The organism is Streptomyces sp. NPDC059166 (genome assembly GCF_042755185.1).
GTDB lineage: Bacteria > Actinomycetota > Actinomycetes > Streptomycetales > Streptomycetaceae > Streptomyces.
Map to the genome: position 1 here is coordinate 57410 of NZ_JBHZCI010000023.1, position 56429 is coordinate 113838.

Consider the following 56429-nt stretch of genomic DNA (forward strand, 5'->3'; position numbering starts at 1 on the left):
ACGCCGTCTCGGTGACGAGGCGTTCGACGGCGGCGACGGCGTCGCCGATGGCGTCCGGGTTCTGGCCGCCGCCCTGGGCGACGTCCGGCTTCCCGCCGCCACCGCCACCGAGGGTCTTGGCGGCGGTACGCACCAGGTCACCGGCCTTGAGGCCGCGCTCGCGGGCCGCCTCGTTGGTGGCGATGACGGTCAGCGGACGGCCGTTGGCCGTGGTGAACAGGGCCACGACGGCCGCACGGCCGCCCTGGATGCGTCCACGCACGTCGAGGACGAGCTTGCGCAGGTCGTCGGCGGAGGTGCCGTCCGGCACCTGTCCGGTGACCAGGGCGACCCCGCGCACGTCCTTGGCCGACTCCACCAGTCCGGCGGCGGCGGCGAGCACCTTCTCCGCGCGGAACTTCTCGATCTCCTTCTCGGCGTCCTTCAGCTTGCCGAGCATGCCGGAGATCTTCTCGGGCAGCTCCTCGGGGCGGCCCTTGAGGAGCTCCTGGAGCTGGGCGACGACCGTGTGCTCCTTGGCGAGGAAGTTGTACGCGTCGACACCTACGAGGGCCTCGATGCGCCGCACCCCGGAGCCGATGGACGACTCACCCAGCAGCTTCACCAGGCCCAGCTGGGCGGTGTTGCCGACGTGCGTACCGCCGCACAGCTCCTTGGAGAAGTCACCGATGGTGACGACACGGACCCGCTCGCCGTACTTCTCGCCGAACTCGGCGATGGCGCCCTGCTTCTTGGCGTCGTCGATCGACATGACCTCGGCCTGGACGTCGAGCTCCCGGGAGAGGACCTCGTTGATCTTCTGCTCGACGTCGGTGAGGACCGTGCCGGGGACGGCGGCGGGCGAGCCGAAGTCGAAGCGGAAGCGTCCGGGCGAGTTCTCCGAGCCGGCCTGGGCGGCCGTCGGGCCGAGGGCGTCGCGCAGCGCCTGGTGCGTGAGGTGCGTGGCACTGTGGGCGCGGGCGATTGCGCGGCGGCGGGTGTTGTCGATGGCGGCGTAGGCGGAGGCGCCCACGGTCACCTCGCCCACCTGGACCGAGCCCTTGTGAACCGAGACGCCCGGCACGGGCTGCTGCACGTCGCGGACCTGGATCACCGCGCCGGAGTCGAGCTTGATCCGGCCCTGGTCGGCGAGCTGGCCACCGCCCTCGGCGTAGAAGGGGGTGCGGTCGAGGACGACCTCGACCTCGTCGCCCTCGGAGGCCGCGGGCGAGGAGACGCCGTCGACGAGCAGGCCGACGATCTTCGACTCACCCTCCATGCTGGTGTAGCCGGTGAACTCGGTGACACCGGCGGTGTCGGCCACCTCACGGTAGGCGGACAGGTCGGCGTGACCGGTCTTCTTGGCCTTGGCGTCGGCCTTGGCTCGCTCCCGCTGCTCCTTCATCAGGCGGCGGAAGCCGTCCTCGTCGACGGAGAGGCCCTGTTCCGCGGCCATCTCCAGCGTGAGGTCGATCGGGAAGCCCCAGGTGTCGTGGAGCAGGAACGCCTTGTCGCCGGCCAGGACCTTGCCACCGGCGGCCTTGGTCTCGGTGACGGCGGTGTCGAGGATGTTGGTGCCGCCCTTGAGGGCCTTGAGGAAGGCGGCCTCCTCGGCGAGGGCGACGGTCTCGACGCGCTTGCGGTCGGTGACGAGCTCCGGGTACTGCAGCCCCATGGTGTCCACGACGACGTCGACCAGGTCCTTGACGACCGGGCCGGTGGCGCCGAGGAGCCGCATGTTGCGGATGGCGCGGCGCATGATGCGGCGCAGGACGTAGCCGCGGCCCTCGTTGCCGGGGGTCACACCGTCGCCGATGAGCATCACCGAGGTGCGGATGTGGTCGGCGACGACGCGCAGGGAGACGTCGGAACCGTGCTCGGCGCCGTAGCGCACGCCGGTGAGCTCGGTGGCCTTGTCCATGACGACACGCAGGGTGTCGGTCTCGTACATGTTCTGCACGCCCTGCAGGATCATGGCGAGGCGCTCGAGGCCGAGACCCGTGTCGATGTTCTGCGACGGCAGGTCGCCGAGGATCGGGAAGTCCTCCTTGCCGTCGCCGGCACCCCGCTCGTACTGCATGAAGACGAGGTTCCAGATCTCCACGTACCGCTCGTCGTTGACGGCCGGGCCGCCCTCGATCCCGAACTCGGGGCCGCGGTCGTAGTTGATCTCGGAGCACGGGCCGCAGGGGCCGGGGACGCCCATGGACCAGAAGTTGTCCTTCTTGCCCAGGCGCTGGATGCGCTCGGCGGGAACGCCGATCTTCTCGCGCCAGATCTGCTCGGCCTCGTCGTCGTCCAGGTAGACGGTGATCCACAGACGCTCCGGGTCGAGGCCGAAGCCGCCGTCCTCGACGGAGTTCGTGAGCGCCGCCCAGGCGAGCTCGATGGCGCCTTCCTTGAAGTAGTCGCCGAACGAGAAGTTGCCGCACATCTGGAAGAACGTGCCGTGGCGAGTGGTCTTGCCGACCTCTTCGATGTCCGGCGTGCGCACGCACTTCTGCACGCTGGTGACGCGCGGGGCGGGAGGCTTGACCTCGCCGAGGAAGTAGGGCTTGAAGGGAACCATGCCCGCGGGGACCAGCAGCAGAGTCGGGTCGTCCGCGATGAGCGACGCCGAAGGCACGACGGTGTGACCGCGCTCCTCGAAGAAGCTCAGCCAGCGGCGACGAATTTCAGCCGACTCCATCAGTGGTCCTCATTCCGGTTGTTCGGGTTGTAGGGAAGTGTGCGGTGGGCGACGAGCCCGGGGTCGGCCGGTGCCTCGATACCGAGTGCACCGCCCAGTTCGGCCTCGCGCCTGACCATGCCCTCACGCACGTCGAGGGCGAAGTCCTTCAGCTTGTGCCCCGCCTCGATCGCCTTGTCCGCGGCCTGCGCCGCGAGGCTCTCCGGGGTCAGCTGACGGATCTTGCGGTTGACCTTGGTGGTGGCCCAGACACCGGCTGCCGCGCCGGCGGTGAACCAGAAGGTACGGCGGAACATCGCTGGATCAGTCCTTCTGTCCGCGGGAGCTTCGGCCGTTCCGCTTCCTGGCGCGGGCGGACGGCACCGTTCGGCCGACGATCACGGCACGGCGGGGGGCGCGAGGGTCCGCTCCGGATTCCGGCGCCGTGCGCCGGCCGATCGCCTGCCGCACCCCGTAGCCGAACGCGGCCACCTTCACGAGCGGCCCGCCGAACGTGGAGGCGACGGTGGTCGAGAGCGCCGAGGCGTTGGAGGTGACCTCCTGGACGTCACTCGCGATCGCGTCGACCTTGTCGAGCTGGGTCTGCGCGGAGCGCAGGGTGGCCGAGGCGTCGGCGAGCAGCGGGACAGCCTGCTCCGTCACGTCAGCCACCAGCGCGGTGGTCGCCCTGAGCGTCTGGGCCAGCCTCACCAGTACCACGGCGAGGAAGGAGACCAGGATCGCCCAGAAGACGGCCACCAGGATGCCGGCCACCTCTCCACCGGACACAGTGCACCGCTCCCTGTTCGTCGCCCTCGTCGGCCGGGGCTCCCCCGGCCGGATTCCGTCTGCCGCCGTCCGGCCGGCGCGTACTGCCACCCCTGCCGATCGTCGTCCCCCGAGCCTATCGCGCCGGGCGTCGCACCCCGTACCGCATTACGACGGGGCGGCAGGAGTCCAGGAGGCCGGGGCGATTGTACGGAGAGCTTACGCACCAGTACTCTGCGTGTTTCATGCGACACCCTCAGCGCCCCGTTCCCCCGCCCGACGACGCGGAGCCCCTCCCGGTGCGCGGAAATCTCCCCGCCGAGCTGAACGCCTTCGTGGGGCGCGAGGACGAACTGGCCGAGATCGACACGCTCCTGAGGGGCTCGAGACTCGTGACCGTCGCGGGGGTGGCGGGGGTGGGTAAGACACGGGTGGCCGCCCGTGTCGCCACCCTGGCGGAGAAACGGTACTGCGACGGAGTCTGGCTGGCGGAGCTCTCCTCGGTCCACGATCCCGGGTTGCTGGAGCACGCGCTGATGGAGGCGCTGGGCCTCATCGACCAGACGAGCAGACCGCCGCGCGTCACCCTGGCCGAGCACTGCGCCCGGCGCAGGCTCCTCCTCGTGATCGACGGGTTCGAGCATCTCGTCGACGCCTGCGCACCTCTCGTCCGGGATCTGCTGCGCCGGGCCCCGGGCCTCCAGGTACTGGCGGCGGGACGCCGGCCGTTGCGGGTGGACGGCGAACTCGTCTACCCGCTGGCCCCGTTGACCGAGGACGACGCGCTCGATCTCTTCACCGCACGCGCCGCCGCGGTACGCCCGCGGTTCCGGCTCGCCGACACCGGGCGGGAGACCGCGCGCGAGCTCTGCCGACGGCTCGACGGCATCCCCCTGGCCCTGGAGCTCGCGGCCGGACGCCTGAGAGCGCTGACGACGGAGCAGGTGCTGCAGCGCCTGGACGACCGGTTCCGGTTGCTGACCGGTGGCAGCCCCAGCGCACTCCCCCGGCACCGGACGCTGCGCACGGCCATCGGCTGGAGCCATGAGCTGTGCGCCCCGGAGGAGCGGCTGCTGTGGGCCCGGCTCTCGGTGTTCGCCGGGCAGTTCGACCTGGAGGCCGTCGAGTACATCTGCAGCGGCTCCGGCCTTCCGGCCGACTCCGTGCTGGACGTGCTGGACGAACTGCTGGCGCAGTCCGTCGTGGTGCGCGAGGACACGGCGGCCGGCAGCCGCTACCGGCTTCTGGACACCGTGCGCGAGTACGGCGCCCAGTGGCTGCGGGCGACCGGGGACGCGGAGCGGCTGCGCCGAAGGCACCGCGACTGGTACCTGGGGCTCGCGACCTGGTGCGAGCTCGACTGGTTCAGCCCCCGCCAGGCGGAGGTCGCGGCACGGATCGACAGCGAACTCCCCAATCTGCGCCGCGCGATGGAGTGTTCGCTGGAGAGCGCGGACGAGGTCCACCTCGCGCAGTACCTGGCGGGGACCCTCTGGTTCTACTGGGCGGGCTGCGGGCACCTCTCGGAGGGCCGCCACTGGCTGGAACACGTGCTGGAGGAGGACACCCCGTACGACCACTCCCGGCTGAAGGCGCTGTGGGTGCTGGGATACGTGGCCGTGCTCCAGGGCGACCCGGTGGGCGCGGTGTCGGCGCTGCAGGAGTGCCGCGAGGAGGGCGAACGGTCGGGGGACGCCGCCGCCGTGGCGTACGCGGTGCACCGGACGGGCTGCCTCTCGATCGTCACGGACGATCCGGTCCGGGCCGAGGAACTGCTGCGCGACGCGCTCGCCCGCTACCGGGAGATCGGTGAGCTGAACAGCAACGTGCTGATGGCCCAGGTCGAGCTGGGCATGGCCGTGGCGTTCCGCGGGGACCTGGAGGCGGCTGCGGCGATCTGCGCCGAGGTCCGGGAGATCTGCGAGGACCACGGCGAGCGGTGGGCACTGGCCTACGCGCTGTACGTCCTGGGCTACGCGGCTCTGGAGTCGGGGTCCACCGGGCGGGCGCGACGGATGCTGGGGGAAGCCCTGTCCATCGCGCACACCTTCCACGACCTGCTGGGCACGGTCCTCGCGCTGGAGCTGCTGGCGCTGATCACCGCCGTCGAGGGCGACGCGCTGGAGGCATCAACGCTGCACGGCGCGGCGGACCGGATCTGGCCGTCGGTGGGACTCCCCCTGTTCGGATCCGCCCACTACGGCAGGCCGCGGGCGGATTGCGAGAAGCGGGCACGGGCGGAGCTCGGTGACGCCCGCTACGAGACGCAGAGGCGGGCGGGCCGCCTGCTCGAACCCGCGGACGCGGTGGCGCGCGCCCTGCGTACCGGGGCGGACGGGTCCTCCGCGTCGGAGCAGGACCCCGGGGAGGACGGTGGCGCGGAGGGCGCCCCGGCAGGGGGCACTCACGGCGGGGGCGGCGGAACGCGAAGGCCCGCCGCCTCCCGCACAGCGGGGAGGGGCGGGCCCGAGCTCGGTTGAGCGCGACGTCCGGATCAGCGGGCGTAGTACTCGACGACGAGCTGCTCGTCGCAGATGACCGGGATTTCCTTGCGGTTCGGGTCACGGTCCAGGCGGAAGGCCAGGGCCTTCAGGTTCACCTGGAGGTAGCGCGGGGTCTCACCCTCGGTGTCGTAACCACCCTCGCGGGCCACCTGGAAGGGGACCTTGGAGCGGCTGCGCTCGCGGACCTGGACGATGTCGTCCGGGCGGACGCGGAAGGACGGCTTGTCGACCTTGCCGCCGTTGACCTCGATGTGGCCGTGGACGACCATCTGGCGGGCCTGGTAGATGGTGCGGGCGATGCCCGAACGCAGGACCAGGGCGTCGAGGCGGCGCTCGAGCTCGACGACCAGCGCCTCGCCCGTCTTGCCCTCGGCCTTACGGGCACGGTCGTAGGCGCGCGCCATCTGGCGCTCGCTGATGTCGTACTGCGCGCGGAGACGCTGCTTCTCGAGCAGACGGACCTTGTAGTCCGAGTTCTGCTTGCGGCCACGGCCGTGCTCGCCCGGCGGGTAGGGGCGCGCTTCGAAGTACTTGACAGCCTTCGGCGTCAGGGCGATGCCGAGGGCACGCGACTTCTTGACCTTGGGACGCGACTGGTTAGGCACGTTCTCCAGACCTCCGTTGTAGGTTAGGTTAGGCTTACCTTACTCAAGGAGATCGCATGTCTCGCCCTGGGAACACCACACACGTCACGGACAGCACAGACAGCGGCAGCGCACACGAAGGCGCTGCAACGACGGAAGGCCGATCTGATCGTGGTCAGCCGCGTCCCAGCGGGCTTGAAATCACTCGGATGCCGTCAGCAGCCGAGCGCACACGAACTCTCGTACAGAGTACCTGCTCCGCGGTGCTGCTCGTACCCGGGCTCTCGGTGGTCCACCCGGACCAGCTGATGCCCCTCGACCGGAGCGTCGGTCCGGAGGGGGATCTCTTCCTCTGCTTCCCCGTGGATTCCCCGGTCGTACGGGCCGCGACGCGGGCGCAGGGCGACGAGCTGACCGCCGTGCTGGAGATCACCGACGTCGCGCCGGTCTCCGTCCCCCACCGTATCCGTGGCCGCGCCAGGATGGCGGGCTGGCTGACAGCCGTACCGGGACTGGCCCAGCCGGGCCGGATGATGGTCCGCCTGGAGACCGGCGAGGCGTCGGTCGACGATCTGTGGGGCTGCGAGGAGGTGGACCCGGAGGACTTCCGGGACGCCGTGGCCGACCCGCTGGCCGCCCATGAGGCGGAGATGCTCCAGCATCTGTACACGGTCCACGCCGGGCGGATGGCCACGCTGTCCACTCTGCTCGGTGACCGGGCGCGCTGCGGCTGCGCGGACCACCGGCTCGACGCGGTGCCGGTGGCCCTGGACCGCTTCGGCCTCCGGGTGCGCTTCGTCGAGGGCACCCGGGCGTGCTTCGACGCCCGGTTCGACTTTCCGGATCCCGTACGGGACATGGGTGAGCTGCGCCGGGCGATGCACACCCTGTTCGAGGCGGCGGCCTGCTGACCCGTCGTGGTCAGCCGGCGGACGGCCCGCTCGGGTCACCCCTGCCGAGCCGCTCGCGCACCCGGTCGGCCACCTCGGCGTAGCGCGCCTCCGCGCCGTAACGGGTGGGCTCGTAGTAGCGGCGGCCGCGGACCGCGTCCGGGGCGTACTCCTGGGCGGCGATGCCTCCCGGCACGTCGTGCGGGTAGACATAGCCCTGGGCGTGCCCCAGCTTGGCGGCGCCCTTGTAGTGGCCGTCCCGCAGGTGGGCGGGCACCGGGCCCGCGAGACCCCGGCGGACGTCCTCCTGGGCGGCCGAGATCGCCAGGGTCGCCGCGTTGGACTTGGGAGCGAGCGCCAGGGCGATCGTGGCGTGGCTGAGGGTGAGCGCTGCCTCGGGAAAACCGATCATGGCGACGGCCTGGGCCGCCGCCACGGCGGTGGGCAGGGCCGTCGGATCGGCGAGCCCGATGTCCTCGCTGGCGGAGATCATCAGCCTCCTCGCGATGAAGCGCGGGTCCTCCCCCGCCTCGATCATCCGGGCCAGGTAGTGCAGCGCCGCGTCCACGTCGGAGCCCCGGATCGACTTGATCAGCGCACTCGCCACGTCGTAGTGCTGGTCGCCGTCGCGGTCGTACTTCACCGCAGCCCGGTCGACGGTCTCCTCGAGCGTCTCCAGGGTGATCTCCTGCTCGTGCTTGGAGAGCGCCGCTCCGGCGGCCGCCTCGAGCGCGGTCAGCGCGCGCCGCGCGTCGCCGCCGGCGATCCGCAGCAGATGCGACTCCGCGTCCTCGGGCAGGGTGACCGCGTCTCCCAGCCCCCGCTCGTCGGCGACCGCCCGGCGCAGGAGGGCACGCAGGTCCTCGTCGGTGAGCGGCTCCAGGGTGAGCAGCAGCGAGCGTGAGAGCAGCGGCGAGATGATCGAGAAGTACGGGTTCTCCGTGGTGGCAGCGATCAGAGTGACCCAGCGGTTCTCGACGGCGGGCAGCAGGGAGTCCTGCTGGGCCTTGGAGAACCGGTGGATCTCGTCGAGGAAGAGGACGGTCTCCTTGCCGAAGCCGCCCGTGGCGCGGCGTGCGCCCTCGATGACGGCGCGGACCTCCTTGACACCGGCGGTGATCGCGGAGAGCTCGACGAAGCGCTTGTTGGTCGCCTTGCTGACCACGTACGCGAGCGTGGTCTTGCCGGTGCCGGGCGGGCCCCAGAGGATCACCGAAGACGGTCCCGCGGGCCCCGCACTGCCGTCGCCGACCAGACGGCGCAGCGGTGATCCGGGCTTGAGGAGGTGCTGCTGGCCGACGACCTCGTCGAGCGTGCGCGGACGCATCCGGACGGCCAGCGGGCTGCTGGACGGATCCTTCTCCTGGCGGTCTTCGGCTGCTGCGGTAAAGAGGTCGGGCTCCACGTCCTGAAGCCTATGTCACCCCACCGACAGGCCCTCCTGCGGCGTCGGGCGGGCCGGTGCGGCTCAGCTGGTCCAGAAGTCCCACCAGCGGGTCAGGATCAGCATGCCGATGATCCCGATCCAGAGCACCGGCGGCACCCAGTGGAACTCGGTGAGGGTGTTACGGAGCCAGGCGGGCGCGGGCAGGATGCGGTGCTTGATGTTGTGCGTGGTGACGTAGCAGAACATGAAGATGGTGGCGACCCATGCCAGGCAGCACCAGAGGCAGAGCGAGTTGATGTTGTAGAGCGACTGGTACTGCAGCCAGGTGCAGAAGCCGACGCCGAAGAGCGTGCCGGCGTTGAGGCCGAGCCAGTACCAGGCACGGAAGCGGGCGCCGGCCAGCAGGGCCATGCCGATCCCGATGACCACCGAGTAGGTGACCAGTCCGAGCATCGGGTTGGGGAATCCGAAGGCGGCGGCCTGCTCGCTCTTCATGATGTTGCCGCACGCGACGACCGGGTTCAGGCTGCAGCCCGGCGTGAAGCTCGGGTCCTCCAGAAGCTTGAACTTGTCGATCGTGATCACCCAGGCGGCCAGCAGTCCGGCGGCGCCGGTGATGACCAGCAGCAGCGCGAGCGCGCGGCTGCCGCCGTAGGTCTTCGCGCCGTGTTCCTCGTCCTGCCGGGAGGAGGGGTGGTCTACCGCTGCCATCGTCATATCGCCGTTCCATCACTGAGTAGCCAGCCGGGCAAGGTCATTGTGCCGCACCACCGGGACGGCCATCCGTTCGATGGAGATAAATGTGTTCTCGCTCCGGATGCCGCGTCCGGGACTCCGGGGACATCCACGGGAGCGGCCGTCCCCGCGGACGCGGGTGTGACGGGCTCACGCACGCAGGGGCCCGACCTGCGGCTCCGCCCGGGCGGGGCGCACCGGCCGGGCGAGGGCCGCGCCCGGAGGCCGTCGCCGCCCCGGCCCCGGCGATCCGTCCCGGCGGTGGCCTCGCCGGGGCCAGGCGCCGCGCGGCCCTCACTGATCACGGCCCGGGGCACGGGGTGAATCCGGCGTACCCGGGTTGACGCGGGAGGGCGGATTCCGCCGCCACGGAGGCGCGGGCCCCGAACGCACGCCGTGCCCGCCCGGGCGGCCGGGCGGGCACGGAAGGCAACTGCCTGGGTTCAGCCGAGCCTGGCCCGCAGCACGCCGACCAGGTCTCCGAGGGCCACAGGCTCCTGCTCGCCGGACTCCATGTCCTTGAGCTGGACGTTGCCTTCGGCGAGGTCGCGCTCCCCGGCCACGACCGTGTAGCGGGCGCCGGAGCGGTTCGCGCTCTTCATGGCTCCCTTGAGGCCGCGGCCGCCGAAGGCGAAGTCCGTGGCGACACCGGCCTTGCGCAACTCGGTGACCAGTCCGAAGAGCACGCGTCGCGCCTCCTCGCCGAGCGGCACCGCGTAGACGCTCGTCGAGGCCGGGATGTCGGGCGTGATGCCCTCCGCCTCCAGGGCGAGCACCGTGCGGTCCACGCCGAGGGCCCAGCCGACGGACGGCAGCGCGGGGCCGCCGATCATCTCGGACAGACCGTCGTACCGCCCGCCGCCGCCCACGGCGGACTGGGAGCCCAGGCCGTCGTGGACGAACTCGAAGGTGGTGCGCGTGTAGTAGTCGAGGCCGCGGACGAGCTTCTCGTCGTCCTCGAACACCACACCGGCCGACGTCAGCAGGTCACGGACCTCCTCGTGGTACGCCTTGCAGGCGTCGCAGAGGTAGTCGCGCAGCATGGGTGCGCCGGTGAGCTGCTTCTGGACGTCGGGGCGCTTGTCGTCGAGCACCCGCAGCGGGTTGATCTCGATGCGGCGCCGCGTGTCCTCGTCCAGGTCGAGGTCGCGGAGGAAGCCCTGGAGGGCCTCGCGGTAGACCGGGCGGCACTCCTTGTCGCCGAGCGAGTTCAGCAGGATCCGGAACCGGCTGAGGCCGAGGGACCGGTACGCCTGGTCGGCCAGGATGATCAGTTCGGCGTCGAGCGCCGGGTCCTCGGCACCGATCGCCTCGGCACCGACCTGCGAGAAGTGGCGGTAGCGCCCCTTCTGCGGACGCTCGTAGCGGTAGTACGAGCCTGAGTACCAGAGCTTGACGGGAAGGTTGCCCGCCTTGTGGAGGTTGGCCTCCAGGGCGGCACGCAGCACGGAAGCGGTGCCCTCGGGGCGCAGCGCGAGCTTGTCGCCGCCCTTGGTCTCGAAGGCGTACATCTCCTTGGAGACGATGTCGGTGGACTCGCCGACGCCACGGGCGAAGAGGGCGACGTCCTCGAATCCGGGGGTCTCGATGTAGCCGTAACCGGAGTTGCGCAGGGGCGCGGAGATGGCCTCGCGCACCGCCAGGAACTTCGCGGAGTCCGGCGGGATCAGGTCGTACGTGCCCTTGGGGGCCTGGAAGGTGCTCACAGCTTCTGTTCTCTCGTCACATTCCTCGGCGGGGCGCGGCCAGTCCGTGCATGTACGGATTGGAGGCGCGCTCGCGGCCGATGGTCGTCTGGGGGCCGTGGCCGGACAGCACCACGGTCGAGTCGTCGAGCGGCAGGCACACGCGGGCCAGCGACTCGAGCAGCTCGGCGTGGTCGCCGCCGGGCAGGTCGGTGCGTCCGACGGAGCCGGCGAAGAGCAGGTCACCCGAGAAGAGGACCTGCGGGACATCCGCGGCCTCGGGCATCTTGAACGTCACCGACCCCTTGGTATGGCCGGGCGCGTGCGAGACGCCGAACTCCATGCCCGCGAGCTTCAGCGCGGCACCGTCGGCCAGTTCGTGGACGTCGTCGGGCTCCCCCACCGTCAGCTCGCCCATGAGCGGCATCCCGATGGAGCGGCCGAGCGCCTTCTCCGGGTCGCTCATCATGTAGCGGTCCTCGGGGTGGATCCAGGCCGGGACGTCATGGGCTCCGCACACGGGGACGACCGACGCGACGTGGTCGATGTGGCCGTGTGTGAGGACGACGGCGACGGGCTTGAGCCGATGCTTCTTCAGCGTTTCCTCGACGCCCTGGGCGGCCTGGTGCCCGGGGTCGATGATCACGCACTCCTCGCCTGCGGCGGGGGCGACCAGGTAGCAGTTGGTCCCCCAGGCCCCGGCGGGGAACCCGGCAATGAGCACGATCGTCCTTAGTGTTCGTCCGACGAGGAGGGCCGCGGAAGGGGAATGCGGCAGATCAGAGACTACCGGCGCTCCTCATTCCACAGCTAACCCATATACCGTACGGGCATTCCAGGTCCGATCACACGACGCACAAGGAGACCATCCGGTGGTCAGCAGCGATCAGCGGCGGCGGCAGCTCGCCCGGGAGAAGTTCGAGCGGCAGCAGCAGCGCCGGGAGGAAGCGCGCCGGAGGACCAGGCGCCTCACGGTCATCATCGCCTCCTCGGTGGCGGTCGTGGCGGTCGTCGGCGTGGGCGCGTACGTCGGCTTCGACGGGGACGACTCGAAGAGCTCCGCCGGGGCGGCCGCGACGGCCGACCCCTCGGCGTCCCCCTCGGCCAGCGAGAGCAGCGCTCCGGAGCCCGAGATGACGATCGACAAGAAGGCCAAGTACTCGATGTCGCTCAGCACGAGCCAGGGCGACATCGAGATCGCGATGGACGCGGCCAAGACCCCGCACACCACCAACTCGTTCAAGGCCCTGGCGGACAAGGGGTACTTCGACGACACCAAGTGTCACCGGCTCACCACGCAGGGCATCTTCGTCCTGCAGTGCGGTGACCCCAAGGGCGACGGCACAGGCGGTCCCGGCTACACGATCCCCGACGAGAACCTGACCGCGCTGGGCAAGGCGGGCGCCGACGGGGCCGTGACGTACCCGGCGGGCACCGTCGCGATGGCGAACACCGGCCAGCCGGGGACCGGCGGAAGCCAGTTCTTCCTGGTCTACAAGGACACCAAACTGCCGCCCAGCTACACGCCGTTCGGCACCATGGACGACGCCGGCCTGAAGGCGGTCGAGAAGGTCGCGAAGGGCGGTGTCACCGGTGGGGCGGGTGACGGGGCCCCGAAGAAGACCGTCACGGTCAAGAAGGTGACGGTCGACAAGGCCTGAGCGCGCGCACGGCCGCCCGGCGGGTGCTCCCGCGCGCGCATCGGAGAATTTCAGCCGCGCTGAGTGCGGACAGCCGGGTGGCCGGTCGCCTAGATTGGCGTTGTGCAGGGCGGGCGCTGCCCGCCCCAGGAAACTGTGGACGATGCACGGGGGGCGAACCCCTTCGATGCATCAGGTGGAGGAGGCGCTGTGAGCAGCGACCCGTGGGGCCGTGTCGACGAGACGGGCACCGTGTACGTGCGTACGGCCGAGGGCGAGCAGGTCGTCGGATCGTGGCAGGCCGGTTCCCCTGAGGAGGCACTGGCCTATTTCGAGCGCAAGTACGAGGGCCTGGTGGTCGAGATCGGCCTTCTCGAGCGGCGGGTGAAGACCACCGACCTCTCGGCGAAGGACGCCACGGCGGCGATCGATCATCTGCGTCAGCAGGTCGACGAGCACCACGCCGTCGGCGACCTGGCCGCGCTCGGCAAGCGGCTGGACGCGCTCGTCGCGACGGTCGACTCGCGCCGCGAGGAGCGCAAGGTCCAGAAGGCGAAGCAGGCCGACGAGGCCCGTCAGGCCAAGGAGGCGCTCGTCACCGAGGCCGAGGAGCTGGCGCAGAGCGAGCAGTGGCGGTCGGCGGGTGAGCGCCTCAGGGCGCTGGTCGACACCTGGAAGGGGCTGCCCAGGCTGGACCGCAAGTCCGACGACGAGCTGTGGCACCGGTTCTCGCATGCCCGTTCCGCCTTCTCCAAGCGCCGCAAGGCGCACTTCGCCGCGCTGGACGCCCAGCGCGAGGAGGCCCGGAAGGTCAAGGAGCGGCTGGTCGTCGAGGCGGAGTCGCTCTCCGGCTCGACCGACTGGGGCGCGACGGCGGCGCGTTACCGCGACCTGATGACGGAGTGGAAGGCCGCCGGCCGCGCCCAGCGCGAGGCCGAGGACGAGCTGTGGAACCGCTTCCGCGGTGCCCAGGACGTCTTCTTCGCCGCCCGCAGCGGTGTCTTCGCCGAGCGGGACGCGGAGCAGGGCGAGAACCTCAAGCTCAAGGAGGAGCTCGCCACCGAGGCCGAGAAGCTGGTGCCGGTGACGGACCTGAAGGCGGCCCGCGCCGCGTTCCGTTCCATCAACGAGCGCTGGGAGGCCATCGGCCACGTCCCGCGCGACGCCCGTCCGAAGGTCGAGGGCCGGGTGCAGGCGGTGGAGCGGGCGCTCCAGGAGGCCGAGGAGGCCGAGTGGCGCCGGACCAACCCGGAGGCGCGGGCTCGCGCCGCGGGCCTGACCGGGCAGCTGCAGGCGGCGGTCGACAAGCTGCGCACGCAGATCGACGCGGCGCGGGCGTCGGGTAACAACGCCAGGGCGGACAAGCTGGCCCGCGAGCTCGAGGGGCGCCAGGCGCTGCTGGACCAGGCGCTGAAGGGCCTGGAGGAGTTCGGCGGCTGACGCCGGGCACCGTCCTGATCCACGAGTGGGGCTCCCGTACGCCTGGCGTACGGGAGCCCCACTCGTGTGCGGGTCGGGAGCCCCACTCGTGTGCGGGTCGGGAGCCCCACTCGTGTGCGCGTCGGCAACGAAGCCCGGTGCATGCCTGGCGGGAACCTCCGGTGTTCCTGTCAGACCCGGGTGCGACGATCTCCTTGTCGGCACGGGCACTTGTGCCGGCATCGGGTTCATCACGACCTTGAGGCAGGTTCAATTCATGAGTCCCATGCGTGCCGCCCTGGCTGTCGCCGCCATCGCCGTCACCCCGGCGCTGCTTCTGTCCGGTCCGGCCTTCGCAGCCGGATCCGTTCCATCGCCCGCCCCCGTGGCCGTGTCACCGGCGGTCGTCGTCCTGGACGGGCCGGTGGAGGACATGTCCGACGACGACGTCCGCGTCGCTCTCGCCCGCATACTCGCCGACCCCGACTCCGGACGCAGAGTCGTCAAGGAGGTCAACACCCTCCTCGACAACAACGACCCGGCCGAAATGCGTACCTGGCTCGAGACCGGCTACCCCCTCGCCCAGGCCGAGGACGACCGCGTCGCCGTCGTCAAAATCCTCGCCGACCCCGACTCCGGACGCCGCGTCAAAGCCGAGATCAACACCCTCCTCGACAACAACGACCCGGCAGAGATCCGCACCTGGCTGGAGACCGGCTACCGCCTGGCCCAGGCCGAGGACGACCGCGTGGCGATCGTGAGCATGCTGAACCGGCCGAACCTCAGTGAGGCGATGCGCACCGCGATCGAGGAGGCCATCGACGGCACTCCGGAGGAGATGCGCTACTTCCTGGAGCACGGGCAGTACGAGGTCGACGCGTAACGGGTCGGGACGGTGGCCGGCGGCAAGGCATCCAACCCCACCGCCGCCACCGTCCCGGTCGCGCCTACGGCCGCCGCGCCGAGGTGACGCGGTAGACGTCGTAGACGCCCTCGACGCCCCGTACGGCCTTCAGGACGTGGCCCAGGTGCTTCGGGTCGCCCATCTCGAAGGTGAAGCGCGAGGTGGCCACCCTGTCCCTGGAGGTCTGCACGGCCGCCGACAGGATGTTGACGTGCTGGTCCGACAGGACGCGCGTGACGTCCGAGAGCAGCCTCGACCGGTCCAGCGCCTCGACCTGGATGGCGACGAGGAAGACCGACGACTGGGTGGGGGCCCACTCGACGTCGAGGATCCGCTCGGGCTGCTGCGAGAGCGAGTCGACGTTCACGCAGTCCGCGCGGTGCACGGAGACCCCGCTGCCCCGGGTGACGAACCCGATGATCGGGTCGCCGGGCACGGGCGTACAGCAGCGGGCCAGCTTGACCCAGACGTCTTCGACGCCCTTGACGACCACGCCCGGATCCGCCTTCGCCCGGCGCTTGGACCTGCCGTGCGACGGCGGGGAGCTCTCCGCGAGGTCTTCGTTGGCAGCGTCCTCGCCGCCGAGCGCCTGGACGAGCTTCTGCACGACCCCGGCGGCCGCGACATGGCCCTCGCCGATCGCCGCGTAGAGGGACGAGATGTCCGGGTAGCGCATCTCGTGGGCCAGGGTGACCAGCGAGTCGCCCGTCAGGATCCGCTGGATCGGCAGGTTCTGCTTGCGCATGGCCCGCGCGATGGCGTCCTTGCCCTGCTCGATCGCCTCGTCGCGCCGCTCCTTGGAGAACCAGGCGCGGATCTTGTTGCGCGCCCGGGGCGACTTGACGAACTGCAGCCAGTCGCGGGAAGGCCCGGCACCCGCCGCCTTGGAGGTGAAGACCTCCACCAGGTCGCCGTTGTCGAGGGTCGACTCCAGCGGTACGAGGCGTCCGTTGACCCGTGCCCCTATGGTCCGGTGGCCGACCTCCGTGTGGACGGCGTACGCGAAGTCGACCGGCGTCGCACCGGCGGGCAGCGCTATCACGTCGCCCTTCGGCGTGAAGACGAAGACCTCGTTGCGCGACAGGTCGAAGCGCAGCGACTCCAGGAACTCGCTGGGGTCCTCGGTCTCCTTCTGCCAGTCCAGGAGCTGGCGCAGCCACGCCATGTCGTTCACGGTGTCCTGGCCGCGACCGCCCGTGTTCCGGGGGACGTCGGTGCGGACCTTGGAGGCCCCGGCGACGGCCTCCTGCTTGTACTTCCAGTGCGCGGCGATGCCGTACTCGGCGCGGCGGTGCATGTCGAACGTACGGATCTGGAGTTCGACGGGCTTGCCGCTGGGACCGATGACCGTGGTGTGCAGCGACTGGTACATGTTGAACTTGGGCATCGCGATGTAGTCCTTGAACCGCCCCGGCACGGGATTCCACCGTGCGTGGACGGTACCGAGCGCCGCATAGCAGTCGCGGACGGTGTCGACGAGGACGCGGATGCCCACCAGGTCGTAGATCTCGGCGAAGTCCCTGCCCCGCACGATCATCTTCTGGTAGACGCTGTAGTAGTGCTTCGGGCGGCCGGTGACGGTCGCCTTGATCCGGGCGGCACGCAGGTCGGCCTGGACCTCGTCGGTCACTATGGCGAGGTACTCGTCGCGCTTGGGCGCACGCTCGGCGACGAGGCGGACGATCTCGTCGTACATCTTGGGGTAGAGGATCGCGAAGGCGAGGTCCTCCAGCTCCCATTTGATGGTGTTCATGCCCAGGCGGTGGGCCAGGGGCGCGTAGATCTCGAGGGTCTCGCGGGCCTTCTTCTCCTGCTTCTCCCGCTTGAGGTAGCGCATGGTGCGCATGTTGTGCAGCCGGTCGGCGAGCTTGATGACGAGGACCCGGGGGTCCTTGGCCATCGCGACGACCATCTTGCGGACGGTCTCCGCCTGGGCGGCCTCGCCGAACTTGACCTTGTCCAGCTTGGTGACACCGTCGACGAGGAGGGCCACCTGGTCGCCGAAGTCCTTGCGCAGGGTGTCCAGGCCGTACTCGGTGTCCTCGACGGTGTCGTGGAGCAGTCCCGCCATGAGCGTCGCGGGGTCCATGCCGAGCTCGGCCAGGATCGTGGTGACGGCGAGCGGGTGCGTGATGTAGGGGTCGCCGCTCTTGCGCTTCTGGCCGCGGTGCCAGCGCTCGGCCACCTGGTAGGCCTTCTCGATCTGGCGCAGCGTCGCGGACTCGATCTTGGGATCGTTTCCGCGGACCGTGCGCAGCAGGGGTTCGAGGACCGGGTTGTAGGGGCTGGAGCGCTGTACGCCCAGCCGGGCGAGCCTGGCACGGACGCGGTTGGAGGATCCGCCCGAGCGGGCGGGCGCGGTGGGCGGGGTGACGGGCCTGACCGGTGGCTTCGCGGCCGGAGCCGGCGCCGGGGGCTTGGGCGCCGCGGGGCCCGGTGGGGTCGCGGGGGTCGCGGCCTTCGCGTCGGAGGCGGAAGCGGCCTTCGTGCCGGGGGGCGGCGCCGGCTTGGCGGAGGCGGCCGCCGGGGAGGCCGGTGCCTGTGCGGGGCCCTGGGTGTCCCCGCCGGTGGTCGCGCGCTCGCCGTCCGGCCGTGCCTTCCCGGGCGTGGCGGAGGCCGCCTCAGGCCTTTCGGGCTGCGGGGCGGCGGCGGGCTGGGCCTCGTCTGGCAAGAGCGCTCCTCGTGCGGATCCGGGCTACCGGAAAGCCCATGGTATCGACCCCGCGGCGGCTCCTCGCCCGGGGAGTCCGGAACCCTCACAAACGCGGGACGGGTACCCGGGTGTTCCCGGGTACCCGTCCTGGTCGTCCCCACGCGCGCCTCTGCGGCGCGACGCAGGTCAGAGGGTGATCAGCGCCTCCAGCGGGGCGTCGCGCAGTCCGGCTTCCAGTCGGCCGCGTCCTGCGAGGAAGCCGAGCTCCATGAGGACGGAGACCCCCGCGACCTCGGCGCCCGCCCGCCGGATCAGGTCCAGCGAGGCCTCCGCGGTGCCCCCGGTCGCGAGGACGTCGTCGATGACCATGACGCGGTCGTCCGCGGACAGGTCCTCGGCGTGGATCTCGATCTCCGCGGTGCCGTACTCCAGGTCGTACGCCTGCCCGAGGGTCGCCCCGGGGAGCTTTCCGGCCTTGCGGACGGGGACGAAGCCGAGTCCGGCCCGGACGGAGACGGGCGCGGCCAGGATGAAGCCGCGTGCCTCGAGGCCGACGACCTTGGTGGCCCCGTGCCGTACGCACAGCTCCGCGAACCAGTCGGTGAGCGCGGTGAAGGCGACCGGGTCCGCGAGCAGCGGTGTGATGTCCTTGAACAGCACCCCGGGCTTCGGGTAGTCCTGCACGTCGCGGATGCGGCTGAGCAGGAGTTCCCGGGTCGTGTCGTCGATGTCCGTGCTGCTCATCGCCGGTTCCTGGGGGTCCTGCCGTGGCCGCCGGGCTGACGGCGCTGGCCGACGACGGTGCCGGCCCCCGCGGTCTCCGCGTCGTCGTCGAGGTCGGCGGCCGCCTCGTCGCGCTGCTGGTCCTCGACGGACTCGCCCTTGGCCGCCGCGGCGGCACGCTTGGCGAGGATCCGCTTCTTCAGTGCCTTGATCTGCGGCTCGCGCTCCTTGAGGTCGGCGACCAGCGGGGTGGCGATGAAGATCGAGGAGTACGCACCGGCCGCGAGGCCGACGAACAGCGACAGCGAGATGTCGTTCAGCATGCCCGCGCCGAGTACGCCGCCGCCGATGAACAGCAGACCGGCGACGGGGAGGAGGGCGACCACGGTGGTGTTGATGGAACGGACCAGCGTGCCGTTGATGGAGCGGTTGGCGATCTCGCTGTACGTCCAGCGGGTCTGCTTGGTGATCCCCTTCGTGCCCTCCTTGAGGCTGTCGAAGACGACGACCGTGTCGTAGAGGGAGTAACCGAGGATGGTCAGCAGACCGATCACGGTGCCCGGGGTGACCTCGAAGCCGACGAGGGCGTACACACCGACGGTGATGGTGATGTCGTGGATCAGCGCGACGAGCGCGGCGACGGCCATACGCCATTCGAAGGCGATGGCCAGGTAGACCACCACGAGGATCATGAAGATGCCGAGGCCGGTCCAGGCCTTGTTGGCGATCTGCTCACCCCAGCTGGGGCCCACGAGGTCCGCGTTGATCTTCGACTCGGGGATACCGAGGTCCTCGGAGAGCTGGGCCTTGATCTCGTCGGCCTTCTGGGTGTCGACCTCGGTGATCTGGATCCGCAGCCCGCCGTTGCCGAGCTCCTGGACGATCGCCTCGTGGCCGGAGGCCGCGACCGCGTCCTCGTGGGCCTGGGAGACGGACACCTTGGCCTTGGTGTCCGTCGTGAAGACGGCACCGCCCTTGAACTCGATGCCCATGTTCAGGCCGCTGACCGCCAGCCCGACGATGGCCGTGATGGTGATCAGGATCGAGACGCCGTACCAGATCTTGCGCTTGCCGATGAAGTCGTAGCCGACCTCGCCTCGGTAGAGCCGGGCGCCGAGATTGCCGAGTCGCGACATCTCACGCCTCCTTCGGGTGGTCGGTGCGTGCGTTGACGCGGCGGGAGCGGCGCAGCGGGGGCTTCGCGCCGAGCCGCTTCGGGTCCAGGCCGGACCAGGGGTGACCGCTGGCGAAGAACTTCGTACGGGCCATCAGCGTCATGACCGGCTTCGTGAAGAGGAAGACCACGACGACGTCGAGCAGGGTGGTGAGACCCAGCGTGAACGCGAAGCCCTGGACCTTGCCGACGGTGACCAGGAAGAGGACCGCCGCGGCGAGGAACGACACGAAGTCGGAGACGAGGATGGTGCGACGGGCCCGGGGCCAGGCGCGCTCGACGGCCGGCCGGAGCGTACGGCCCTCGCGGATCTCGTCCCGGACCCGTTCGAAGTAGACGATGAACGAGTCCGCCGTGATTCCGATCGCCACGATGGCACCGCAGACGGCGGGGAGGTTCAGCGCGAAGCCGATGGCCGGGCCGAGCAGAGCCATGATCGTGTAGGTCAGGATGCCGGAGACCAGGAGGCTGAGCAGCGCGATGAGCGCGAGGCCCCGGTAGTAGGCCACCAGATAGATGACGACCAGGGCGAGTCCGATGGCACCGGCGATGAGGCCGGCTTCCAGCTGCTCGCCGCCCAGCGCGGCGGTGACGGTGGTCACGGTGTCCTCGCTGAAGGACAGCGGGAGCGCGCCGTAGGACAGGACGTTGGCCAGGTCCTCGGCGGACTGCTGGGTGAAGCTGCCGGAGATCTCGGCGCTGCCGCTGAGGGTCTGGTTCACCTGGGGTGCGGAGACGACCTCGCCGTCGAGGGAGATCGCGAACTGGTTCTGCGGGGACTGCTGCGTCGACAGCTTCTTGGTGATCGTCTGGAACTTCTTGGATCCCTTGTCCGTGAAGTCCATCGAGACGATCCAGATGCCGCGCTGCTGGTCGAACTGCGCCTTCGCGTCGTCGACGTCCGTACCGGAGACCTCGGCCGGGCCGAGGAGGTACTTGGCGTCACCCTCGGAGCTGCACGCGACCGTGGGGTCCTCGGGCTTGACACCGTCGCCGGCCTTGGCACGGGCGGACTTGTCGGTGCAGTCCAGCGCGGTGAACTTCTTCTGCAGCGCGGCGGTCGCGGGGTCCGGTGTCGCGGCTGCGCTCCCGGACGGGTCCGCGCTGCCGGAGGCGGAGCCGGAGGGGGTCGGCGTGGCGTCCTTGAGGGCGTCGGTGACCGCGCGTCCCTGGGTGGTGGCGCCGTCCGACGGCTTCGTCTTCGAGTCCGACGCGGTCTCCGGGTCGCTCGCCTTCGCGCTGGGCGTGGCGCTCGGCTTCCCGGTGCCGCTCGCGGAGGGGCTCGCCGAGCCCTCGGGGGTCGGTGCTCCCCCCGCGACCGTGAGCACGGGCCGGAAGTAGAGCTGGGCGGTGGTGCCGACCTGCTCCCGGGCCTGCTTCGAATTCGTCCCCTTGGGGATGTTGACGATGATGTTCGACGCGCCCTGCGTCTGTACCTCGGCCTCGGAGACACCCAGACCGTTGACACGGCGTTCGATGATGCTGACCGCGGTGTTCATGTTGGTCTCGTTGATCGCGTCAGGCTTGCCGGGCTGGCTCTTCGCCTTGAGCGTGATCGATGTGCCACCGGCCAGGTCGATGCCGAGCCGAGGCGTGGTGTGACCGGACAGGAACATCCCGCCGGTCAGGGCGACCATGGCGATCAGGATCAGTGCCAGGGCACGGCCCGGCCTGCCCTGTCCACCGGATGAGCCCCGGCCTTTCTTCGGTGCTGCCACCTTTTCGTTTCTCCCTGTCCAACCGCTCCGCGCCGGGTACGCGCCCGAGCGGCCACGAAGTGTTGTGGGGACCCGCCCCCCGCAGAAGACCGCACGGCCCGTGAGACGCCGGACACCTGTGGGTGTCCGGCGTCTTCAGGCCGTGGAACTACTTGGAGTCGCCCTCGCCGTCGGCCTTGGCGTCCTTGGTGTCGTCCTCGGACTTCTTGCCCAGGTCGATCTTGGCGGCGTCCTCGTCCGCGGGCTCGCCGTCGGTGAGCGAGGAGGCGTCGTCGGGCACGACGGTGCCCTCGCCCTCAAGCTCGTCGTCGCCGTGGACGATGCGGTTGTACTCCGCGTCCTCCAGGACGGCACCGATGGCGTTCTTCGCGTAGATGGCGTGGACGCCGGGCGCCACCTCGAGGAGGACCGTGTCGTCCTGGATCTCCTTGACGGTGGCGTACATGCCTCCGATCGTCCGGACGCCGGTGCCGGGCTGCATGTCGTTGCGCATCTGCGCAGCCGCCTGCTGCTTCTTCTTGGCGGACCGGGTCATCAGGAACATGGCCCCGATGAGCACGATGAAGGGGAGGAGGGTCACGAGACTCACGGGACGGAACTTCCTTCGCACGACCACGCTGGATTCACGCGGCCTGGTCTACGGGGGTGGGTACACCGACCTGTACGGGCGGCATCGGCGGAGTCTAAGCGAGTCCGCATCGTTGGAACAACGTCCAGCATGGCACCGTAGTTCCCCCGCTGGCCAACCCGTCCTGTCTCACGCCCCGAACAGGCCCTGTTGTCCCTTTACGCCGTGCTGAGGCGGGACGAGCCCGAGGTGGGCCCAGGCCGCGGGGGTGGCGACCCTGCCCCGCGGGGTCCTCGCGAGCAGGCCCTCCCGTACGAGGAAGGGCTCCGCGACCTCCTCGACCGTCTCCCGCTCCTCCCCCACGGCCACGGCGAGGGTGGAGAGACCGACCGGGCCCCCGCCGAAGAGCTTCAGCAGCGCTCCGAGAACCGCGCGGTCCAGCCGGTCCAGGCCGCGCGCGTCGACCTCGTACACGCTCAGTGCTGCCGAGGCGATGTCCCGGTCGATCCTGCCCTCCGCCTTGACCTGCGCGTAGTCCCGGACGCGGCGCAGCAGACGGTTGGCGATACGGGGGGTCCCCCGGGAGCGTCCGGCGATCTCGGCCGCGCCGGCTGTGTCTATGGCCACGTCGAGCAGGCCCGCGGAGCGGTGGATGACCCGCTCCAGCTCGGTGGGGGCGTAGAACTCCATGTGACCGGTGAACCCGAAGCGGTCCCTGAGCGGCGGCGGCAGGAGTCCGGCCCTGGTGGTGGCGCCGACGAGGGTGAAGGGCGGCAGTTCGAGCGGGATGGCCGTGGCTCCGGGGCCCTTCCCGACGATGACGTCGACGCGGAAGTCCTCCATGGCCATGTAGAGCATCTCCTCGGCGGGCCGCGACATGCGGTGGATCTCGTCGAGGAAGAGGACCTCGCCCTCCTGGAGCGAGGAGAGGATCGCGGCGAGGTCCCCGGCGTGCTGGATGGCGGGGCCGGAGGTGATCCGGATGGGGGCGCCCATCTCCGCGGCGATGATCATGGAGAGGGTGGTCTTGCCGAGCCCGGGGGCCCCGGAGAGCAGGACGTGGTCGGCGGTGGCTCCCCGGGCACGGGCGGCCTTGAGCACCAGGTCGAGCTGCTCGCGCACCTTCTCCTGGCCGACGAACTCGTGCAGGTCCTTCGGCCGCAGGGCGGCCTCGACCGCGGTGTCCTCGCCGTCGGCGCCCGCGTCGACCAGCCGGTCGTCGAATCGCTCTTCCGTGAGGTCGCCGGTGTCGGGCCCGGTCTCGTCCCAGTTCATCTCGTCAGTCCCGCCTCGGGTGTTTCGGTGCCGGTGTGTGCGGTGTCCGGCGGTCAGCGTGCGCGGTTGAGGGTCTGCAGGGCCGCTCGCAGCAGCTGCGGTACAGGGGCCGGGCCGCCCTCGGCGATCGCGGCCTCGGCCTGCGGTGCCACTGCGTCCACCGCCTCGTCGGCCTCGCGGGTGGCGTAGCCGAGGCCGATCAGGGCGGCCTGCAGCTGGTCCCGCCAGGAGGTGCTGACGGCGGTGCCGATGCCCTGTCGGCCGATGTGCGCCCCGACCGGTTCGCCGAGCCGGTCCTTCAGTTCGAGGAGCAGCTTCTGGGCGCCCTTCTTGCCGATGCCGGACACCGCGGTGAGCGCCTTCTCGTCACCGGTGGCCACGGCGGCGCGCAGGGCGTCCGGGCTGTGCGTGGCGAGCATCGCCTGGGCGAGCCGGGGGCCCACGCCGCTGGCGGTCTGGAGCAGTTCGAAGACCTGGCGCTCGTCGTCGTCCGCGAAGCCGTAGAGCGTGAGCGAGTCCTCACGGACGACGAGGGAGGTGGCGAGCCTGGCCTCCTGTCCGATCCGCAGCCCGGCGAGGGTGTCCGGGGTGCACTGGACTGCCATGCCGATGCCGCCGACCTCGATCACGGCCGTGGCCGGCGCGAGGGCGGCCACGGGGCCGGAGACGAAGGCGATCATGCGGTGCGGCCTTTCAGCGTGCGGTGGGCGGCTACGGCCCGCTGCAGTCGGTTCTGCGCGGGGGCGCGCCAGATGTGGCAGATGGCGAGGGCGAGGGCGTCCGCGGCGTCCGCGGGCTTCGGCGGTGCGTCGAGCCTGAGCAGCCGCGTCACCATGGCCCCTACCTGCGCCTTGTCGGCGCGTCCGGATCCGGTGACGGCGGCCTTGACCTCGCTGGGGGTGTGCAGCGCGACGGGGATTCCGCGACGGGCGGCGCAGAGCATGGCCACCGCGCTGGCCTGGGCGGTGCCCATCACCGTGCGCACGTTGTGCTGGCTGAAGACGCGCTCCACGGCGACGTACTCGGGGGTGTGCTCGTCCAGCCACCGCTCGATGCCCTGCTCCACGGCGACGAGCCGTTGGCCGAGCTCCGCGTCGGGCGGTGTGCGCACGACGCCGACGCCGATCATCGTGAGCGGCCGGCCCGCGACGCCCTCGACGACTCCCACGCCGCACCGGGTCAGTCCCGGGTCCACCCCCAGCACCCGCATGAATGGGGTCCCCTCCGCCGCTCGGTCATCTGTTCCCGCAGGCTATCGGCTCCCGCTGACAATGCGACGGGCCGACGGGGTGTGTCCCGTCGGCCCGTCGCCCGTGCGCCGTCTCAGGCGTCGACCTTCTCCATGACCTCGTCGGAGACGTCGTAGTTGGCGAAGACGTTCTGCACGTCGTCGCTGTCCTCGAGCGCGTCGACCAGCTTGAAGATCTTGCGTGCCCCCTCTTCGTCGAGCTCGACCTGCATGGTCGGGACGAAGTTGGCCTCGGCCGAGTCGTAGTCGATGCCGGCCTCCTGGAGCGCGGTGCGCACCGCGACCATGTCGGTGGCCTCGCTGAGCACCTCGAAGGTGTCACCGAGGTCGTTGACCTCCTCGGCACCGGCGTCGAGCACCGCTCCGAGCACGTCGTCCTCGGTCAGCTCGCCCTTGGGGACGATCACGACGCCCTTGCGGTTGAACAGGTACGAGACCGAGCCCGGGTCGGCCATCGAGCCGCCGTTGCGGGTCATGGCGACACGCACATCGGACGCGGCACGGTTGCGGTTGTCGGTGAGGCACTCGATGAGCACCGCGACGCCGTTGGGACCGTAGCCCTCGTACATGATCGTCTCGTAGTCGGCGCCGCCGGCCTCGAGGCCGGCACCGCGCTTGACCGCCGAATCGATGTTCTTGTTCGGGACCGAGCTCTTCTTCGCCTTCTGGATGGCGTCGAAGAGGGTCGGGTTGCCGGCCACGTCGGCGCCGCCCGTACGGGCCGCGACCTCGATGTTCTTGATCATCTTCGCGAAGAGCTTGCCGCGCTTGGCGTCGATCACGGCCTTCTTGTGCTTCGTCGTAGCCCATTTAGAGTGGCCGGACATCTGCCTTCTCCTTCGCGTCACCAAAATCGATCCGAACCCGAGAGATCCTACCGGGATCGGATCAGCCCGCGGCGCGCACCATGTCGGTGAAGAGCGCGTGCACCCGGTGGTCACCGGTCAGCTCGGGGTGGAACGACGTCGCCAGGGCGTTTCCCTGGCGTACGCCCACGATATGGCCGCCGTGCACCGCGACGACCTCCGCGCGTGCTCCGACCGACTCCACCCAGGGGGCCCGGATGAAGACCCCGTCGACGGGGCCGCCGGGTACGCCGTCCATCTCGACGGCCGCCTCGAACGACTCGTTCTGCCGTCCGAAGGCGTTGCGGCGCACGATCATGTCGATGCCGCCGACGGTCTCCTGGCCCGAGCGCGGGTCGAGGATCTTGTCGGCGAGCAGGATCATGCCGGCGCAGGTGCCGTAGACCGGCATCCCGGCGGCGACCCGCTCACGGAGCGGTTCGAGCATGCCGAACAGGACGGCCAGCTTGGACATGGTGGTGGACTCGCCGCCCGGCAGGACGAGGCCGTCGACCTCGGCGAGTTCCTCGGGCCGCCGGACCGGCCTGGCCACGGCGTCCGCCGAGGCCAGGGCGATCAGGTGCTCCCGTACGTCACCCTGGAGGGCCAGGACTCCGATGACAGGGGTGTCGGTCATCGGGGCTTACCAGCCGCGGTTGGCGTAGCGCTCGGTCTCGGGCAGGGTGTCGCAGTTGATGCCGACCATGGCCTCGCCCAGGTTGCGCGAGGCGTCCGCGATGATCTTCGGGTCGTCGTAGAAGGTGGTGGCCTTCACGATGGCGGCGGCGCGCTTGGCCGGGTCGCCGGACTTGAAGATGCCGGATCCGACGAAGACGCCCTCGGCTCCGAGCTGGCGCATCAGGGCCGCGTCCGCGGGCGTGGCGACGCCGCCGGCCGAGAACAGCACGACGGGCAGCCGGCCGAGCTCGGAGACCTCCTTGACCAGCTCGTACGGGGCGCGCAGGTCCTTGGCGGCGGCGTACAGCTCGTTGTTGTCGAAGCCGCGCAGCCGGGCGATCTCGTTCTTGATCTGACGCAGGTGACGCACCGCCTCGACGACGTTGCCGGTGCCGGCCTCGCCCTTCGAGCGGATCATCGCGGCACCCTCGGCGATACGGCGCAGGGCCTCGCCCAGGTTGGTCGCACCGCACACGAAGGGGGTGGTGAAGGCGAACTTGTCGCTGTGGTTGACCTCGTCGGCCGGGGTGAGCACCTCGGACTCGTCGATGTAGTCGACACCGAGCGACTGCAGGACCTGGGCCTCGACGAAGTGGCCGATCCTGGACTTGGCCATGACGGGGATGGAGACGGCCTCGATGATCTCCTCGATCATGTTCGGGTCGGACATCCGCGCCACTCCGCCGTCCTTGCGGATGTCGGCGGGGACCCGCTCCAGGGCCATGACGGCGACGGCGCCCGCGTCCTCGGCGATCTTCGCCTGCTCGGCGTTGACGACGTCCATGATCACGCCGCCCTTGAGCTGCTCGGCCATGCCACGCTTGACGCGGGCGGTGCCGGTGGCCGGGGCCTCGGTGGACTGCGGGGTGCTGGGAAGCGTGGACACGGATCGACCTCACTGGGGTGGAAAGACTCTTGTTGCTGCAGCCCTGAGCAAACGCCCCGCGAGCAGTCCACAGCAAGGGCCAATGAGTACCCGGTGGATCGTTCTCCCTCCGGCGCCCCGGTCCTCAGGTGCCGGGGCGGTCCGCCAGCGCGACCGGCGGGGCGTCGTCCATCTCGAACGCCAGTGGGAACGGGGCGTGTCCGGCCAGGCGGAGCAGCCGCACGGTCCGGTGCCTGCGCAGCGCGCGGGCGGCGCGCACCGCGTCGTTGTGGAAGCGCCGCGCCATCGGTACGCGGCGTACCGCGGCGGCGAGTTCCTTCGCCGCTTCCTCGCCTCCGGGGTACTCCTTCACCGCCTCCACCTGCGCCCTCTCGCCGAAGACGGCCCTCAGCGCGGTGCTCAGCTCGCTCTCGGCGACCTCGCGCTGCTCCTCCTCGGCCTGGCGCGCCGCGTGGGCGGCCTCGTAGAGGACGATCGACGCGGCGGGGTCCAGGACCCCGGACGTGGCGAGTTCCTGGGTGACCGAGGCCCGGCGCAGCAGTTGGGCGTCCAGCGCCGCGCGGGCCGCGTCGATACGGGCGTGGAGACGGTCCAGCCGCCCGGCGGTCCAGCTGAGGTACAGGCCGATCGCGAAGAGCGCGACGACCGTCCAGATGAGGATTTCGATCACGGGCGGCAAGGCTACCGTCGCCGGAGCCGCCCCGGATCCCCGGTACGCGGAGCCGCCGGTCAGTCCCTGGCGAGGCCGAAGCGTGCGCGAAGGCCGGTGCGTTCGTCGGTGTCGACGGCGGCGGCCCCGTCGGTGACCGTCTCGTAGACCGCCAGGACGTCCGCTCCGACCGTGGTCCAGTCGAAGCGGCGCACGTGCGCGGCCCCCCGCTCGCGCAGGCCCGCGCGGCGTTCCGGGTCGCCCAGCAGCCGGATCGCGGCCTGTGCCAGCGCGTCGGCGTCCTCGTTGGCGAAGAGGTCGCCCGCGGCGCCTTGGTCGAGGACCTGGGCGAAGGCGTCCAGATCGCTGGCGAGGACGGGCGCTCCCGCCGACAGCGCCTCGACCAGGATGATGCCGAAGCTCTCCCCGCCGGTGTTCGGCGCGACGTACACGTCGACGCTGCGCAGCAGGCGCGCCTTGTCCTCGTCGCTCACCATGCCGAGGAATTCGACGCGTTCGCGCATGGCGGCCGGCAGCGTGGCGACCGCCTCCTCCTCGTCACCGCGTCCCGCGACCAGCAGCCTGGTCTCCGGGCGGGCCTCGAGGATCGCCGGGAGCGCCTTCATCAGGACGGGGAGCCCCTTGCGGGGCTCGTCGATGCGCCCGATGAAACCGAGGGTGCCGCCCTGCCACTCGGCCTTGGGCTCGGCTCGTGCGAAGAAGTCGACGTCGACGCCGTTGGGGATGACCACGGCGTCCCCTCCGAGGTGCTCGACCAGCGTCCGCCGGGCGTACTCGCTCACCGCGATCCGGGCGCTGATCTTCTCCAGCGCGGGCTGGAGGATCGGGTAGGCCGCGATCATGGCCCTGGAGCGCGGGTTGGAGGTGTGGAACGTCGCCACGATCGGGCCCTGGGCGGCCCAGCAGGTGAGCAGGCCGAGGGAGGGCGAGGTGGGCTCGTGGATGTGGACGACGTCGAAGGTGCCGTCGCCGAGCCAGCGCCTGACCCGCGCCGCGGACAGGAAGCCGAAGTTCAGCCGGGCGACCGAACCGTTGTACCGGACGGGGACCGCGCGGCCCGCGGACACCACGTACGGCGGCAGCGGCGTCTCGTCGTCCGCCGGCGCGAGGACCGAGACGTCGTGGCCGAGACGGATCAGGTGTTCGGCCAGGTCACGGATGTGGAACTGCACCCCGCCCGGAACGTCCCAGGAGTACGGGCAGACGATGCCGATCTTCACGGAGCTTCTCCCTGCGGTTCCAGGTCGGAGAGCCAGAGCCGCTGCAGCATGTGCCAGTCCTGCGGGCTCTCGGCGATCCCGGTGGCGAAGGCGTCGGCCAGCGCCTGTGTCATGGAGGACGTCCTCTCCGCCCGGGTGCCTGACTCCGGCACGGGCACCGGTGGATGGACCCTGGCCTTCATCACGGGTGTGCCGTCGTACCTGAGGGTGACCGGGAGCAGCAGGGCGCCGGTCTGCTGGGCGAGCAGGGCCGGGCCGGCGGGCATGCGCGCGGTGTCGCCGAAGAAGTCGACCTCGACGCCGGAGGCGGAGAGGTCGCGGTCGGCGACCAGGCAGACCAGACCGCCCGCGCGCAGCCGTCGGGCCAGGGTGCCGAAGGCGGCGCCCCCGTTGTGCGGGAGGACCTCCATGCCGAGGCCCTGGCGGTAGGCCACGAAGCGGTCGTAGAGGGTCTCGGGCTTGAGCCGCTCGGCGACCGTGGTGAACGGGACCTTGAGGTCGGTGGTCACCCAGGCGCCCGCGAGGTCCCAGTTCCCCAGGTGCGGCAGGGCGAGGACGACGCCCTTCCCGGCGTCCAGCCCTTCGGTGAGCCGGTGCGCGTCGGTGACCTGTATGGACGCCTTGATGCGCTCCGGGCTCCAGGCGGGAAGCCGGAAGGACTCCATCCAGTAGCGCATGTACGAGCGCATGCCGGCCTTCGACAGCTCGGCGAGCCTGGCGGCGTCCGCGTCCGGGACGACCCGGGCGAGGTTCGACTCCAGGCGCAGCACGGACTTACCCCGCCTCTTCCACACCTGGTCGGCCAGGGTGCGGAAGAGGGCGGCGGCGGCCGGCTCGGGGAGCTTCTTGACCGCGCCCCAGCCCAGGCCGTAGAGCCCGTCGGTCAGCCGTTCCCGCAGACCGGATCCGGTGGCGCTCACGGGGTGGCCCCGCTCTCCTGCCCGGCGCTCCCGTCCCGGGCGGCCGCCGCGTCGGCCTCCGCGGATTCCCGGCGTACGGTCACCACCCGCTGGACCAGGGTCACCAGGCTGCCCGCGGCGACGATCCACAGCGCGATCGGCAGCAGGATCTGGATGCCCGGTACACCGAAGCCGTGCAGTCCGGCGAGCCCGGCGGCGACCAGCGAGATCACGAGGCGCTCGGCGCGCTCGACCAGCCCGTTCACCGCGACCGGCAGGCCGATCGACTCGCCGCGCGCCTTGGTGTACGACACGACCTGGCCGCTGGCCAGGCAGAAGATCGCCACCGCGCACAGCACGTCGTCGTCGCCGCTGCCCGCGTACCAGAGCGCGAACCCGGCGAAGATCGCGCCGTCCGCCACCCGGTCGAGCGTCGAGTCGAGGAACGCGCCCCACCGGCTGGAGATCCCCGCCTGCCGGGCCATGTTGCCGTCGACCAGGTCGGAGAAGACGAAGAGGGTGATGACGATCGTGCCCCAGAAGAACTCCCCCATCGGGAAGAAGACCAGCGCACCTGCCATCACCCCGGCCGTGCCGACGAGGGTGACCGCGTCGGGGCTGACGCCGAGACGGAGCAGCAGAGCGGCGAACGGTGTGAGGACACGCGTGAAGAATGCACGCGCGTACTTGTTCAGCATGGCCTTCCCGAGGGTTCGGTGCCGGGCGGCCCCTTCGGCCGCCGGCTGGCCCATCGTAGTCACGCGCCGCGCCGGGCAGAGGCCGGTACCCCGTCCGGCGGGTGTCCCGGAAGCCCTGGGGTACGCCCCGTATGGACGGCCTCGCGCGCGGGTGAAACGCTCGAATGACCGCGGGCGTCGCGGAGGCCGCAGCGCAGGCTCCCCCTGCCGCCCGTGCATCCGCCGTCCCGCCCCTCGCGGGCCGAGCGGCCGCGCCACCGACCGGGAGGCACCCGCCATGGGAGACAGGACGCATACGCACACCGGAGCCGCGGGCGGGGCGACGACGGCCGGCCCACCCGGTCCGGTACGCAACGTGGTGCTGGTCGGCCACAGCGGTTCGGGCAAGACCACGCTGGTCGAGGCCCTGGCGCTGGCCGCCGGGGCGGTGAACAGGGCCGGCCGGGTCGAGGACGGGGCCACCCTCTCCGACCACGAGGAGATCGAACAGCGGCGGCGGCGCTCGGTCCAGCTCTCGGTGGTCCCGGTCGCCTGGGACGGTCACAAGGTCAACCTGCTCGACACACCGGGTCATCCGGACTTCGTCGGGGAGCTCAGGGCCGGTCTGCGGGGCGCGGACGCGGCCCTCTTCGTCGTCTCGGCGGCCCAGGAGGCGGACGCCGTCGCCGGGGCCACCCGCGCGGCCTGGGAGGAGTGCGCGGCGGTCGGGATGCCGCGGGCCGTCGTCGTCACCCACCTCGACACGGCGCGGACGCCCTTCGACGAGATGGTCCGGATCTGCGGCCGGATCTTCGGCCATGACGACCCGGACGCGGTTCTGCCGCTGTACCTGCCGGTGCGGGGCCCCGAGGGACCGGACGGCCACGCACAGCTCACCGGGCTCACCGGACTGCTGACCGGACGGGTCTCCGACCATTCCTCCGGGGAGCGGGCCGAGGGGCCGCCGCCCGAGGAGCGGCTGGACGCCTTCCGCGCGGCCCGCGGCCGTCTCATCGAGGGAATCATCGCGGAGAGCGAGGACGAGTCCCTGATGGACCGCTACCTCGGCGGTGACGAGCTGGACACCGAGACGCTCGTCGTCGACCTGGAGCGTGCCGTGGCGCGTGGGTCCTTCCACCCCGTCCTCGCGGCGGCTCCGGCCGCCGGGGGCGGCCGCCAGGGCGTCGGCACGGTGGAACTCCTGGACCTGATCACCCGCGGCTTCCCGTCCCCGGCCGAACGCGCCGTACCCGGCCTCACCACCCCGGACGGCGCCCCGCGTCCCGCGCCGGTCTGCGACGCGCGGGCCCCCCTGGTGGCCGAGGTGGTGAAGACCTCGTCCGATCCGTACGTCGGCCAGGTGTCCCTCGTCCGCGTCTTCTCCGGGACCCTCCGCCCGGACGAGACCGTGCACGTGTGCGGCCGCGGACCGGGCCGCCCCGGGGCCGCGGGGAGCGGTGACCACGAGGCCGATGTGCGGACCGGCGCCCTCTCCTCGCCCTTCGGCCGGCAGCAGCGCCCCCTCGACGCCTGCGCCGCCGGAGATCTCTGCTGCGTCGCCAAGCTGAGCGGCGCGAAGACGGGTGACACCCTCTCGGGCGACGGGGAGGCGCTCCTGATGGAGCCGTGGACCCTGCCCGACCCTCTGCTGCCCGTGGGCGTACGCGCCCACGGGCAGGCTGACGAGGACAGACTCTCGCAGGGCCTGTCCCGCCTCGTCGCCGAGGACCCCACGATGCGCCTGGAGCAGAACCAGGACACCGGTCAGACCGTCCTGTGGTGCATGGGCGACGCGCATGCCGAGGTGGCGCTGGAGCACCTCCGCACCCGGTACGGGGTGCGGGTGGACACCGAGCCCCACCGGGTGCCGCTGCGTGAGACGTTCGCCTCCCGGGCCGTCGGCCGGGGCAGGCACGTCAAGCAGACGGGGGGCCACGGCCAGTACGCGGTCTGCGAGATCGAGGTGGAACCGCTGGCTCCCGGGACGGGTGTCGAGTTCGTCGACGAGGTGGTCGGCGGCGCGGTCCCCCGGCAGTTCGTCGGCGCGGTGGAGAAGGGGGTGCGCGCCCAGGCAGCGCGGGGTGTCGCCGCCGGCCGTCCGCTCGTCGACGTGCGGGTGACCCTGCTCGACGGGAAGTCCCATTCGGTGGACTCCTCGGACGCGGCCTTCCAGACCGCGGGGGCGCTGGCCCTGCGCGAGGCCGCGGCAGCCTCACAGGTCCGGCTCCTCGAACCGGTCGCCGAGGTGGGCGTCCTCGTGCCGGACTCCTACGTGGGCGCCGTCATGGGCGACCTCGCGGGACGTCGGGGGCGGGTGGTCGGAACGGAGCAGGAGACCGGGGAGCGCACGCTGGTACGGGCCGAGGTGCCGGAGGCGGAGATCGGTACGTACACCCTCGACCTGCGCTCCCTGACGCACGGCACCGGCAGCTTCGAGCGGGCGTACGCCCGGCACGAGCCGATGCCTCCGCAGCTCGCCGAACGCCTGCGCGAAGGGTGAGAGTACGGCCTGACCTGTCGCCCCTGACCGGATATGGCCCCGCGCGAGCGCTTGGTACGCCAACCCGGGGCGACCTGGTGACCCCGGGCGATATTCTGTGGTCCCAGCTCAGAAGGTGTGCGACGTACGGTAGTTGGGAACAGCCGCAGGAGCAGGCCGTGCGGGCGAGTGGGGGCGACAGTGGCCAACGACGGATTCGATTTCTCTCCTGGAGCGCAGATCCCGCTCCAGGGTGCGGGTGCGCAGGCGGTGGCGACCAACGCCCTCGCCTCGGCGGCGTACCGCGACAGCCCGGTGACGGAGATCCTCAAGGCCAACAGCGAATGGCACAAGTCCGAGGTCAAACCGGGTGACTCCAAGCTGTTCAAGTCCGACTACTTCAAGCCGAATCTGGGCGAGGCCTACTCCCGCGCCGTCCAGGAGCGCGTGCTCGGCGGGGACCGCAAGGCACTGATCCAGTCCTTCGGCTCCGACCCGCAGACGGTGGTGGAGCACTGCCTGTCGGCGACCCGGCTGCGCAAGGCCAGGGACACCAGGCTGACCCTGGTCACCGCCGTCCTCGGCTTTCTGTTCCTGCCCGGATTGCTGCTCTGGGTCCTCGCCTTCCGGCTGCGGGACTCCCTCAACAAGTCCAAGGACAAGTTCTTCCAGGCCCTCGGCGGGGTCCTGCTGGTCGCCCTGGGCGCAGCCGCCGCCGTCTTCCTGATCGCCATGCCGCTGACCGGGCTCCCGGCTCTCTATCTGCGCGCCTGCGCCGTCGCGCCGCTGCTCGGCTGGTTCCTCGCCAAGCGGATCGCGGAGTCCTCGGTCACCGACCTGCGGGCCCGCTGGGAGGGACTCCTCTCGGGCGGCGGGGTCAGCGCCAAGATCCCCGAGGCCGCGCCGAAGAACCCCAACGAGACCGCCCGCGAGGCGCTGCGCCAGGGGCTGGAGAAGCTCGCCGCGGAGCAGCAGTCCAACTCCGTCTTCTACGCCGGCCCCAAGGGCATCCTGGGCATGGGCACCCGCTGGGGAAGCTGGCACCTCGCCGAGGAACTCGTACCGGCGGACCCCTCCAAGGAGATCCACCAGTTCCGCAGCTGGGACGTCGTACGGGCCGTCCACGACCAGCTCAAGCTGCTGGAGCGCGGCCCGCTCAACACCGGCGGCTTCCCGACGCCGTCCGTCAAGCACTGGATCGTCTCGCCCATCGGGGAGAACGCCGACTCCGTGTCACGGCCCGAGGGGGAGGACGTCGCCACCTTCCAGGTCAAGCCGCACGAGATCCAGCGCATCTGCAACCACCAGCAGTTCGGCAGCGGCAACCGCCACTACCTCGGCGTGCAGTTCACCCTCTGGGACGGCCAGCTGGTGATCACGATGATGATCACCGTCACCGTGCTCCACGAGACCCTGCGGATCGAGGTCACCGGGCACGCGCTGGGCCCCGTCCACTCCCTCTTCCTGAGCAAGCCGGAGGCACCGACGAAGACGGTCAAGAAGGCCGTCAGATTCTGGGAGACCCGCAAGGTCGCGCTGCCCGTGATCACGGCGAGCGAGGTGGTACGGCTCGCCCTGCGAGCCCCCTTCACCTGGTATCCGCCGCTCCTCGACTACCTGGGCGGCAAGATCGTGCTGCCCGAGCCCTTCGGTCTGCGCCACGCGTGGGCGGCCAAGCCGTGGGGGCACCGCTTCATGGCGGACGACGCGATGCGGACGGCCACGCCGGTGCTGCGCGCGGTCCACTCCGCGACGATGCGGGTCCTCGAGGAGCACGGTGTCGACACCGAGCGCTTCGCCACCCGCTCCGGCATCCTCAGCGGCCTGGTGCAGGACGCCGCCCCGACGAAGGCCGACGTCTACGACGCCTGAGGCGCCGGCGCTCCCGGGCACGGCGTCGGACGGCCGTGCCCGGGAGTGCTCCGGAGTTCAGGCGGCCGGCAGCGCGGCCGGCCACACCTCGGCGAGCATCGACCGCGTGTCCCCCAGCAGCTGCGGGAGCACCTTGGTGTGCCCGACGACGGGCATGAAGTTGGTGTCGCCGCCCCAGCGGGGCACGACGTGCTGGTGGAGGTGCGCGGCGATGCCTGCGCCCGCCTCGGCCCCCTGGTTCATGCCGATGTTGAAGCCGTGGGCACCGGACGCGGCCCGCAGCGCGACCATGGCGCGCTTGGTGAAGTCGGCCAGCTCCGCGGTCTCCGGGCCGTCCAGCTCGGTGTAGTCGGCCGCGTGCCGGTACGGCACCACCATGAGGTGTCCGCCGTTGTACGGGTACAGGTTGAGCACGGCGTAGACCTTCTCACCGCGCGCGACGATCAGCCCGTCCTCGTCCGACTTCGACGGGATCTCGCAGAACGGACAGCCGTCCCCCGCTCCCGGGCCGCTCGGCTTGCTCTCACCCTGGATGTAGGCCATCCGGTGGGGCGTCCACAGGCGCTGGAACGCGTCGGGCGTCCCCACTCCGATCTGCTGTTCCGGCTCACTCGTCATGCCCGTCAGCATATTGCGTCACTCCCGCCGCGCGTGTCGCCGGGGCCGGGGCCGCCGGGGCACGGCGATGCTGGCGCCATGAGTGACCGCACCGCCCCCGACACCGGCCGCCTCAAGGAATGGGAGGAGCGCACCGAGGTCCCGCTCTTCGTCGCGGCCCTGGTGTTCCTCGCCGGCTACGCGGTCCGCGTCCTGGCCCCGCTGGGCTCCCAGCCGTGGAGGGACATCGCCCTGGCGCTCGTCGCGGCGACGTGGCTCCTGTTCGTGGTGGACTACGTCGTCCGGTTCCGGCTGAGCGGCCTCGGGGCGCGCTTCGTCCACACCCACTGGCTCGACACGGTGGTGGTGATCCTGCCGCTGCTGCGCCCGCTGCGCATGGTCAAGGTGTACACGGCGGTGCAGCGACGGCGCGCGGGCAGACCGCGGCTGGGCCTCTACGCCCGGGTGATGTCCTACGCGGGCCTCACCTCCGGGCTGCTGGGCTTCTCCGCCGCGCTCGCGGTGTACCACCAGGAGCGCGGTGCGCCCGGCTCGACGATCCGTACGTTCGGCGACGCGGTGTGGTGGGCGTGCGAGACGCTCACCACGGTCGGCTACGGGGACGCGGTGCCGGTGACGGCGGGCGGCAGGGTGATCGCGGCGTTCCTGATGGCCTGCGGACTGGCGCTGCTCGGAGCGGTGACCGGTTCGTTCTCGTCATGGCTGGTGGAGCTTTTCCAGCGGGAGGACGAGAAGAAGCCTCCGGGGAGCGATTAGCTCTCCCCGGAGGCTTCTCCCGGTGAGGAATCAGACCTGCTCGCGACGCTCCACCACACCGACGAGCTTGGCGATCGCCTCGTCGCGGGCGATGCCGTTCTCCTGCGAACCGTCGCGGTAGCGGAAGGACACCGTGCCGGCGTTCATGTCGTCGTCGCCGACGATGATCATGAACGGGACCTTGGCCTTCTGGTGGTTCCTGATCTTCTTCTGCATCCGGTCCGAGGAGGCGTCGACCTCGATCCGCAGCCCCTTCTTCCGCGCCTCGGCGGCGAACTCCTGGAGGTAGGGGATGTGGGTGTCGCCGATCGGGATGCCGACCGCCTGGACCGGGGCCAGCCACACCGGGAACGCGCCTGCGTAGTGCTCCAGCAGCACGGCGAAGAAGCGCTCGATGGACCCGAACAGCGCACGGTGGATCATGACCGGCCGCTGCTTGGAGCCGTCCGGACCGGTGTACTCCAGGTCGAAGCGCTCGGGCAGGTTGAAGTCGAGCTGGATGGTCGACATCTGCCAGGTCCGGCCGATGGCGTCCCGCGCCTGCACCGAAATCTTGGGACCGTAGAACGCGGCGCCGCCCGGGTCCGGGACCAGGGGCAGCCCCTGCTTCTCGGCGACCTGGCGCAGTGTCTCGGTCGCCTCCTCCCAGGTCTCGTCCGACCCGACGAACTTGGTCTCGTCCTTGGTGGAGAGCTCCAGGTAGAAGTCGGTCAGGCCGTAGTCACGCAGGAGGTTGAGGACGAAGGTGAGCGTCCGGTCGAGCTCCTCCGCCATCTGCTCCCTGGTGCAGTAGATGTGGGCGTCGTCCTGGGTGAAGCCGCGCGAGCGGGTCAGGCCGTGGACGACACCGGACTTCTCATACCGGTAGACCGTGCCGAACTCGAAGAGGCGCAGGGGGAGTTCACGGTACGAGCGGCCGCGCGCGTCGAAGATCAGGTTGTGCATCGGGCAGTTCATCGGCTTGAGGTAGTAGTCCACCCCGTCGTCGAGCTGCATGGGCGGGTACATGCCGTCGGCGTACCAGTCCAGGTGGCCGGACTTCTCGAAGAGCTTGCCCTTGGTCGCGTGGGGGCTGTAGACGAACTCGTAGCCCTCCTCCTCGTGGCGGCGCCGCGAGTAGTCCTCCATGGCCCGGCGGATGACGCCGCCCTTGGGGTGGAAGACGGCGAGGCCGGGGCCGATCTCGTCGGGGAAGGAGAACAGGTCCAGCTCGTTGCCGAGGCGGCGGTGGTCGCGCTTGGCGGCCTCCTCCAGGAACTCCAGGTGCGCCTTGAGCTCGTCCTTGGTGGGCCAGGCGGTGCCGTAGATGCGCTGGAGCATCGGGTTCTTCTCGCTGCCCCGCCAGTACGCCGCGGCGTTCCGCATCAGCTTGAACGCGGGGATGAAGCGGGTGGTGGGCAGGTGCGGACCCCGGCAAAGGTCCTTCCAGCACAGGTCGCCGGTCTTGGCGTCGAGGTTGTCGTAGATGGTCAGCTCGCCGCCGCCCACCTCGACGTCCGCGCCGTCGTCCGTGGAGGCGGAGCCCTTGATGCCGATGAGCTCGAGCTTGTACGGCTCGTCGGCGAGCTCCTCGCGGGCGGCCTCGTCGGTGACGACCCGGCGGGAGAAGCGCTGGCCCCGCTTCTGGATCTCCTGCATCTTCTTCTCGATGGCCTTGAGGTCCTCGGGCGTGAACGGCTTCTCGACGTCGAAGTCGTAGTAGAAGCCGTCCTTGACCGGCGGGCCGATGCCCAGCTTGGCCTCGGGGAAGAGCTCCTGCACCGCCTGCGCCATCACGTGGGCGGTGGAGTGGCGCAGGATGTTCAGGCCGTCCTCGGAGGAGATCTCGACGGGCTCGACGACCTCGCCGTCCTTGAGCTCGTACGCGAGGTCCTTCAGCTCTCCGGCGATCCGGGCGGCCACGACGGTGCGCTGCCCGGGGAAGAGCTCTGCGGCCGTCGTGCCCGTCGTCACCACGTGCTCTTCCCGCTCGGAATCGCGTTGGATGATCACACGGACGTCTGACACCGGTCTCTCCTGACTGAGGGGGTGCGTCGCTTTCCTCGTTGCGCGCGCGAGAGGAATCGTACCGAGCCGGGGGCCCTCGGCGCGAAAGGGATACCCGCGGCTACGCCTCCTCGCCGGTCCCGCAGGCCTCCTCGAAGAAGTCGACGTTCTCGTGGAGCGACTTCATGAGCCGGTCGCGCTCCGCCTCGTCCACCTGGACCGGCGCCACCTGTGAGGCTCCGGTGAGCCGCCGGAATCCGCCTCGCCGCTCCAGCCTTCCCTCCACGCGCAGCGGAAGTCCCACCAGGTGGGCGTGGCCGGCGATCCGGTAGGCCTCCTCGTCCAGCTCGATCCGCACGTGCGCGACCTCGGCCCCGGCCAGCACCCGCAGCCGCACGACGCCGGGGCCGCGCGGCCCGGAGCGGCGCAGGCGCACGACTGCCCCGGTGATCCGCACGGGGACGGCGGGCTCCTCGCGCAGGTAGCGCGCTCCGGCGAGACGGAGTGCCGGCAGATCCCCCGGGGAGAACTCGACGGGTCCGGGGCGGGCCGGACAGCCTTCGGGAATGTCCACGGCGGGGGCCCAGGCCAGGCTGATCCTGGCGGACTCCGCCCCCCGGACGAGGTCGACGACCGCCTCGGTGAGCTCCCTGCACACCCCCGCGGCGACGGCGGCGTCGAACGCCTCCATGCCTCCGGTGGCGCGCTGGTAGTCGACGGCCTCGCGGGTCGCGTGCAGCGCCGCGTAGAGCTGTGCGGCGACGGGCCGCCCCGTGGCGACCGGGAGGAAGGCGGTGAGGCCGCGGCCGTCGGAGGCGGGTCCGACGAGCGTGCCGTCCAGCGTGCTCCTGGCCTTCCTGTGGTGGCGGTTGCCGTGGTAGCCCGCCCTGCCGCGTACGGCGAGGGCGCCCGCGAGGAGTATCTGCCGGGCCGCGGTGCGCAGCTGGTCGGCACCGGTCCAGTCGGCGGCGACGGCGGTCTCGTCGGGGACCTCGCGCCACCAGCGGATCTCGTCGCTGGGGACGGTGAGGGCCACGAGGATGTCCCGGGCGGAGGGGGCGGAGCTGCGGGCGAGCGCCGTGAGGGCCTCTTCGAGCAGGTCGGCGCTGTCCGGGAAGGCCGTGGTGTCCGGCACGAGCAGACTGGTGCCGGCGGGGGCGGGACCGGGCTGCGTCCAGCGGCTGTATCGGCCCTGCGCTCCCCCGCTCCTGTGCCAGCCGTGCCGTCGTAGCAGGGCCGTGAGTGCGGCGGGGTCGACGCGTTCCGGGTCGGGGGTGCCCGAGGGTTCCGGGCCGTCGGCGCAGGGGTGGGCGCGGCTGCCCGCCGGGACCGTCCCCCCGGTGGGCTCGTCCATCGACCGGTGCATCAGGGTCTCCCTCCCGCCCCGACCCGGGCCATGATGTCGCAGAGTGCGCGGTCGTCGAAGATCCGCGAGGTCGGGATCCGTACGGTGGTCCGGTGCCGGCCGGTCACGGGGTGGCCGGCGAGATTGGTCCAGTAGCAGCAGTGGCGCAGGTCCAGGCCCTCGTGTCCGGCCCGGAGCCAGTCGTCCTGGCTGCGGGGCACGAGCATCACGACGAGGATCTTGTGCACCGAGACCGGGGTACGCGCGAGCTTCACCAGGTGGGCGTTGTCGAGGGTGAAGGAGAACGCGGGGCCGGGCGGGTGCGGTGGGATCTGGTAGGTGCACTTGAGCTGCACCTTGATGGTGACCTCGTCGTCGACGACGTGGCCGGGGGCGCCGTGGCTGACGTGCCAGTCGATGCCGTTGTCGGGAAAGGGCTGCGAGAGCGAGCAGCCCGCCGCGGCCGCGACCGCGTGGAGGTAGCCCACCTGGAGGGTCTCCATGCAGGCGGTGGTGGCGAGTGTGCCGCGCAGCGGTGGTGCGTCCCGCTGCTGCGGCGGCTTTCCCCCGTGGTCCTCGGTGCGGGCGGGACTCCCTGGGTTCGGCTGCGCGAGCGCCATGGCTCCGTGCCTTCCGGGCTGTGCCGACCGGTTGCCCGGTCTCCGCTGACGGGCCGGTCGACTTCCTTGCCCGTCAGTTGTGTTGTCTCCACAGGAGCAGGCCCGTAAACGGCGTATCAGGCATAGGGTGCGGGTATCACCGAACCGGGCAGAGGAATCCCGCCATCTGCCGTCCATGCGCGAGGAGTTCGGGGATGATGCATTGGTTCGAGGGGCCGCTGGCGGCTTTTGACACCGAGACGACAGGCGTGGACGTCGAGGAGGACCGGATCGTTTCGGCCGCCCTGGTCGTCCAGGACGCGGCGGGCGGACGGCTCCGCGTCACCCGCTGGCTGGTCAATCCGGGGATTCCGGTGCCGCCCGGCGCCACCGAGATCCACGGTCTGACGGACGACCACCTGCAGCGCAACGGCCGGTGGCCCTCACCGGTCGTCGAGGAGATAGCCCGGGCACTGGCGGAGCAGTGCGCCACGGGGCGTCCGCTGGTCGTGATGAACGCCCCGTTCGATCTGACGCTGCTGGACCGTGAGCTGCGACGGCACCGTGCGTCGTCGCTGTCGGGCTATCTGCGCAACAAGCCGCTCTGCGTGCTGGATCCGCGCGTACTGGACAAGCACCTGGACCGCTACCGCAAGGGCCGCCGCACCCTGACGGATCTCTGCGAGCTGTACGGGGTACCCCTGGACGGCGCACACGACGCGGCGGCCGACGCGGCCGCGTCCCTGGAGCTGGTACGGGCGGTGGGGCGACGGTTCTCGGCCCGGCTGGAACGGCTGTCGCCCGCCGAGGTCCACTCGCTCCAGGCGGTGTGGCACGCCGCCCAGGCGCGTGGGCTGCAGGCCTGGTTCGAGAAGAACGGCACGCCGGAGGCGGTGGACACCTCCTGGCCACTGCGTCCCGCGCTGCCCGCGGCCGCCTGATCCGGGTCCGGGTACGCGAAAGCCGGTCCGTCGGTGGTGTTGACGGACCGGCTTTCCCCGGGTGGGCGATACTGGGTTCGAACCAGTGACCTCTTCGGTGTGAACGAAGCGCTCTCCCACTGAGCTAATCGCCCGGGAACGGGTTGAACCATACAGGGCCCGGCGCCCCGGGTTCAAACCGCTACTCATCGAGGGACTGAGTATCCGCGCGCATGCCGAACGGTGTGGCGGCCGCCACACTCGCGGACATGACTCATGTGCCGCCGCCCGCCGAGGAATTGGCCCTCCTCGACCAAGAACTGGCCCGGCTGGACGCCCGTCGGATCCAGCTGCTCAACCGCCGCTCCTGGCTGCTGAGCGTGCTGCACGCACCGGCCGCCCCGCAGCCCTTCGCCGCGCCCGCGCACCCGGTCCTCCCGGCCTTCCGCCCTCCGGCCCGGCCGGCCGGCCCCGCGCACGGCACACAGAACGTGCTGCTTGTCCTCGGTGGTCTGCTGCTGGCGGTCGCGGCCATCGCGTTCACCCTGTTCAGCTGGGGGGAGATGGGCATCGCCGGGCGTTCGGCGGTGCTGGCGACGGTGACCGCGTGCGCGATGGCGGCTCCGGCCGTGCTGCTGGCACGCGCGCTGCCCTCCACGGCGGAGGCGGTGGCCGTACTGGCCCTGCTGCTGACGGTTCTGGACGCGATCGCCCTCCACGAGGTGGCGGCTCCGGGCACGGACGGCGTGGTGTTCTCCGCGGTCGCGTCGACCGTGCTGGCCGTCGTATGGGTGGTGTACGGGCTGCTGCTCGGCCGGCTGCGGACGCCGCTGCCCGCCGCTGTGGTCGCGGCACAGCTGCCGCTGCTGTTCACCGCCTGGGCGGCCGACGCGTCGGCGACCGGCTTCGGCTGGGCGCTCCTGGTGACCGCGGCGGCGGACGTCCTCGTCGCCCGGTGGGGCCGGGGGGCCGGGGTGCGGGTCACCGCCTGTGTGGCGGCGTGGCTGACGGGGCTGGTGTCCATGGGCCTGGGGCTGGGCCTGTCCGTGTCGGCGGGCGGCGCACCCGCCGCTCTCGCCGCCGCGGCCCTGCTGCTGGCCGGGGCGGGCGTGGCGCTGTTCGGGGCGTGGGGAGCACCGGGTGGACTCGCGGTGCCCGGTGGGTTCGTGGCGGGTGCGGCCGCGGTGGCCGCCGCCGGTGGGGTGCCGTCGGCGGAACTGCCGTGGCACTGGGCGGTCGTGGCGTACCTGGTGTGCGGTGCCGCTCTCGCGGCGGTGCTACGGCTGCCGGTTCCGCGCCCGGTCGCGTGGGGCGTGTCGGCCGCGTCGGTGACCGTCGTGGCGGCGGCGGTGATCTGGGCGGCGCCGGTACCGGCGATGGCTCTGCTGGGGCCGGTGTCGTCCGTCGCAGATGTGTGGTCGGGGGCTCCGCGGGGCTTCCAGGACGCTCTGGGGGCGTCGGTGCTGTGGCCGGCGTCCTTCGCCTCCCCCGTGGTCCTGGCACTGTCGGCGATCCTGGCGGCCGCGCTCCACGTCCGGTGGCCTCATCCGCTCGCCTGGAGGAGCGGGCGGGCGGCTGCCGGTGCGGCCGCGTCGGTGCTGGGCTGGTGCGCGTGCCTGGCTCTGCTCGTCGTGGCGGACGTGCCGTTCCCGGTAGCGGTGGGCGGGGAACTGCTGCTGGTCGCGGCGCTGCTGGCGCTCACCGCGCGCCGCGGCGCGGACGCCCTGGCGGTGACCTGGCTGGTCTGCGCCATGGCGGGGGCGGTGAGCGCGGGGCTGCTCGGGCTGGCCGCGGAGCCGGCGACGCACGTGGTACTCGCGGCCCTGGTGGTCCTCTTCGGCGCGGGGGCGGCCCGTTCGCGGGTACCCGTGGTCCGGTCGGTGCTCGCCTGCGCCTGTGTGCTGTCCGCGGTCGCCGCCGCCTGCGCCACCGGGGCGTCGCTGGGGTGGAGCGCCCCGCACACGGCCGCGCCGGTGCTGCTGGTCACGGCGGCGACGGTGCTGTTCGGTGCCCGTTCGCGGGTGCCGGTGGTCGCTGTCCCGGTGGAGTGCGCGGGTGCGTTCGCCGCCCTGGTCGCGGTGTGCCTCTCGGTGACGGACGCGCCGTTCCTGGCCCTGGTGCTGGGCATGTGCGGGGTGCTGGCCGCGGCGGCGGCGCTGCGCCCTGAGCGGCGCCGGGTCGCCGGGGGTGCGGCGGCCGGTCTGTTCGTGGCCGCGGCGTGGGTGCGGCTGGCGGCCTCGGGGGTGACGGACCCGGAGCCGTACACCCTGCCGGTGTCCCTCGCGGCGTTCGCGGTGGGGCACCTGCGCCGGCGCAGGGAGCCGGCGGTGTCCTCGTGGGTGGCCTACGGGCCCGCCCTGTCGACCACGCTGGTGCCGAGCCTCTTCGTCGCCTGGGGTGACCCGCACTGGCTACGGCCCCTGCTGCTGGGCGTGAGCGCGCTGGTGATCACCCTGGCCGGCGCCCGGCTGCGGCTCCAGGCCCCCTTGGTGCTCGGCGGTTCGGTACTGGCGCTGGACGGCCTGCACGAGCTGGCCCCGCATGTGGTCCAGGTCTTCGACGCCCTCCCGCGCTGGGCGCCCCCGGCGCTCGTCGGTCTGCTGCTGCTCGCCGTCGGCGCGACGTACGAGCAGCGGCTGCGCGACGCGCGCCGGGTGCGGGAGAGCTTCGGCCGGATGCGGTGACGCCGCTGGGGCGTGTTTCGACAGTCCCACCTGCTCGGCGGGCGGACGGCGCCACTTTCGAAACACGCCCTGGCAGGACGGGCCCCGGCTCCGTACGGGGCCGGGGCCCGTCCGGCCGTCAGGCGCCGGCCGGCATCTTGTCACCGAGGAGCGCGAGGTTCTCGATGGCGGCGAGGCCGTAGAGGGCGGTGTCGTTGGTGTAGACCCAGTTGGCCTCGCTGCCGGGGACGGTGGTCACCGGGCCGGTCACCTCCTCGGTCTTCCAGGGCGCGGACTCCTTGTACCCGTCGCTGTTGTAGAACTTCTCCCAGGCGCGGGCCGCGAGCTTCTCGTCGCCCGTCTGGACGGCGGCGTACGCGTCGAGCCGCGAGTGTCCCTGGAAGAGGATGAGGCTCCCGAAGTCGGAGCCGTAGCGCGCCTTCTGCTCGGCCTTCGTCGCGTTGAAGTAGCGGCAGTAGTCGAGGTACGCCTCCTTGAACTTCGGTACGTCGACGAGGTCGATGAGTTCGGCGCACAGCTCGTTGAGACCGAACACCGCCGAGAGGTGGGAGACGCTGACGACGGGTTCGGTGGCGACGGCGAACTTCCCGGTGTCCAGGTCGTACAGGCCGCTTCCCTGGACGAAGCCGTTGGGCTGGGCCGCGATCGTCTCCATGGTGCCGATGACACGGGCCTTGGCCTTGACGGCCTGCGGCCCGCCGCGCTCCCATTCGGTGAGCCACGCGGAGACGAGTCCGCTCCAGTCGGTGCCGAAGCCGACGGACAGGGCGTGCCGGTCGGGGGTGTAGACGTCGGTCCGGACCTTGCGGAGCGGGTCGAGGGCGAGGAACGTCTCGTCGGAGTCGACGTTGGCGCGCATGAGGTCCCCGACGCGTTCGTCGGCGGTGAGGAAGTAGTAGAAGCGCCGGTAGGTGGTGTTGGCGATGCGCTGCTGCTTGGCGCTGTCGGCGTAGTGCTGGATGCCGTGGCGGGTGCCGAGGCCGGCCCACTCGCCGAGGTGGTAGACGTCGACCTCGCCGGTGTGCCGGGTCATGGCCTCGGCGAACCTGAAGATGTCGGCGCGTCCGGACCGCAGATAGGCGTACCAGAGCCAGAGGTCGGGCGAGAGCTCGGAGTTGTCCCAGGCGTAGCCGCCTACGTCGTAGCGCCACTGATGGCGGGCGGGGTCGTAGGAGTGCATGATGTCGCCGTAGTCCCAGAACCCGTACCAGCGCCGCATCTCGACCTGGTCCTTGTAGTACGTGAACAGGAAGTCGAGGTGGTCCTCGATCTTCGCCTTGGCGGGGGTCGAGCGGTCGACGGCGGAGAACAGGCCGCCGAAGACCTTCGCTGCCATCAGCTGGGACGGCGGCGCGGCGAGCTGCGGGAGGGTGCGGACGGCTTCGGTCTGCTGGGCGAGCGCGGTGGCGCCGGGGGTGGAGTCGTGCGCCCAGAAGAGGAGTTCGCTGGTGCGGGCGATGCCGTAGGGGGTGCCGAAGCCGGGCTCGTAGTCCTCGTAGGTGATGTTGAGGCCCTCGAGCTGTTCGGCGAAGGTGTCCTGCCCGAGGCCGTCGTGGTAGAAGCGCAGGTCCATCGGTTCGGCCTCGGGCGACCAGAGCCAGATGGTGACCTCGGCGGCGTCGGTGTGGGCGTCGCGGATGTCGAGCTGGGCGGGGAACTTCTCCCAGAAGTCGCGCAGTCCGAAGGCGAGACCGCCGCTCGCGCCTCCGACGTATCCGAAGCCCGAGGCCCTGCGGCCTCCGCCGGCCGCGATCCAGCCGTGCCCCTTCTTGGTGCGCTTGCGCAGCGAGAAGCCGTCCGCGGAGAGCTGGCTGAGGGTGTAGTCGCCCCAGGTGGGGATGAGGTGGAGGCGGCTGGTGACGCGCTGGTCCCAGGTGGCCGGGTCCGGCAGCTTCGTGCCCTCGAACTGGGCGGCCTGGACGGCGGCTCCGGGGTCGCGGCGCAGTCCGGTGATGCCCTTGACCGCCTCCCGGAGCATCCCGGTGCCCTCGCCGCCGATGCGGATGTGGCGGTCGTAGGCCTCGTCACGCATGGGGACGGTGAAGCGGACGCCGAGGCCGCGGATGAAGTCGCCGCTCGCCTTGCCGGGCTCCTGCTTGCCGTCGAAGGTGATCGTGTGCACCATGCGGAACGATTCACCGCCGGCGTAGAAGTAGAGCCGCACGGAGAAGGGCAGCCACGCCTTGTTGCCCCGGCGGTGCTTGCCCTCGATCCGGACGACGGCCCGGACGGGGCCGCTCTGCTCCACCTCGGCGGTGGTGACGGCGCTCTCGAACCGCTCGTAGGACTCGCGTCCCTGGTCCCCGTCCTCGATCTCCCCCTGGCGGATCAGGACGAGCCGGCCGTCCTTGGCGATCTCGGTGGAGCCGCGGGTGAGCGAGGTGATCAGGGAGGAGCCGCTCTTCCCCATCTTCGCGGTGATCACGCCGGTGGAGACGCTGATGGCCCCGCCGGTGCTCTTGACGGTGACCTTGTGGGCGGGGGCCGCGGGGGTGCCGGCGGTGAGGGCGAACTTCTTGGCGCCCGCGGCTTCGGGGCCCACCGCGTGCGCGGTCCACTTGGCGGAGCCGTCCGGCCAGGTGGCGGTCGTCCACGACTGCACGGGGACGTCCTTGCCGTCCTCCGTGGACAGCGCGAACGTCTGGTCCTTCGGGTGCTGCCCCTTGGGCCAGGGCACGCCGACGGTGGTGCCGGGTGCCGCGCCGAGGCCGCCGGACTCGAGCCAGGTCAGGGCGACCGGTCCGGCCGTCGGGGTCTCGCCCGGTGCGGCCGAGGCGGGCGTGGCGCCGAGGGACCAGTTGAGCTGTGTGGCCGCGCCGGCCGCCGCGGCGGCCTTCAGGAGCGTCCTGCGGGGCATCCTGGACATGGGTGTGCCTCTCTCCGTGCTGATTGCGGAACAGGGGAAGGACAGGAACGGGTCGGCGGGGAAGGGGTCAGCGCGAGATCTCGCGCTGCCGCACCGCCGTGGCCGCGGCTGCGACGGCCCCGAGAACGGGGGCGGCCAGCGGCAGCACGAGGGCGCCGGACAGCACGACGACGGCCATCCCGCAGACGAGCAGCAGGGATCCCGCCGGGTCGCGGACAGTGGTACGGCCGGACTCGGCCAGCAGCGCCCGCCAGTGGGCACCGGGCCCCCAGCAGGAGGCCGCGCGCACCACGGCGACCAGGAGGCCGATCATCGCGACGATGCCCACGGCACCCACGAGCGGGCCACCTGGCAGCCCCGCCCGGACGGCCGCCAGGTCGAGCACGAGGAGTGCGGCGGCGGCCCAGACGGACGCGCCGACGAGCCATCCGCCGCGTGCGGCCTCCCGGGCGTCGGCCGCGAACTCACGCAGGCCTCCGCGCTCCCCGGCGAGGTAGCGGCGCAGGTGACGGACGCCCGCGGCGAAGGCCGCGGGGAAGGTGAGCAGGGGCAGCGAGGCGACGGCGATCCAGACGCCGACGAGCAGGCATTCGGAGAACAGGGCGAAGCGGTCCATCACACGTGAACGCCTGGCCTGGGTACGGGACTTCGTCGCCATCGCGGGTCAGCCCTTCAGCCCTGAGGTGGCCATGCCGTCGATCAGGTAGCGCTGGAAGGCCACGAAGAAGGCCAGCACCGGGAGCAGGGCGACCAGCGACATGGCGATCATGCCGCCGTAGTCCGCCACCGCGTCCTGGTCGATGAACATCTTCAGCCCCATGGAGACCGTGTACTTGCCCGGCTCGTTGAGGTAGAGCAGCGGGCCCATGAAGTCGTTCCAGGCGTTGATGAAGGTGAAGATGGCGCTGGTGACGAGCGCGGGCCGGCAGAGCGGCATGACGACGGACCAGTAGGTCCGCAGGTGCCCGCAGCCGTCCAGTCGCGCGGCCTCGTCGAGTTCCTTGGGCAGTCCGCGCATGAACTGCACCATCAGGAAGACGAAGAAGGCGTCCGTGGCGAGGTACTTGCCGATGAGCAGCGGGGTGAAGGTGTTGATCAGCTCCAGCTTCTGGAACAGCACGTACTGCGGGATGATCAGCACGTGGTACGGCAGCAGCAGGGTGCCGATCATGACGGCGAACATGATGTTGCGTCCGGCGAAGCGCACCTTCGCGAAGGCGTACGCGGTGAGCGAGCAGGACAGCACCACGCCGATCACCGAACCGACGGCTATGTACGTCGAGTTCAGGAAGAACGTGGAGATCGGGATGTCCGCGATGCCCTCGGTGAGCCGGGTGTAGTTGTCCCCGATCGGGTCGGCGGGGAACAGGTCCAGGCCGCCGATGATCTCGGAACTGGGCTTGAAGGAGGCCCCGATCGTCCACACCACCGGATAGAGGACCACCACGAGGACGGCCAGCGCACCGACGTGCCAGGCGATCGCGCCGGCGCCGCGGCGCCGCAGACCTGCTGTCAGGAGACTCATCGGCCGCCCTCCTCGTAGTGCACCCAGCGCTTCTGGGACCAGAACAGCACCGCGGTGACCAGGCCCACGGCGAGCAGCAGGAGCCAGCCCATGGCGGAGGCGAAGCCCATGCGGCTGTTCACGAAGCCTTGTTCGTACAGGTAACAGGTGTAGACGAGCGTCGCGTCGGCCGGCCCGCAGCTGCCGTTCGAGACGATGTAGGCGGAGCCGAAGATCTGGAAGGAGTGGATGGTCTCCAGCAGGACGTTGAAGAACAGCACCGGCGAGATCATCGGCAGGGTGATGTGGAAGAACCGGCGCCACGCCCCGGCCCCGTCCACCTCGGCCGCCTCGTACAGCTCACGCGGGACCTGCTTGAGGCCCGCGAGGAAGATGACCATCGGAGCGCCGAACTGCCAGACGGTCAGGGCGATCAGCGCGTAGATGATCATGCCCGGGTCGCCGATCCAGCCGCCGACCTCGATGCCGAAGACCTTCTGGGTACGGTCGACCAGCGCGTCGTCCGAGAAGAGCGCGCGCCACACGATGGCGGCCGACACGCTCGCGCCGATCAGCGAGGGCGCGTAGAAGGCAGCCCGGTAGAACGACTGCCCCCACCGCTTCTGGGCGAGCAGCATGGCAACGGCGAGTGCGGCGGCCAGCTTGATCGGGGTACCGATCAGCACGTACCAGGAGGTGACCTTGACCGACTGGCGCCAGCGGGGGTCGGCGAACATGTCGGTGAAGTTCTGCAGGCCGATCCAGCGGGGTGCCTCGAACAGGTTGTACTCGGTGAACGACAGATAGAGCGAGAAGACCATCGGGCCGGCGATCAGGAACAGGAAGCCCGCGATCCAGGGCGACATGAACAGGTAGCCGGAGAGGTTCTCCCGCCGGTCCCGCCGCTTCCCGGCGGCGGGGGGCGCGTTTCCTCCGGGACCGTTCCGCTTGGTGACGGAACGGTCGTCCCCGGTGGCGAGCGCACCCGGGGAGGTCTGGATGTGAGTCACCACGGTCCTCTCAGTTCGCGGCGAGGGCGGTCTTCGCCTCGGAGAAGAACTGCTTCACGGCGTCCTTCGGCGAGGCCTTGCCCAGGGACAGGTCGCCGCCGATGCGCAGGAACGCCGCCTCGATGACGTCGGCGCCGGCCGGGTGCGGGGTGATGGTCTCCAGCACGCCCGCGTCGGCGATCTCGGTCTCGTACGCCCCGATGGCCTTGCTGGGGGCGTCGGTGGGCTCGTAGGCCTCGAACTGGGCGGTGGTGGCGGGCACCCCGCGGTCGTAGCCCATGATCCGGGCGACCTCGGGGTCGTGGGTCATGAAGCTGATGAAGGTCGCCACCTCGGCAGGGTGCTTGGTACGGGCCGTGCCGCTGAGCATCAGCGAGCCCAGGTACTGGCCGGTCTTCTTGCCGTCGGTGCTGGGAATGGGGGCGAGGCCGTAGCTGCTCTTGCCCTCGGCGCTGTAGCGGACGGAGAAGTTGTCCCAGGTGAACTCGCCGGCGGAGAGGCCCTTCGCGGTCGCCGACGCCGGCTTGATCTGCTCGACCTTCTTCTGGTCGGCGTAGACGCCGGACCTGACCCGGGCGAGCGCCTCGGTCCAGTAGGGCAGCAGCTCCGCCTCGCCGAATCCCATGCCGTCCTCGGTGAAGAACGCCTTTCCGTTCTGCCGGAGTATCAGGTCGTACAGGTACATCACCCCGTGCGGCCCCGCGTCGCCGGCGATGCCCTGGCCCTTCCGGATCTTCTGCAGTCCGGCGTACCAGTCGTCCCAGGTCCAGCCGAGCTCGGGGGTGATACCGGCCTTGTCCCAGACCTTCTCGTCGATGACCAGGGCCATGGAGTTGCTGCCGACCGGCACGCCGAGGGTCTTGCCGTCGATCTCGGCGAACTTCTCGAGACCGGCACGGAAGCCGCTGAGATCGAGGTTGCCCTTGTCCGCCTGCGGCTTGAGGTCGAGGAGGACGTTCTTCGCCTCGTACTTGCGCAGGAAGGTGACCGCGTTCTGGATCACGTCCGGGGGGTTCCCGCCGGCTGCCTGGGTGTTGAACTTCTTCCAGAAGTCGGCGTACTGCTGGAAGTCGGTCTTCACCTTGATCTTCGGGTGCTTCTTCTCGAAGAGGTCGACGCACTGCTGGACCTTCTTGGCCCGGTCGTCCGCGCCCCACCACGAGTGCCGGATCGTGACCGGACCTCCGGAACCGCTGCCACCGGAGCCGCAGCCCGCCGCGGTCAGCCCGAGACCGGCCGCCGAGAGGCCGGCCAGCTTCAGCAGCTGCCGCCTGTCCATGCCGTTGTTCCGAGACATAGCTCGCCCCCACCGTTCTCATTGAATCGTTTTAGAAAGCGCTTGCCGGGTCAAAGTAGGGAGCCGCGCGGGGCACGTCAACGGTTAGGGCGAAATTTCGGTGGTGTGACGACGGGCCGAACAAGCGGGAGCGGCGGCCACAGGGCGGAAACGCCGATGGCCCGGAAGCTTCTGTGAAGCTTCCGGGCCATCGGTCCGGGGTGGGCGATACTGGGTTCGAACCAGTGACCTCTTCGGTGTGAACGAAGCGCTCTCCCACTGAGCTAATCGCCCCGGCGCACGGCATACATTACCCCATGTCAGGGGTGCCTCCGGACCACGCGCCACCGGACCGCCACGGGGTCACCGATCGATCTTCCACGGCATCACGACGCCGAACTTCCAGACGTAGATCCCCACCAGCACGGCGACGATCACCAGCCCCACCACGGTGAGGACGATGTTGCGCCGGCGGACCTTGGGGTCGAGCGCCCGCTGGGCGGCATCGGTGACCTTGCGCCGGGTCCAGCGGAGCACCAGCTGCGCCCAGACGAACTCGGTCGCCCAGATCGCCATGCCGCCGAAGATCACCAGCCAGCCGGGGCCGGGGAGCGGAAGCATCACGATGCCCGCCCCGACCACGGCGAGGCCGACGACGAAGATCCCGACCTGCCAGCTCAGGTGCAGGACCCTCGACTCCCGGATGAATCCGGGCGCCCGCGAACCGAGCCCGCGTCCCGTACCGCCCTCGTCCCCCGCCGCGGACCCCGAAGCCACCGAAACGGCGACCTCGCTCCGCTCGTCACTCTCCGCGTTCATGCATCCCAACCTACCGGAGTCGCGAGCGTCACCGGAATGGACGAATGACCCAAAGTTACACCCCGCTGTACGAGGGACCTGAAGCATCACAAATAGGTCAGAGGGGTTTACAACGCCACCGTAGGTGGCATGTCGATTTCGCCGACGTGCGAATCCCCGAGCGCACACTGAGCGAAAGGCCCTGGCGCTTATGAACACCACGGTCAGCTGCGAGCTGCACCTGCGCCTCGTTGTGTCGAGCGAGTCCTCACTGCCTGTACCCGCGGGCCTGCGGTATGACACGGCCGATCCCTATGCCGTGCACGCCACCTTCCACACCGGAGCGGAGGAGACGGTCGAATGGGTTTTCGCCCGTGACCTCCTCGCCGAAGGGCTGCACCGGCCCACCGGCACCGGAGACGTCCGCGTCTGGCCATCCCGGAGTCACGGCCAAGGCGTCGTCTGCATCGCACTGAGCTCCCCGGAGGGAGAAGCCCTGCTGGAAGCGCCGGCACGGGCCCTGGAGTCGTTCCTGAAGAGGACCGACGCCGCGGTCCCGCCCGGCACCGAGCATCGTCACTTCGACCTCGATACGGAGCTCTCACACATCCTGGCCGAGAGCTGAGCCAGGCCGAGAGCTGCGGGACGCCGTCCGACTCGGGGAGACGGCGTCGCGCGGACAACCTCATAGGGCAGGCACCGGCGCCGTCGCCGCGGAACCCACCGCGGCGGCGGCGCCGGGGTGTGCGCCTGCCGGGAGGCCGCTGGAGGCCCCGCGGGGACCCAGGGCGCCCTGGGTCGCCCCCGGGGGTCGTCCGGGACCGACGAGTCCGGTGCACGGCCCTCCGGGACCCGCACCGGCCCCCGGGAGCGGCCCGGGAGCCAGTAGAGTCTGCCCGCAACGGCGGAGCCCGTCCGCCGGAGGCCAGGGAGCGAAGCGTGCTGATCCCACACGACACCCGGATCGCCCTCGAAACGGTGGTCGATCTGGTGAACACGTCACCCGAGAGCGCCGCGGGTGACGGGCTGGCGGACCTCTCCGCGCTGTACGACTTCGCGGAGCGCCACCACATCAGCGGTGTGGGGACCCTCGACGACAAGGACCTGCGGGCCGTGCACGACGTCCGGAGCCGGTTCGCCGGGATATTCGCGGCCCCCGACGCCCGCACCGCGGCGGGGCTCGTGAACAGCCTGGTGGCCGATGCCGGCACCACCCCTCAGCTCACCGATCACGACGGCTACGACTGGCACGTCCACTACTTCGCACCGGACGCGTCCGTCGCGGACCACCTGGCGGCGGACTGCGGCATGGCGCTGGCCTTCATCGTGGTGGCGGGCGAGCAGGAACGGCTGCGCCGCTGCGAGGCCCCGGACTGCCGGGACGCCTTCGTCGATCTGTCGCGCAACCGTTCGCGCAGGTACTGCTCGAGCCGCACCTGCGGGAACCGGCTCCACGTCGCCGCGTACCGGGCCCGGCGCCGGGAAGCCGCGGGCTGACGTCCCGCCGCGTGGACCGTCGGGAGGAGGGCGGCCCGGGGGCGGGGCGGCCGACGGGTGACGGCGTCGGCTCACAGCAGGAACAGGTCGTGCAGTGCCGCCATGAGCAGCAGGCTTCCGACCACCGTCAAGAAGATCATCAGCGGTGGCTGGGACAGCGCGAAGAGGCAGCCACGCGGCTCCTCGGCAGGGGGTGCGGGGGCCTCGCCCCGTGATGTGTCCACCATCTCGCAGCGATCATGACGCAGTGCGGCGCCTCCGGGTGATCAACTGAGCTTTTTGCAGGGGCGGTTCACCCGCCCCGGAGGATCTGATTCGCTCCCCCGTCCGAGCGTCCGGGCAGACGTTCGCCGGCGGGCACCGCCCAGTGCCTCTCCGGCGCGTCGGGGCCGGGGCAGGCGGCGCCTCGCCGGCGCGGGCCGACGGGCGGTCGGGGCCGGGTCAGTCCGCCTGCGGACGGAGGGGGCGGAGGCACTCAGGCCCGCCGCCCGACGGCCGTGAGGCCCCGCCGACCGCGCGACCTCGCCCACCGCGGCGACAAGCCGCCAGGACCCGCGTCCGCTGCATGATCCGCCGGACGGCCCGCGGCTGCCCCCGGCCGCCGTACCGGCTCCGCCGGCCCTGGCTCAGCGCTGCGCGGCGCTGGAGGCGCGCACCACGAGTTCCGGCTGGAGCACCGCGCTCCGGTGCCGATGGGCCCCCTTCCGGTCGCCCGCCTCCTCCAGCAGGAGTTCTGCGGCCATCCTGCCCATGGTCACGGCGGGCTGGCGCACCGATGTGAGCGGCACGGCGGCCGCGGCGGCGAACTCGATGTCGTCGTAGCCGACGATGGCGACGTCCTGCGGCACCCGCACCCCCGCCGCGTACAGGGACTGCAGGACGCCGAGCGCGAGCAGGTCGTTGGCGCAGAACACGGCCGTCGGCCTGGGTACGAGGCCGAGCAGCCGGGCTCCCGCGTCGCGGCCGGCGGCCACGTCCAGCCGTTCGGACGGGATCTCGACGAGGGCCTCGGGGCCGAGGCCGCCCTCGGCGAGCGCCGCGAGGGCTCCCTCCCGCCGGTCCCTGATCTGGTGGAGGTCTCCCGGCCCGCTCACATAGGCGACCGAGCGGTGACCGGCCGAGACCAGATGGCCGACCGCGAGCATCCCTCCGCGCACGTCGTCCACCGAGACCGCGCAGGTGTCACCGGACGAGGCCACCCGGTCGACCAGCACGTAGGGGATCCGGTGACGGGCGAAGGCGTCGAGGTTTCCGCCGCTGGCGTCCGCCGGCGTGACCAGGACGCCGCAGACCCGCTGCTCGGCGAAGAGTCCCAGGTACTCGGCCTCCTCCTCCGGGCTCTGGCCGCTGTTGCAGACCATCACACCGAGTCCGGCCTCCCGGGCCGCTCGCTCGGCGCCCCTGGCGATGTCGACGAAGAAGGGGTTGCCCATGTCGAGCACGAGCAGCGCCATGATGCGGCTTCGGCCGGCCCTGAGCTGGCGGGCGGACTCGCTGCGCACGTAGCCGAGCTCCTCGATCGCCGCCAGTACGCGGGCGCGGGTGTCGGGGAGCACCGCCTCGGGCCGGTTGATCACGTTGGAGACCGTCCCCACGGAGACTCCGGCCTGCCGGGCCACGTCCTTGATCCCTGCCACACGCCCCACTTGTCCTGCCCCACTGACGCCGCGGCGCCGCGCGTCGGCGCCGGCCCTCGCACGGGGACACGGCGCCGTCACGTCGCCCCCGCTGCTCGCGATCGGACCGGCCTGCCGATCACACACGGTTTGAAATGATTCAATCCGGTCGGACGCTAACCTCGCGACCGCTCCACGTCAAGATCGAGGCCGACACGTCCGTCGAATATACCGAGCCAACGGTGGCCAAGCCCATCAGCGGGCCCGAGGGCATGAATCGATTCACATCCCGAGTGGCCCACGGCTCCGGGGTCGGGGTCCTCGTCAGATCCCGTGCTTCCTGAGGATCGCCTCGATGTCACTGAAGTCGTCGCCCGGCGCGGCCGCCTGCCGCGGCTTCTTCTCCGCCGGCTCCCCCGCCCGCGGGGCCGCCGCACCCGTGGTCAGCGACGGCGAGGAGGCGGACGGGGCGACCGCGCCACCCTGCCCGGCCGCCCGAGCGGCCTTGCGCTCCTTTCGGGTGGAACCCCGGCGGCGTTCGACGCTGCGCGTGATCATGAACAACAGCCAGGCCGCCCCGAGCAGCCCGAACCCGATCCAGACGCTCGGCTTGAAGGCGATGTCCGAGACCCACTCGACGACACCGGTCATCACCAGGCCCACCGGCACCAGCGAGTAGGCGGCGATCCGCGTCGCCGTGAGGAACCGCTTGCGGTACGCGGTGATCGCGGCGATCCCCAGCCCTGCCGCCGACACCGCGGAACAGATGGTCTCGGCAAGCATCGGAGCCTCCAGGGGTCGGAACGACGTCACTTCCATCCTGCACCGGACCCACCGGGAGGGGCCACGGTACGAGAGCACATCAGGGACATCTCAGGGCTCGGCTCCTCCCCGGGTCCCGATGGGGACGCGCGGGTCCCGCCCTGGAAGACTGGCGCCATGAGCGACTCCTCCTCCCCCGCGCCGGTCGTCCTCGACCTCTGGTGCGACCTCCAGTGCCCCGACTGCCACCAGGCCCTGACCGACGTCCGCGCCCTGCGCGCACGCTACGGCGACCGGCTGGAGATCCGGCTGCGCCATTTCCCGCTGGAGAAGAACCGGCACGCGTACGCCGCGGCGCAGGCGGCCGAGGAGGCCGCCGAACAGGGCCGGGCCTGGCCCTACGCCGAGGCCCTGCTGGCGCGCACCGCCGACCTCGCCCGCGGCGGCGAGCCGGTACTGCTGGAAGTGGCCGGTGAACTGGGCCTGGACGCGGAGGAGTTCGATACGGCGCTGATCGACGGCCGTCATCTGCTGATCGTGGACGCCGACCAGGCGGAGGGCAAGGCGATCGGCGTCACCGGGACGCCCAGCTATGTGATCGGCGACGAGAGGCTGGACGGCGGGAAGAGCCAGGAAGGGCTGCGAGGCCGCATCGAGGAGATCGCGGACCGCCTGCTCGCCGATCGGAGCTGACCGGCTCCCACGACGGCTCCAGGGCCCTCGGGCGCCTCAGAGGGGCTTGGCCAGGTTGTACTGCGTGACCTCGTAGCCGAGCGACTCGTACAGCCGGAGCGCGGGCGTGTTGTCGGCGAACACGTGCAGGCCGAGCACGCCGAGGCCCGCGTCGAGCGTGACGTCCTCCGCGAGGTGCATCAGGGCACGGCCGTGACCGCTCCCCCGGTGCTCCTCGCGCACCTCGACGTCGAAGACATGGCCGCGATCGGCCCCGTCGGGCATCCGGCGCCGCGCCACCCAGACGTGCCCCACGGCCGTGTCCTCGTGCACGAGGACACGGAAGTACATCCCGGGGGTGGCCAGCCCCTCCGGGAGGCTCGTGGCATGGTCGGTCTCGGACTTGCGCCGGGCCTGCTCCTCCGGGACACCGCGCTCCACCCAGTTCCGTGCGTACGCGTCCACGGCGGTGGCCGACCACCCGGCGAACTCCGCCTCCGTCATGGGGCGTCCGGCGGCTCCTTCCGGCAGCGCGGGCGCCGTGCGGCGGAGGGTCTTCACCATGTTGCGGCTCTGCTCGGTGTAGCCGAGCACGGCGGCGAGCGACCGCGCCGCGGCGTTGTCCGCCGGGACCACCAGGCGCACCCGGGTGCAGCCCCAGCCGCGCAGGACCTCCTCCGCCGCCAGCGCGGCGATGGTCCCCCGGCCTCGCCTGCGGCGGGACTCCTCGATGCCCAGCGCCTGGATCACCCCCGCCGAAGGGCCGAAGGC

Annotated in this window: 50 protein-coding genes and 2 tRNA genes (2 of these 52 running past the window's edge); 13 read left to right on the top strand and 39 right to left on the bottom strand. The window is 71.1% G+C overall.

The features are described from left to right. The 3 genes in view from alaS to ACFXOA_RS18880 are tightly spaced (at most 7 nt apart) and all read right to left on the bottom strand, a layout consistent with a single transcriptional unit that may run on beyond the window. Positions 1-2668 carry the 5' portion of an alanine--tRNA ligase gene (gene alaS, locus ACFXOA_RS18870; protein WP_385029282.1) on the bottom strand. 2 nt of this gene lie to the left of the window's left edge, so the window shows 2668 of its 2670 coding nt (coding positions 1-2668); it begins with the start codon at positions 2666-2668; only part of the stop codon is in view: it crosses the left edge, with 1 base visible at position 1. Beyond that, positions 2668-2964, bottom strand: a complete 297-nt coding sequence (locus tag ACFXOA_RS18875) for a hypothetical protein (RefSeq protein WP_385029285.1) — start codon at positions 2962-2964, stop codon at positions 2668-2670. The genes alaS and ACFXOA_RS18875 overlap by 1 nt, the downstream gene beginning before the upstream one ends. A 7-nt stretch (positions 2965-2971) precedes the next feature. Then, complete coding sequence (locus ACFXOA_RS18880) at positions 2972-3421, bottom strand: DUF948 domain-containing protein (RefSeq protein ID WP_385029440.1); 450 nt, start codon at positions 3419-3421, stop codon at positions 2972-2974. Positions 3422-3660: 239 nt separating this feature from the next. Between ACFXOA_RS18880 and ACFXOA_RS18885 the strand changes: the two genes are divergently transcribed. Beyond that, positions 3661-5895, top strand: a complete 2235-nt coding sequence (locus ACFXOA_RS18885; protein WP_385029288.1) for an ATP-binding protein — start codon at positions 3661-3663, stop codon at positions 5893-5895. Positions 5896-5909: 14 nt separating this feature from the next. Here the strand turns inward: ACFXOA_RS18885 and rpsD are convergent, their stop codons facing one another. Beyond that, complete coding sequence (rpsD, locus tag ACFXOA_RS18890; protein WP_073222454.1) at positions 5910-6524, bottom strand: 30S ribosomal protein S4; 615 nt, start codon at positions 6522-6524, stop codon at positions 5910-5912. Positions 6525-6712: 188 nt separating this feature from the next. Here rpsD and ACFXOA_RS18895 point away from each other — a divergent pair, with 188 nt between their 5' ends. Continuing rightward, entirely contained in the window at positions 6713-7414 is a 702-nt protein-coding gene (locus tag ACFXOA_RS18895; RefSeq protein WP_385029291.1) for a DUF2470 domain-containing protein, read from the top strand. A 10-nt stretch (positions 7415-7424) separates the two neighbouring features. On the opposite strand, the gene ACFXOA_RS18900 is transcribed toward ACFXOA_RS18895, so the two are convergent. The 4 genes from ACFXOA_RS18900 to ACFXOA_RS18915 form a co-directional block, all read right to left on the bottom strand. Then, positions 7425-8798, bottom strand: coding sequence for a replication-associated recombination protein A (locus ACFXOA_RS18900; protein WP_385029294.1), 1374 nt, complete (start codon positions 8796-8798; stop codon positions 7425-7427). A 63-nt stretch (positions 8799-8861) separates the two neighbouring features. Continuing rightward, positions 8862-9497, bottom strand: coding sequence for a vitamin K epoxide reductase family protein (locus ACFXOA_RS18905; RefSeq protein WP_385029297.1), 636 nt, complete (start codon positions 9495-9497; stop codon positions 8862-8864). Between the two features lie 461 nt (positions 9498-9958). Then, positions 9959-11221 (bottom strand): histidine--tRNA ligase, encoded by a 1263-nt coding sequence (gene hisS / locus ACFXOA_RS18910; protein ID WP_385029300.1) that lies wholly within the window; start codon positions 11219-11221, stop codon positions 9959-9961. Between the two features lie 16 nt (positions 11222-11237). Further along, positions 11238-11924 carry an MBL fold metallo-hydrolase gene (locus tag ACFXOA_RS18915; protein WP_385029303.1) on the bottom strand — a complete coding sequence of 229 codons (687 nt, stop codon included), beginning with the start codon at positions 11922-11924 and terminating at the stop codon, positions 11238-11240. A gap of 148 nt (positions 11925-12072) precedes the next feature. On the opposite strand from ACFXOA_RS18915, the gene ACFXOA_RS18920 reads away from it, so the two are divergent. The 3 genes from ACFXOA_RS18920 to ACFXOA_RS18930 all read left to right on the top strand — a co-directional run bounded on the left by ACFXOA_RS18920 (position 12073) and on the right by ACFXOA_RS18930 (position 15142). After that, complete coding sequence (locus ACFXOA_RS18920; RefSeq protein WP_385029306.1) at positions 12073-12861, top strand: peptidylprolyl isomerase; 789 nt, start codon at positions 12073-12075, stop codon at positions 12859-12861. Positions 12862-13050: 189 nt separating this feature from the next. Then, positions 13051-14280, top strand: a complete 1230-nt coding sequence (locus ACFXOA_RS18925) for a DUF349 domain-containing protein (protein WP_385029309.1) — start codon at positions 13051-13053, stop codon at positions 14278-14280. Positions 14281-14536: 256 nt separating this feature from the next. Then, positions 14537-15142, top strand: coding sequence for an ALF repeat-containing protein (locus tag ACFXOA_RS18930; RefSeq protein WP_385029312.1), 606 nt, complete (start codon positions 14537-14539; stop codon positions 15140-15142). 64 nt (positions 15143-15206) lie between these two features. Here ACFXOA_RS18930 and ACFXOA_RS18935 read toward each other — a convergent pair whose 3' ends face one another. From ACFXOA_RS18935 to pgsA, 15 genes are all read right to left on the bottom strand, one after another. After that, positions 15207-17834, bottom strand: a complete 2628-nt coding sequence (locus tag ACFXOA_RS18935) for a RelA/SpoT family protein (RefSeq protein WP_385029315.1) — start codon at positions 17832-17834, stop codon at positions 15207-15209. Between the two features lie 168 nt (positions 17835-18002). Continuing rightward, complete coding sequence (locus ACFXOA_RS18940; RefSeq protein WP_385029318.1) at positions 18003-18560, bottom strand: adenine phosphoribosyltransferase; 558 nt, start codon at positions 18558-18560, stop codon at positions 18003-18005. Further along, positions 18557-19675 carry a protein translocase subunit SecF gene (gene secF, locus ACFXOA_RS18945; RefSeq protein ID WP_385029321.1) on the bottom strand — a complete coding sequence of 373 codons (1119 nt, stop codon included), beginning with the start codon at positions 19673-19675 and terminating at the stop codon, positions 18557-18559. The genes ACFXOA_RS18940 and secF overlap by 4 nt, the downstream gene beginning before the upstream one ends. Before the next feature lies 1 nt (position 19676). Then, positions 19677-21431: a protein translocase subunit SecD gene (gene secD, locus ACFXOA_RS18950; protein ID WP_385029324.1), complete on the bottom strand. Its 1755-nt coding sequence runs from the start codon at positions 21429-21431 to the stop codon at positions 19677-19679. A 148-nt stretch (positions 21432-21579) separates the two neighbouring features. Then, positions 21580-22020 carry a preprotein translocase subunit YajC gene (yajC, locus tag ACFXOA_RS18955; RefSeq protein ID WP_385029327.1) on the bottom strand — a complete coding sequence of 147 codons (441 nt, stop codon included), beginning with the start codon at positions 22018-22020 and terminating at the stop codon, positions 21580-21582. A gap of 168 nt (positions 22021-22188) precedes the next feature. Continuing rightward, on the bottom strand, positions 22189-23274 hold the full coding sequence (gene ruvB, locus ACFXOA_RS18960) for a Holliday junction branch migration DNA helicase RuvB (protein WP_385029330.1): 1086 nt from the start codon (positions 23272-23274) through the stop codon (positions 22189-22191). Positions 23275-23327: 53 nt separating this feature from the next. Beyond that, on the bottom strand, positions 23328-23954 hold the full coding sequence (gene ruvA / locus ACFXOA_RS18965; protein WP_385029333.1) for a Holliday junction branch migration protein RuvA: 627 nt from the start codon (positions 23952-23954) through the stop codon (positions 23328-23330). Beyond that, positions 23951-24484: a crossover junction endodeoxyribonuclease RuvC gene (gene ruvC / locus ACFXOA_RS18970; protein ID WP_385029337.1), complete on the bottom strand. Its 534-nt coding sequence runs from the start codon at positions 24482-24484 to the stop codon at positions 23951-23953. Before ruvC ends, ruvA begins: the two co-directional genes overlap by 4 nt. A 113-nt stretch (positions 24485-24597) precedes the next feature. Beyond that, positions 24598-25350: a YebC/PmpR family DNA-binding transcriptional regulator gene (locus ACFXOA_RS18975; RefSeq protein WP_365526576.1), complete on the bottom strand. Its 753-nt coding sequence runs from the start codon at positions 25348-25350 to the stop codon at positions 24598-24600. Between the two features lie 61 nt (positions 25351-25411). Further along, positions 25412-26005, bottom strand: a complete 594-nt coding sequence (gene pdxT, locus ACFXOA_RS18980; RefSeq protein WP_385029340.1) for a pyridoxal 5'-phosphate synthase glutaminase subunit PdxT — start codon at positions 26003-26005, stop codon at positions 25412-25414. A 6-nt stretch (positions 26006-26011) separates the two neighbouring features. After that, entirely contained in the window at positions 26012-26932 is a 921-nt protein-coding gene (gene pdxS, locus ACFXOA_RS18985) for a pyridoxal 5'-phosphate synthase lyase subunit PdxS (protein ID WP_385029343.1), read from the bottom strand. A 124-nt stretch (positions 26933-27056) separates the two neighbouring features. Then, the gene (locus ACFXOA_RS18990) at positions 27057-27602 is read right to left on the bottom strand and encodes a hypothetical protein (protein ID WP_385029346.1); all 546 of its coding nucleotides are present in this window, start codon (positions 27600-27602) and stop codon (positions 27057-27059) included. 59 nt (positions 27603-27661) lie between these two features. Further along, on the bottom strand, positions 27662-28822 hold the full coding sequence (locus ACFXOA_RS18995) for a glycosyltransferase family 4 protein (protein WP_385029349.1): 1161 nt from the start codon (positions 28820-28822) through the stop codon (positions 27662-27664). After that, complete coding sequence (locus tag ACFXOA_RS19000) at positions 28819-29742, bottom strand: phosphatidylinositol mannoside acyltransferase (RefSeq protein WP_385029352.1); 924 nt, start codon at positions 29740-29742, stop codon at positions 28819-28821. Before ACFXOA_RS19000 ends, ACFXOA_RS18995 begins: the two co-directional genes overlap by 4 nt. Further along, positions 29739-30419, bottom strand: coding sequence for a phosphatidylinositol phosphate synthase (gene pgsA, locus ACFXOA_RS19005; RefSeq protein WP_385029355.1), 681 nt, complete (start codon positions 30417-30419; stop codon positions 29739-29741). The genes ACFXOA_RS19000 and pgsA overlap by 4 nt, the downstream gene beginning before the upstream one ends. Positions 30420-30696: 277 nt before the next feature. Between pgsA and ACFXOA_RS19010 the strand changes: the two genes are divergently transcribed. Both ACFXOA_RS19010 and ACFXOA_RS19015 read left to right on the top strand, forming a co-directional pair. Continuing rightward, positions 30697-32898: an elongation factor G-like protein EF-G2 gene (locus ACFXOA_RS19010; protein WP_385029358.1), complete on the top strand. Its 2202-nt coding sequence runs from the start codon at positions 30697-30699 to the stop codon at positions 32896-32898. 180 nt (positions 32899-33078) lie between these two features. Next, complete coding sequence (locus tag ACFXOA_RS19015; RefSeq protein ID WP_385029361.1) at positions 33079-34749, top strand: hypothetical protein; 1671 nt, start codon at positions 33079-33081, stop codon at positions 34747-34749. A 57-nt stretch (positions 34750-34806) separates the two neighbouring features. On the opposite strand, the gene ACFXOA_RS19020 is transcribed toward ACFXOA_RS19015, so the two are convergent. Continuing rightward, a complete protein-coding gene (locus tag ACFXOA_RS19020; protein ID WP_385029364.1) occupies positions 34807-35379 on the bottom strand; it encodes an HIT family protein in 573 nt (190 codons plus the stop codon). 66 nt (positions 35380-35445) lie between these two features. Here ACFXOA_RS19020 and ACFXOA_RS19025 point away from each other — a divergent pair, with 66 nt between their 5' ends. Then, positions 35446-36123, top strand: a complete 678-nt coding sequence (locus ACFXOA_RS19025; RefSeq protein ID WP_385029367.1) for a potassium channel family protein — start codon at positions 35446-35448, stop codon at positions 36121-36123. A 30-nt stretch (positions 36124-36153) separates the two neighbouring features. Here ACFXOA_RS19025 and thrS read toward each other — a convergent pair whose 3' ends face one another. From thrS to ACFXOA_RS19040, 3 genes are all read right to left on the bottom strand, one after another. Then, on the bottom strand, positions 36154-38130 hold the full coding sequence (gene thrS, locus ACFXOA_RS19030; protein ID WP_385029370.1) for a threonine--tRNA ligase: 1977 nt from the start codon (positions 38128-38130) through the stop codon (positions 36154-36156). A gap of 100 nt (positions 38131-38230) precedes the next feature. Then, entirely contained in the window at positions 38231-39475 is a 1245-nt protein-coding gene (locus ACFXOA_RS19035; protein ID WP_385029373.1) for a hypothetical protein, read from the bottom strand. Beyond that, positions 39475-40074: a DUF4365 domain-containing protein gene (locus ACFXOA_RS19040; RefSeq protein ID WP_385029376.1), complete on the bottom strand. Its 600-nt coding sequence runs from the start codon at positions 40072-40074 to the stop codon at positions 39475-39477. Before ACFXOA_RS19040 ends, ACFXOA_RS19035 begins: the two co-directional genes overlap by 1 nt. 194 nt (positions 40075-40268) lie before the next feature. On the opposite strand from ACFXOA_RS19040, the gene ACFXOA_RS19045 reads away from it, so the two are divergent. After that, a complete protein-coding gene (locus tag ACFXOA_RS19045; RefSeq protein ID WP_385029378.1) occupies positions 40269-40994 on the top strand; it encodes a 3'-5' exonuclease in 726 nt (241 codons plus the stop codon). A 62-nt stretch (positions 40995-41056) separates the two neighbouring features. On the opposite strand, the gene ACFXOA_RS19050 is transcribed toward ACFXOA_RS19045, so the two are convergent. Continuing rightward, positions 41057-41128: transfer RNA gene (locus ACFXOA_RS19050), tRNA-Val, on the bottom strand. Between the two features lie 114 nt (positions 41129-41242). Between ACFXOA_RS19050 and ACFXOA_RS19055 the strand changes: the two genes are divergently transcribed. After that, on the top strand, positions 41243-43657 hold the full coding sequence (locus ACFXOA_RS19055) for an SCO7613 C-terminal domain-containing membrane protein (RefSeq protein ID WP_385029381.1): 2415 nt from the start codon (positions 41243-41245) through the stop codon (positions 43655-43657). A 118-nt stretch (positions 43658-43775) separates the two neighbouring features. Here the strand turns inward: ACFXOA_RS19055 and ACFXOA_RS19060 are convergent, their stop codons facing one another. From ACFXOA_RS19060 to ACFXOA_RS19090, 7 genes are all read right to left on the bottom strand, one after another. Next, entirely contained in the window at positions 43776-46523 is a 2748-nt protein-coding gene (locus ACFXOA_RS19060) for a Tat pathway signal sequence domain protein (protein WP_385029384.1), read from the bottom strand. Positions 46524-46590: 67 nt separating this feature from the next. Next, positions 46591-47181: a hypothetical protein gene (locus tag ACFXOA_RS19065; RefSeq protein WP_385029387.1), complete on the bottom strand. Its 591-nt coding sequence runs from the start codon at positions 47179-47181 to the stop codon at positions 46591-46593. A gap of 6 nt (positions 47182-47187) precedes the next feature. Continuing rightward, positions 47188-48048: a carbohydrate ABC transporter permease gene (locus tag ACFXOA_RS19070; protein WP_385029390.1), complete on the bottom strand. Its 861-nt coding sequence runs from the start codon at positions 48046-48048 to the stop codon at positions 47188-47190. Next, complete coding sequence (locus tag ACFXOA_RS19075; RefSeq protein ID WP_362554059.1) at positions 48045-49037, bottom strand: sugar ABC transporter permease; 993 nt, start codon at positions 49035-49037, stop codon at positions 48045-48047. Before ACFXOA_RS19075 ends, ACFXOA_RS19070 begins: the two co-directional genes overlap by 4 nt. A 10-nt stretch (positions 49038-49047) precedes the next feature. After that, positions 49048-50334: an ABC transporter substrate-binding protein gene (locus ACFXOA_RS19080; protein ID WP_385029393.1), complete on the bottom strand. Its 1287-nt coding sequence runs from the start codon at positions 50332-50334 to the stop codon at positions 49048-49050. A 201-nt stretch (positions 50335-50535) separates the two neighbouring features. After that, a tRNA-Val gene (locus ACFXOA_RS19085) sits at positions 50536-50607 on the bottom strand. Between the two features lie 69 nt (positions 50608-50676). After that, complete coding sequence (locus ACFXOA_RS19090; RefSeq protein WP_385029396.1) at positions 50677-51132, bottom strand: TIGR02611 family protein; 456 nt, start codon at positions 51130-51132, stop codon at positions 50677-50679. A 190-nt stretch (positions 51133-51322) separates the two neighbouring features. On the opposite strand from ACFXOA_RS19090, the gene ACFXOA_RS19095 reads away from it, so the two are divergent. Together ACFXOA_RS19095 and ACFXOA_RS19100 are read left to right on the top strand one after the other, a co-directional pair. Continuing rightward, on the top strand, positions 51323-51736 hold the full coding sequence (locus ACFXOA_RS19095) for an SsgA family sporulation/cell division regulator (RefSeq protein WP_003959770.1): 414 nt from the start codon (positions 51323-51325) through the stop codon (positions 51734-51736). Between the two features lie 314 nt (positions 51737-52050). Further along, on the top strand, positions 52051-52608 hold the full coding sequence (locus tag ACFXOA_RS19100; RefSeq protein WP_385029399.1) for a CGNR zinc finger domain-containing protein: 558 nt from the start codon (positions 52051-52053) through the stop codon (positions 52606-52608). Between the two features lie 71 nt (positions 52609-52679). Here the strand turns inward: ACFXOA_RS19100 and ACFXOA_RS19105 are convergent, their stop codons facing one another. From ACFXOA_RS19105 to ACFXOA_RS19115, 3 genes are all read right to left on the bottom strand, one after another. Further along, complete coding sequence (locus ACFXOA_RS19105; RefSeq protein WP_018515251.1) at positions 52680-52835, bottom strand: hypothetical protein; 156 nt, start codon at positions 52833-52835, stop codon at positions 52680-52682. Positions 52836-53234: 399 nt separating this feature from the next. Beyond that, positions 53235-54254, bottom strand: a complete 1020-nt coding sequence (locus ACFXOA_RS19110) for a LacI family DNA-binding transcriptional regulator (RefSeq protein WP_385029402.1) — start codon at positions 54252-54254, stop codon at positions 53235-53237. 294 nt (positions 54255-54548) lie between these two features. Then, a complete protein-coding gene (locus ACFXOA_RS19115; RefSeq protein WP_385029405.1) occupies positions 54549-55007 on the bottom strand; it encodes a hypothetical protein in 459 nt (152 codons plus the stop codon). Positions 55008-55163: 156 nt separating this feature from the next. Between ACFXOA_RS19115 and ACFXOA_RS19120 the strand changes: the two genes are divergently transcribed. Then, the gene (locus ACFXOA_RS19120; RefSeq protein ID WP_385029408.1) at positions 55164-55679 is read left to right on the top strand and encodes a DsbA family protein; all 516 of its coding nucleotides are present in this window, start codon (positions 55164-55166) and stop codon (positions 55677-55679) included. A gap of 36 nt (positions 55680-55715) precedes the next feature. Here ACFXOA_RS19120 and ACFXOA_RS19125 read toward each other — a convergent pair whose 3' ends face one another. Next, on the bottom strand, positions 55716-56429 hold the 3' portion of the coding sequence (locus ACFXOA_RS19125) for a GNAT family N-acetyltransferase (RefSeq protein ID WP_385029411.1). Its footprint extends 123 nt past the window's final position; 714 of the gene's 837 nt are visible here — the last part of the coding sequence; the start codon falls outside the window, past its right edge; its stop codon occupies positions 55716-55718.

What these genes read in the sequence shown, in the direction of transcription:
- ACFXOA_RS18930 (WP_385029312.1), top strand. Translation starts at nt 14,537, where the DNA reads ATGAGTCCCATGCGTGCCGCCCTGGCTGTCGCCGCCATCGCCGTCACC.
- ACFXOA_RS18940 (WP_385029318.1), bottom strand. Translation starts at nt 18,560, where the DNA reads ATGAGCAGCACGGACATCGACGACACGACCCGGGAACTCCTGCTCAGC.
- ACFXOA_RS19090 (WP_385029396.1), bottom strand. Translation starts at nt 51,132, where the DNA reads ATGAACGCGGAGAGTGACGAGCGGAGCGAGGTCGCCGTTTCGGTGGCT.
- ACFXOA_RS18875 (WP_385029285.1), bottom strand. Translation starts at nt 2,964, where the DNA reads ATGTTCCGCCGTACCTTCTGGTTCACCGCCGGCGCGGCAGCCGGTGTC.
- ACFXOA_RS18905 (WP_385029297.1), bottom strand. Translation starts at nt 9,497, where the DNA reads ATGACGATGGCAGCGGTAGACCACCCCTCCTCCCGGCAGGACGAGGAA.
- ACFXOA_RS19020 (WP_385029364.1), bottom strand. Translation starts at nt 35,379, where the DNA reads ATGCTGACGGGCATGACGAGTGAGCCGGAACAGCAGATCGGAGTGGGG.
- pgsA (WP_385029355.1), bottom strand. Translation starts at nt 30,419, where the DNA reads ATGCTGAACAAGTACGCGCGTGCATTCTTCACGCGTGTCCTCACACCG.
- ACFXOA_RS19060 (WP_385029384.1), bottom strand. Translation starts at nt 46,523, where the DNA reads ATGTCCAGGATGCCCCGCAGGACGCTCCTGAAGGCCGCCGCGGCGGCC.
- ruvC (WP_385029337.1), bottom strand. Translation starts at nt 24,484, where the DNA reads ATGCGGGTGCTGGGGGTGGACCCGGGACTGACCCGGTGCGGCGTGGGA.
- ACFXOA_RS19105 (WP_018515251.1), bottom strand. Translation starts at nt 52,835, where the DNA reads ATGGTGGACACATCACGGGGCGAGGCCCCCGCACCCCCTGCCGAGGAG.
- ACFXOA_RS19055 (WP_385029381.1), top strand. Translation starts at nt 41,243, where the DNA reads ATGACTCATGTGCCGCCGCCCGCCGAGGAATTGGCCCTCCTCGACCAA.
- ACFXOA_RS19010 (WP_385029358.1), top strand. Translation starts at nt 30,697, where the DNA reads ATGGGAGACAGGACGCATACGCACACCGGAGCCGCGGGCGGGGCGACG.
- ACFXOA_RS18895 (WP_385029291.1), top strand. Translation starts at nt 6,713, where the DNA reads ATGCCGTCAGCAGCCGAGCGCACACGAACTCTCGTACAGAGTACCTGC.
- secF (WP_385029321.1), bottom strand. Translation starts at nt 19,675, where the DNA reads ATGTCGCGACTCGGCAATCTCGGCGCCCGGCTCTACCGAGGCGAGGTC.
- ACFXOA_RS18885 (WP_385029288.1), top strand. Translation starts at nt 3,661, where the DNA reads ATGCGACACCCTCAGCGCCCCGTTCCCCCGCCCGACGACGCGGAGCCC.
- ruvB (WP_385029330.1), bottom strand. Translation starts at nt 23,274, where the DNA reads ATGAACTGGGACGAGACCGGGCCCGACACCGGCGACCTCACGGAAGAG.
- ACFXOA_RS18975 (WP_365526576.1), bottom strand. Translation starts at nt 25,350, where the DNA reads ATGTCCGGCCACTCTAAATGGGCTACGACGAAGCACAAGAAGGCCGTG.
- ACFXOA_RS19025 (WP_385029367.1), top strand. Translation starts at nt 35,446, where the DNA reads ATGAGTGACCGCACCGCCCCCGACACCGGCCGCCTCAAGGAATGGGAG.
- ACFXOA_RS19070 (WP_385029390.1), bottom strand. Translation starts at nt 48,048, where the DNA reads ATGAGTCTCCTGACAGCAGGTCTGCGGCGCCGCGGCGCCGGCGCGATC.
- ruvA (WP_385029333.1), bottom strand. Translation starts at nt 23,954, where the DNA reads ATGATCGCCTTCGTCTCCGGCCCCGTGGCCGCCCTCGCGCCGGCCACG.
- ACFXOA_RS19095 (WP_003959770.1), top strand. Translation starts at nt 51,323, where the DNA reads ATGAACACCACGGTCAGCTGCGAGCTGCACCTGCGCCTCGTTGTGTCG.
- pdxT (WP_385029340.1), bottom strand. Translation starts at nt 26,005, where the DNA reads ATGACCGACACCCCTGTCATCGGAGTCCTGGCCCTCCAGGGTGACGTA.
- ACFXOA_RS19080 (WP_385029393.1), bottom strand. Translation starts at nt 50,334, where the DNA reads ATGTCTCGGAACAACGGCATGGACAGGCGGCAGCTGCTGAAGCTGGCC.
- ACFXOA_RS19035 (WP_385029373.1), bottom strand. Translation starts at nt 39,475, where the DNA reads ATGCACCGGTCGATGGACGAGCCCACCGGGGGGACGGTCCCGGCGGGC.
- ACFXOA_RS19040 (WP_385029376.1), bottom strand. Translation starts at nt 40,074, where the DNA reads ATGGCGCTCGCGCAGCCGAACCCAGGGAGTCCCGCCCGCACCGAGGAC.
- ACFXOA_RS19115 (WP_385029405.1), bottom strand. Translation starts at nt 55,007, where the DNA reads ATGCTTGCCGAGACCATCTGTTCCGCGGTGTCGGCGGCAGGGCTGGGG.
- ACFXOA_RS19120 (WP_385029408.1), top strand. Translation starts at nt 55,164, where the DNA reads ATGAGCGACTCCTCCTCCCCCGCGCCGGTCGTCCTCGACCTCTGGTGC.
- ACFXOA_RS19065 (WP_385029387.1), bottom strand. Translation starts at nt 47,181, where the DNA reads ATGGCGACGAAGTCCCGTACCCAGGCCAGGCGTTCACGTGTGATGGAC.
- ACFXOA_RS19045 (WP_385029378.1), top strand. Translation starts at nt 40,269, where the DNA reads ATGATGCATTGGTTCGAGGGGCCGCTGGCGGCTTTTGACACCGAGACG.